Raw genomic sequence first — 57,671 nt, 5'->3', positions numbered from 1 at the left:
CCGCTCTTGGTTACAGTCGGCAGTCCCTTCAGGCTCTGAAGCAGAAGCTTTCTTTCTTCCTCGCGCTTCTTCTTCTCTGTCATCACAGCTGTGGTCACTTCATCCGGCTCAATGTAAATCTTGCCTGTGAAACCATCTACGATACCGTCTTTACCGGTCAGCTCCGGATCCAGATCGATATCAGCGGTAACGATACAGGGGATGTTCATCATACGTGCCAGGATAGCGGTATGAGAGTTTGCGGATCCCTTCTGGGTAACCAGCGCCAGGATCTTGTCCTTCTCAAACTGTACGGTCTCGCTGGGCGCCAGATCCTCTGCCATGATGATCACCGGCTCCGGCATTGCCTCTGCGCTTACCTGTGTACCGCTTAAGATGGCAATCAGACGGCTGGAAATGTCGTTGACGTCCGCAGCACGTCCGCGCATATAGTCGTCATCCATGCTCAGGAACAGTGCCGCGCACTGCTCGCCTGTTACAAATACAGCGTACTCTGCGTTGACCTTGTCATTCTCGATCATGCCTGTGATGCCTTCAACGAAGTCCAGATCCTCCAGAAGCATCTGATGAGCCTCGAAGATCTCAGCCTCTGCCTCTCCCACATCCTTCATTGTCTTTTCCTTCAGCATCTCAAGCTGCTCTTTTGCCTTTGCTTTTGCAGCCATGTAGCGGGCTACCTCTGCAGCCGGATCCTCAATGGTGCTCTTCTCCACGACCTGCTTTGCTTTCTTATAAATGAAGAGCTTTCCAATCGCAACACCGGAAAATACGCTCTTACCCTGACGAGTTTCCATGAAACAATTCCTCCCTGAATTCAATTTTTTCAAATGCAGATTTGCCATACAGCCGAAAAAGAAGCCAAGCTCCACGGAAATAACGGGTGTCCTCCTTCCCCTCATTTTCGCGAAACCCGGTCTTCTTTCAAATCACTTTCTGTATGCAATATGTACTTTTTCTACATTCCAATATAACAGCTTGTAAATAAAAAGTCAATGCCGTTTATGACCATTTCAGTTTCTAATTGTTCATCAGAATTTCTAATTTTTTCCTTTCAATACCCCGGCCCGGAGCAACCTTCCCCGGACTGCGCTTCCCAGCAGTACCGCAACGACCATTTTCACCAGATCGCCCGGAATAAACGGGATAACGCCTGCCCACAGAGCCGCCTGAAAATCCATGCCTGCGGAGTATGCCAGCCAGGCCGTGCCAAGCGCATACAGTACGATGGTTCCGAGAATCATGCCCAATGCCGCAAACGCGATATTTTTCCATTTATTTTCTGCGAAACGGCCCACGAAAGCTCCCGCAATCAGCGCCAGGAACAGGTAGCCTATCAGGTAACCGCCGGTCGGTCCGAACAGCTTGGCCGCACCTGCGCTTCCGCCTGCAAATACCGGAATACCCACAAGTCCAAGAAGCAGATAAATCAGACAGCTTAAAGTGCCCAGCTTCATGCCCAGCACTGTGACTGCCAGATATACAGCCATGCTGGCCAGGGAGATCGGTACCGGACTTACAGGGATGGCAATGGAAATGGGGCCCAGCACACAGATTACAGCAGCCATCACAGCTGTGAGCGTCAGTTGATAGGTTGTAAGCTTTTTCGTTCCGTTTTTCGATTCAGTATACATCATTTTTCTCCTTTTTATGTTCATCTTTTGCAGTATACCGAATTCATTTTCAATTGTCAACCATTTCATTTTATAAGTTGACATTTTAATTCAGAAAGAAATTCCGGATTTTCCGCTTCCTTTTTATCAGCCAGTTCTTCCAGAATTTTCATTTTCTGCTCCAGCTCCCTGATCCAGCACGCTCTGATTTTCTCATATTCCGGATCTCTGAGCAGTCCCTTCTTTTTTTTGATTCGTCTCCGCATATTACCACCTTTCGTCTTTGTTCCGTGACATTATTTTTTTCACTATTATAGCATATCCGCTACGTCTTATCTATCTTTTTCATCTGTTTTTCTCACCATCTTTCTCTGCTATTTATAAGAACGTATAGTGCCTTTATTTCCATACAAAAATGAAAGATTTTTTTACATTTTCATTTTTCTCTTTCTGTGGTACACTTACAGCAGATATTTTTTTGTATTTCAGAGGTTTTTATGAACAGACACGCTTTTTTGATTATGGCGCATAATCACTTTGATTTTTTGAAAATATTGCTGAAACGGCTGGACGATCCCCGCAATGACATCTATCTGCATGTGGATCGAAAGGCAGCTGATTTTTCCGCCCGGGAGTTTGATTCACTTCTTTCGTATTCGCAGCTGTATCTTACAGAACGGATGGACGTCCACTGGGGCGGCTACAGCCAGACAGCCTGCGAACTGATGCTTCTTCGGACAGCTGCGCCGGAGCATTACACTTATTATCATCTGCTCTCCGGATCGGATCTGCCCCTGAAATCTCCGGAGCAGATTCATACGTTTTTTGAAACCTATGCCGGGAAAGAATTTATCGCCTTTGATCCGGACTTTCCGGCTCCGAAAAATGTAGTGGAACGAATCTCTCTGTGGCATTTTTTCCGGGAAAGCAGATTTCCGCTGGCAGAACCGGCTGATCATGTGCTCACTCTGATCCAGCGGCTGTTCCGGGTCAATCGATTAAAAAACTGTGATTTTCAAATCCGCAAAGGCCCCAATTGGTTTAGCATCTCTGACAATTTTGTCCGGTATGTGCTGGAGCATGAGGACTGGATTCGAACACATTTCTCTCATTCTGTCTGCGCGGACGAGCTGTTCCTACAGACCCTGTCTTTTCACTCGCCCTTCCGGGCCCATCTCTACGACGAAAGCGGGCAGACCGGCTCGATGGCGAATCTGCGGTACGTGGACTGGGAGCGGGGGACGGAGAACAGCCCTTATACGTTCCAGGAGGCCGATCGGGAAATGCTGCTGGGGCTGCCGCATTTGTTTGCACGGAAGTTTGACAGGGATATCTTCAGAGATAGGCCCTTTTCAAACTCGCAGCCTGGCAATTAAAAAAGAATGTGCCGTTGGCACATTCTCGCGCCGAGGCGCGGTTACTTCAGCAACCATCTACCACTGCGCCGAGTGCGATAATATTTTTTATACCCCTATACTCATTTTCACTTCAAATGTCGTCCCGCCGTGCTTACCTGTATAAACTTCAATCGTCCCGCCATGGACCCGCACAACCTCCCGCACCATCGCAAGTCCAAGCCCCACGCCTCCAAGCTCCCGGCTTCTTGACTTATCTACCCGGAAGAACGGTTCAAAGATCTGCTCCCTGAACGCCTCATCAATTCCATTTCCTGTATCCGAAACCGTCAGAACGGCTTCGTTCTTTTCCCTCTCTGCAGATACCGTAACGGTTCCGTCTGTCCGATTATATTTAATCGCATTTTCTACAAGATTATAAAGCATTCTGTAAATCAGAATATCACTTCCTGTCAGAATTAATTCGTCCTCTGCCTTCTCCCCTGCTCCCTCTGACGAGCTCTGTGGCTTCTGTATCAGCTCCACCTTCTTTTCCTGCGCCAATGGTTCCAGATCTGTCAGCACTTCCTCAATCAGACTATGGAGCTCAATTCTGTCATTTCGCGCTACTGTCTGTAATTCACTCATATCCAGAAGTGTTCTGACCAGCTTGCTAAGACGTTCATTCTGCTCCGTTACCATCTGAATGGTCTCTTCCGCCTCTGTGGAACTCTCCGGATGCTCTGCCGCATGGTATAGGTCCAGCTGCGCCTGGATTAATGCCAGCGGAGTACGTAGTTCATGTGCTGCATTTCCGGTAAACCGACGCTGCGTCTCAAAGGATTCGGAAAGCCGCATAAGCATTTTATTATAAGAGGTACGAAGCCTGTCCAGCTCTGCAATTTTATTCTCTTCAATGGTATAATCTGCCAGATTCTGCGCCTGAACTTTTTCCACCGTCTCTGAAAATTCCCTGAGTGGCTTCAATGCCCGTCCACTGATAAAATACGTCGCCGCGCCGCCAATCAGCGCTACAATCGCAGTAATCAGAAGGCTTCTGCTCCTGTAATCTGATTTGGAGTCATAAATCTTCATGGAAAACTGTGCCACAAAGTCATCCCACTCATCCTCCGGAATATCAATGTACACCGCTTCCGGCGCTGTACCCTGATCCGTGACAGATTCCTGAAGCGTATCGAAATAATAGACTCCGTTTTTGTATAAGAAAAAGGTAAGACATCCGCATAATATGGTGATAAGCCCTGTGGTAAGAAGGGTTAATTTCCACTGGAGTGATATTTTTTTCATCCTTTGCTGTCTCCTCCTATCTTATAGCCCTCGCCGATTTTATTCACGATTGGATCATAACCGAGCCCTGCTTTCAGCTTCTTTCTCAGCGAAGACATATGTACCCGGATGGAACCGCTGAAGCTGTCCACTGAAGAATCCCAGACATGCTCCATCAGTTCTTCCTGGCTGACCGGTCTTCCCTGATTTAAAAGGAGATATTCTAAAATTCCATTTTCCTTTCTCGTCAGCGTAATCGGGTTATCTTCTGCATATGCAGCCCTTTCTCTCGTATCAAATCGAAGCTTTCCACATTCCAGACAGACATTTTTTTGTACGAATTTTCTTCTTGTCAGGCTTCTCACACGGGCCTCCAGTTCCTGTAAATGGAATGGTTTTTCCATATAATCATTTGCACCGGAATCCAGGCCCTCAACCTTATCTGCGATCTGGCTTCTGGCAGACAGGATTAATACCTTTGTCTCTTCATTTTCTTTGCGAAGCTCCCGGAGGATCTCCATCCCATCCAGCCCGGGCAGGTTCAGATCAAGCACAATCAGATCGTACTGTTCCGCATAGATCATATCCAGTGCCTGCTCGCCGTCATTGCACGTATCTACCTCATAACCTGCCTGGTGCAGACTTTTCGCAATCATATCACATAATTTCTTCTCATCTTCAACAATTAATAATCTCAATTCATTTTTCTCCATTTTCTTAACAGGGAATTTACATCCCCTATTATATAATGCAATCATGGAGCGGTCAATAAGCCGACTTTGGGCAATATCATCGAAAGGAGCAGTTACTATTCGCAGTAACAAGTGGTATTTGAATGAAATCAGAAAAAGCAGCGCAGATTTTTTTACTTGCAGCCGGTCTGCTATTTTTCCTTATTGGGATTTTCCGTGGAGAGGCTGCAGTCGTACTCAGTAAGGCAATCAAATTATGTATGGAGTGTGTGGGAATTGGATAAGAAATTAAAATTAAACAAAAACTTCCTGGTCCGCTTCCGCGGATGGATTCAGGCAGCTGCAGCGCTGCTGACCAATCTTCATATTCCGAATCTGTTTAAAGGGAAGCTTTATCAGGGAAAGGTAAAAGCACTATGTGTTCCCGGACTGAACTGTTACTCCTGCCCGGCTGCCACAGGCGCCTGTCCGATTGGAGCCTTCCAGGCTGTAGTCGGTTCCTCAAAATTCAAGTTCACCTACTACATCACCGGATTTTTTATCCTGCTGGGGGTTCTGTTCGGACGATTTATCTGTGGTTTTCTCTGTCCGTTTGGATGGTTTCAGGATCTGCTGCATAAGCTTCCGGGCAAGAAGCTGTCTACTGCAAGGCTAAAGCCCCTGCGGTATCTGAAATACCTGATCCTGGTCGTCTTTGTGATACTGCTTCCGGCACTGGTAACGAATTCGCTGGGGATGGGAGACCCGTTCTTCTGCAAATACCTATGCCCGCAAGGCGTACTTGAAGGCGCAATTCCGCTGTCCCTTGCTAATTCAGGAATCCGTGCGGCACTCGGGCACTTATTTACATTTAAGTTTGCAATCCTCGTACTTGTTATCCTCTTAAGCATTCTGTTTTATCGTCCATTCTGTAAATGGATCTGCCCCCTTGGCGCTATCTACTCGCTGTTTAACAGCGTATCCTTTCTTAAGCTTCGGGTGGATTCTGAAAAATGTGTCGGCTGTCAAAAATGTAGTCATGCCTGTAAAATGGACGTCAATGTAACAGACACGCCAAACCACCCGGAATGTATCCGATGCGGAGCATGTATGAAAGCCTGCCCAACAAATGCGATCTGCTATCATTACGGATTTTCAACCAGGAAACAGGCTGACAATAAATAAGCTAAAATGAATCAAATCATATTCAAAAGGAGAATAAAAATCATGAAAAACAAATCTGGTAGAGTAAACTCAATGAAATTAAAAAAGGCAATTGCGGCATCTCTCGCCATTTCCCTGCTTTTTGCATTCACAGGCTGTGGAAATTCCTCTGATTCCGCCACAACGGAAAACACGAAACAGGAGACTGTTTCCGCCACAAATACAGGCGACACGTCTGCGCCCGACGAAAAGCTGGACGACCTGTACCAGCAGGAAAATCAGATTTTTGCAGATCACAAAAATGTATGGGACAAGGTCTTTGGCTTTATGAGCAAGAACCCTGACGATGCTGCCTCGAATGAAAACTATGCGGACTTTCTTGCAAATACAATAGAATCAAACAAGGCTTCTTTCTCTGAAGAGGAATTTGATACTCTGAACAAAGACATTGAAACCATCCGCGGCATTGAAGAAGAAATTGCAAGGCTTGAGAAAGAAATTGCAGCATCTGATTCCTCCGGCAGCACTTTCTCCGGCTCAGCTGACTCTACAGGTGTGTTCCACGATTTTAAAGGGAAAGATCTGGATGGGAACGATGTAGATGACAGCCTTTTCGCCCAAAATAAAGTTACGGTTGTAAACTTCTGGTTCAGCGGCTGCAAGCCCTGTGTTGAAGAGCTTTCCAAGCTGAATGAATTAAATGATAAGCTGAAGGAAATGGGCGGCGAAGTGGTTGGTATCAATACGGATACATTGGACGACAATCAGGATGGAATCAAAGAAGCGAAGGAAATCCTGAAGGCCAAGGGAGCTTCCTACAAAAACCTGACCTTCGATTCCGATTCCACCGTTGGAAAATACGCAGGGGATATCATGGCATTTCCGACAACCGTTCTCGTAGATAAAGACGGAAATATCGTTGGCGATCCTTTCATGGGCGGAATTGATGATCCGTCAAACTACGAACAGCTGATGAAACAGATTCAGTCCGTGCTGGATCAGAAATAAAGCTATCTGCCGGAGTGCATAGGATCCTCTCTATGATGCTTCTCTTTTTCTTCATACATACGCTGGTCGGCAATAGCCCGGACTTCTTCCGCTTCACTGCTGTCTTCCGGAAATGCTGCGCATCCGCAGCTGACTCCAACCCGAAGCGTCTTTCCGGCCAGCTTTACCGGCTCCGTCAGTGCAATTTGAATGCGTTCCGCCATATGGCAGCAAAATGCTTTGTCATAGGCGGAGCAGATAATCAGGGCGAACTCGTCTCCGCCTATACGGAACGCATAATCGTTACTGCGGATACATTCCTGCAGACGTCTGGCAATTTCCTGAAGCACCTGATCTCCGGTGCTGTGGCCATAGGTATCATTGATCGGTTTGAATCGATCCAGATCGATATAAAAGAGAACAAACGGAAGTTTCTTTTTTTCCTTGTTCTGCAGAATATTGGTAAAATACCGTTCGTTGAACAGCCCAGTCAATCCATCTGTATTTGCCATATTCTCCAGTTCGATTTTTTGCCCAATATCCATAGATACCAGCATAACCTTAGTCAGTCTGTTATCCTTCGCCCATTCAATCGGAATCACATGCATGACTTTGTAAATATTTTCATTTCGGATGCAATACTCAAATTTTAAAATGTCGCTTTCCTTTCGAAGCACCTTTCTCAGATAATCCGGTGCAATCATGCGGCAAACTTTTGCGTTCTCTGTATTAGTCAATACAATATATCGTCTGGAAATGTAATCAACCAGACTCCAATATGCCCCTGTTTCAGGATAAAGAGGCTCATCCAGGATTAACTCATAATATTCATATCTGTCATTTTCCAGGTCAGCAACCGCATACCGGTCAACAATCCGGGAAATACCTTCAAGGAACTGCGTGGCTCGTTCTTTCTCTTTCTCCAAAAGGAGTCGCTCCTTCTCTTCATTCAGCAGCTTCGCACGATTTTCTGATACGAGTGCCAGCACCACGAGCAGCATAATTAAAGCTGCCGAAACTCCAAGAATCCCCAGCGTAACCTTCTGCAAATTTCGGTCACCATAGTCTACCGCATCAGAACGCACAATTCCAAGCAGTGTCCAGTCTTCAATCCCAACCGGCTCAGAGACCATATAATAGGTTCTTCCTCTATAAGTATACTGGGTATTTCCTTCGCGCTGCTGTTCGATGCATTCCTGTACGTACACCGGATTCCTGTCTTTCCAGACAATATCCGCATCCGTGTAAAAAGAAATCAGATTATTTACATCCTGCGGTATCTCTGTTTTCGATGTCAAAGAAAGTAAAATCTCCCCATCTGAGCGTACAACATAACAGTCACTTTGACCTTCATACAGATTGCTTGCCATCAGGTTCTCCACAACAGACGCATCATAGCTGATTGCAAGTCCGGTGTAGCTTACGTCATTGGATATAAATACTTCAGGAAGCGGGGCGGCAAGTACGATTTTCTTTATCCCGGAAGATGCCGTATACGAAGAAATCACACGTCTGTTTTTCTGAAACATCTCATCAAAGGCTCCGGTAATACTGTCCGCTGTCCCTTTTCTGCCTGCGGCGGTAATGAACTGATTCTCTTCATTAAACATAAAGAAATCGCTATACTGCCAATCATTTTTCCCGTCCTTCAGATTTTCCCACATTTCTTTCATTTCCTGTTCCGCCTCGTGCCTGCGTAATTCTCTGCTCCAATCGGACAAAACATTCCAGTTGCGCTGGATAAAAAGAGTCAGGGTTTTTGACACCTGTATATAGCTTTCCTGCAAATGAGCGGCATTTTCTCTGTAGATTATAGAACTGGCACTATGCATGTAGAATCTGATTCCACACAAAAGAACTATCGCCATAGCAATTACCAATGCAGTGATTCGATAATGCTTTTTCATCCTTCGCCCCTCCCCTATTGCTTTCGTATAAGTACATTATACAGATAATACCTTCTAAAATAAAGAGGGATTATCAATTTTTACATTTTTATACAATCTTTATACACCGCAAATATCCCTTTCTTTTTGCTCTATAGGAATCATAGCTTTTACACTTTAATGTAACACGGTATTTTCTAAAGATCAAAAAGAGACTGTCGCCATATGGCGGCAGCCCCTTCACTCTGCTTCTGTAGCGTTACTTTGCTTCCGTGACAGAAAGCACCTCTCCCATAAAGGGATCTACTTCCGACACTGTTCCCGTATAAGTCACCGTAACCTTATCTCCGACCTTCACCTTGTCAAGCCCCTCCGGCTTCTCCTTATCAAAGGTAAATTCGTAGGAATTTCCGGCATCATCCGTCACTATAAACATAAAATCTTTCTTTTCATCCAATGTTCCGGTAAAGGAAGCTGTCTCCTCAGAGCCGGAATTCTCCTGTGCAGTCTGGGAATTCTGCCCGCTGTCTCCCGAATTCTTTGTTCCACAACCTGTTATCATGGATGCAGTCATAGCAGTAAGAAGCATCAACATTGCAAATCTCTTTTTCATTCCAAAAACCTCCTGTCAGTCTTTTATTGTTTCATTTTATTAGACGATCTATACGCTCAGAAAGTTTCAGATGTTTCTGAACATCTTTCCCTTATATCATAAAAAGCCATTCAATTAGCAATATCAGCTAAATCAAATGGCTTTTTATCACGTTTTATAGCGTTATATTTGGTTATTTTGCCTAAAATTTCAGACTTACTTGTAATTTACAATCTTTCCGAAGTCCGGCTTCAGAGCTGCGCCGCCTACCAGGCCGCCGTCGATGTCTGCCTGTGCGAAGAGCTCCGGTGCGGTAGCTGCGTTTACAGATCCGCCGTACTGGATACGGATAGCTGCTGCAGTTGCCTCATCGTAGATCTCTGCGATGCATGCGCGGATGCCTGCGCAAACTTCCTGTGCCTGCTCAGTTGTAGCTGTCTTACCGGTTCCGATAGCCCAGATCGGCTCGTAAGCGATAACTGCTTCCTTAGCCTGATCTGCGGTTACGCCCTGGAAACCAACCTTAACCTGCTGACGGATGAAGTCCATGGTTACGCCCTGCTCTCTCTGAGTCAGAGTCTCGCCGCAGCACATGATCGGTGTAAGACCATGCTCAAATGCCTTCAGCATCTTCTTATTTACAGTCTCGCTGGTCTCTGCGAAGTACTCACGTCTCTCGGAATGTCCAAGAATTACGTACTTTACGCCTGCGTCTGTCAGCATATTCGGGGAAATCTCACCTGTGTAAGCGCCCTTCTCCTCGAAGTACATGTTCTCAGCGCCAACCTGGATGTTGGATCCCTTGGTAGCCTCTACGACCGGGATGATGTCGATAGCCGGTACGCAGAATACTACGTCTACGTCATCGTTTGCTACCAGCGGCTTTAAGGTGTTTACCAGTTCTACTGCCTCGCTGGGAGTCATGTTCATTTTCCAGTTACCAGCGATAATTTTCTTTCTTGCCATTGTTTTGTTCTCCTCTATCTTTTATATAAAATAACTTAAGGATACTTCTCGTCACTAAGTTCAGCCCGCGCTTTCAGCTTGGCTTCACTAAGTGTCGACAAGTAAGTTCACACTAAATTCAGGCTTCGCCTACCGCTCGCCTTCATTAAGTGTTTACTTATCATTTGCTGCTGCTACGCCCGGAAGCTCTTTGCCTTCCAGGAACTCCAGAGATGCGCCGCCGCCTGTGGAGATGTGAGTCATCTTGTCGCCGAAGCCAAGGGTATTGACTGCTGCTGCGGAGTCGCCGCCGCCGATGATGGTGGTTGCGTCTGTCTCAGCCAGGGACTTTGCTACTGCAATGGTACCCTTTGCCAGGATCGGGTTCTCGAATACGCCCATCGGTCCGTTCCATACTACAGTCTTCGCAGACTTCACAGCCTCAGCGTACAGCTCTGCGGTCTTGGTTCCGATATCCAGACCCATCATGTCAGCCGGGATCTCGTTGGACGGTACTACAGATACCTCGATCTCTGCGTCGATGGGGTTCGGGAACTCTTTTGCGATGGTGGTGTCAACCGGAAGAAGCAGCTTCTTGCCAAGCTTCTCAGCCTTCTCCATCATTTCCTTGCAGTAGTCGATCTTCTCATCGTCTACCAGAGAGGTTCCTACCTCATAGCCCTTTGCCTTCAGGAAGGTGTAAGCCATTCCACCGCCGATGATCAGGGTGTCACACTTCTCAAGCAGGTTTGCGATTACGTTCAGCTTATCTGCTACCTTTGCACCGCCCAGGATTGCCACGAAGGGACGCTCCGGGTTGTTGACTGCGTTGCCCAGGAAGTTGATCTCCTTCTGCATCAGGTATCCTACTACAGAAGTCTTTACATACTGAGTTACGCCTACGTTGGAGCAGTGCGCGCGGTGCGCGGTTCCGAATGCGTCGTTTACAAATACGTCTGCCAGGGAAGCCAGCTCCTTGGAGAATGCCTCGCCGTTCTTGGTCTCCTCTGCGCGGTAACGGGTGTTCTCAAGAAGAACTACCTCGCCGTCCTTCATAGCTTCTACAGCTGCCTTTGCGTTCGGTCCTACAACCTCCGGATCAGCTGCGAACTTTACTTCCTGGCCCAGAAGCTCGGAAAGTCTCTTGGCTACCGGCGCCAGGGACAGCTCCGGCTTCGGCTCTCCCTTGGGCTTGCCCAGGTGGGAGCAAAGGATAACCTTTCCGCCGTCAGCGATCAGCTTCTTGATGGTCGGCAGCGCTGCAACCAGACGATTCTCGTCTGTGATCTTGCCATCCTTCAGCGGTACGTTAAAATCGCATCTTACCAGGACACGCTGTCCTTTTACGTTGATGTCATCTACAGATTTCTTGTTTAACATCTCAATCTCTCCTTACTTGTCATGGATAAATAATAAAAAGAGGTCCGGTCCATAAAGACCGGACCTCTTAAGGTCTTAATTCAATACTGATTAAGCGAGCTCAGCGAAGTACTTGATTGTACGAACCATCTGAGATACATAGGAGTTCTCATTGTCGTACCAAGAAACAACCTGTACCTGAGATGTGCCGTTGCCAAGGTTTACAACCATGGTCTGAGTAGCGTCGAACAGAGAACCAAATCTCATACCAACGATATCAGAAGATACGATCTCGTCTGTGTTGTAACCGAAGGACTCGGTAGCTGCTGCCTTCATAGCTGCGTTGATTCCATCAACAGTAGCCTCACCCTTAACAACTGCGTTCAGGATAGTAGTAGAACCAGTCGGGGTCGGTACACGCTGTGCAGCGCCGATAAGCTTGCCGTTCAGCTCCGGAATAACAAGGCCGATTGCCTTAGCTGCTCCTGTGCTGTTCGGAACGATGTTGATAGCGCCTGCACGGCTTCTTCTCAGGTCACCCTTTCTCTGCGGTCCGTCAAGGATCATCTGGTCGCCTGTGTAAGCGTGGATGGTGCACATGATACCGGACTCGATCGGCATATAGTCGTTCAGAGCCTTAGCCATCGGTGCAAGGCAGTTTGTTGTACAGGAAGCTGCGGAAATTACAGTATCCTCTTTTGTCAGTGTCTCGTGGTTTACATTGTAAACGATGGTCGGAAGGTCATTTCCAGCCGGAGCGGAGATAACTACCTTCTTAGCGCCTGCTGTGATATGAGCAGAAGCCTTCTCCTTGGAGGTGTAGAATCCGGTACACTCCAGAACTACGTCTACGCCGATCTCTCCCCACGGAAGCTCTGCTGCGTTAGCCTTTGCGTAGATCTTGATCTCTTTGCCATCAACAATGATGGAATCTTCTGTTGCAGATACGGTATCTGCCAGAGCATATTTACCCTGAGAAGAATCATATTTTAACAGGTGAGCAAGCATCTTCGGGCTTGTCAGGTCGTTGATTGCTACAACCTCATATCCCTCTGCGCCAAACATCTGTCTGAATGCAAGTCTGCCGATACGTCCGAAACCGTTAATCGCTACTTTTACTGCCATTTTAAATTTCCTCCTAAATATGAATTTAGATTATTCGTGGTTTTCCGCCCCTTTCAGGACAGAGCCCAACCTGCAATTATTGTACCCAATTCCATACAAAAAAGCAAGTCCCAATTCCGCAATTTCCCTGACGTTGTGCAATTTTTGTCAAAACAATGAATTTCCCGTCGATCTTTTTCTTGTCATTGTGTATTTTTTCAATTAAGATGGGTGTATATTCGTTGCAGAGGTGAAAAATATGACTGCTGATTACCATTTACATTCCTGTTTTTCCGGGGACAGTGAGACGCCCACGGAGGAAATGATAAAAAAGGGGCTAGCGCAGGGGCTTTCTCTTATGTGTATGACCGAGCACCTGGATATGGATTACCCCTATTCCGATGTAAGCTTTGACCTGGATGCGGACGCTTATTTCCGGGAAATGCATCGGCTTCAGGAGGCCTACCATGACCACATTGAAATCCGTATCGGAGCAGAGCTTGGGATCCAGCCCCAGCTGGGGGATGCTTACCGGCAATGGCTTTCAGACAAGTCCTTCGATTTTCTGATCGGCTCCACCCACCTGGTGGATCGGTTTGACCCTTACTATCCGGATTTCTGGACCTCCTATGACGCTGCTTCCGGCGTAAACCGGTACCTGGATGTGACCCTTCAGAATATCCAGGCTTTCGATGATTTCGACGTGTACGGACACATCGATTATATCATCCGTTATGTGCCGGACGGGGAGCGCGTTTTTTCTTACAAAAAGCATGCCGATCAGGTGGACGCGGTTCTGAAGCTGCTGATAGAAAAGGGCAAAGGCATCGAAATCAACACTGGCGGCTACAAGGCCGGACTTTCTGAGCCAAACCCCTGCCACGACGTGCTGCGCCGCTATAAGGAGCTCGGCGGGGAAATCATTACCATGGGATCGGACGCCCATACGACGGAGTATGTGGCGTATCGGTTCGCGGACGCCAAAGAGGTGCTTCAGGAATGCGGATTTCGGTATTTTACGGTGTTCCGGGAACGGAAGGCGGAGTTTGTGCCGTTGTAAAATTCTAAGCTTGGATTTAAAATGAGCAGGGCAAATACCCTGCTCAGCTTCTTTATTCTTCGTAATGTCCCCGACAGGCCGCTATCACAACAAATCCCACTTTTTCCCGATACACAATTCTTTCCGAGTATCTTCATCCATTAATCCTCTATCAGCCCGTGCTCTGTAAGCTTTGCTTTTCCACTTTCAATATCGGCAATTACGCGATCCAGATATCACATATTCGCCTCTGAATAAAAGGGATCCGGCTGCCGCACGATGGTTCCCCCGCCCAGCACGTAGTCGCCGTCGTAGAACACGACCGCCTGGCCCGGTGTCACGGCGCGGACGGGTTCTTTAAAGTCCACACGCACCAGATCGTCTCCCTCCCGGCGGATGACGCAGGGAGAACCCTTATGATTGTAGCGGATCTTAGCCAGTACCTCTTTTCCTTCGGGGAAATCCGGCTCAGACATGTGGTTCAGGCGGTTCGCCCGGAGCGTCGTGGTGAACACGTCCTCCTGCTCGCCGATGACCACCTCGTTGGTCTCCGGGCGAATCTCGGTTACCACCACGCGGCGGCCCATGGCCAGGCCTAAGCCTTTTCGCTGGCCGATGGTGTAGTGGATGATCCCCTTATGGCGGCCCAGTACCGTACCGTCTGCAGTGACGAAATTGCCCTCCTTCGAGGGTTCTCCGGTAGTCCGCTCAATGAACCCCGCATAGTCCTGATCCGGGACGAAGCAGATCTCCTGGCTGTCCGGCTTATGGGCTACCCGGAAGCCCAGCTTCTCCGCCATTTCCCGAATTTCATCCTTTGAATAGGCTCCCACCGGCATCAATGTCCGGGAAAGCTGCTCCTGCGTCAGGTTATACAGGGCGTAGGTCTGATCCTTCGCCGCCGTTACGGAATTGCGGATGGCGTAGCGGCCGTTCGACAGCTGCTCCACCCTGGCGTAATGACCGGTGGCGATATAGTCCGCGCCGATGTCCAGGCTGCGCTTTAAAAGCGCCTCCCATTTCACATAACGGTTGCAGGCGATACAGGGATTGGGCGTCCGGCCCGCCAGATACTCCGCCACAAAATAGTCCATGACAGCTTCCTTGAAATCTGTCTTAAAATTCATCACATAATAGGGAATGTCCAGCTGGGCCGCCACTCTCCGGGCGTCGTCCACCGCGGACAGGCCGCAGCAGCCGCCGTTTTCTTCCTGGGTGAACTCATCCTCATCCTGCCAAATCTGCATGGTGGCTCCGATGACCTCGTAGCCCTGTTCCTTTAAGAGATAGGCTGCCACAGAGGAATCCACGCCGCCGGACATTCCTACTACTACTTTTTTCTTAGCCATAGCTTACGATTCCTTTTAGTAGTCCTCGCCCTCTTCTTCCTCGCCCTCATGAATATCAGACTTCGGCTTCTTCAGTCCCTCGATCTTAATACCGTGCTTCTCTGCGTAATCCCAGAGTGCCGCATGAATGGCCTCCTCTGCAAGCAGGGAGCAGTGAACCTTCACAGGGGGAAGTCCGTCCAGAGCTTCCATAACGGCCTTATTCGTAACTTCCAGAGCCTGCTGGATGGTCTTGCCCTTTACCAGCTCGGTCGCCATGCTGCTGGTGGCAACGGCTGCGCCGCAGCCGAAGGTCTTGAACTTACAATCCTGGATGACGCCGTTGTCGTCGATGTCCAGGTACATCCGCATGATGTCTCCGCATTTTGCATTGCCGACGGTGCCTACGCCGCTGGCGTTCTCTATCTCTCCTACGTTACGGGGATGCTGAAAATGGTCCATTACTTTTTCGCTGTACATACTTTGTTTCTCCTCTATTATTTCTTTAATTGTTAGCCCGTCATGCGCCTCGATTTCGCTTCGCTACATCTCGGTCGCGGGCTTCGCCCTATAAAAGTTGCCAGCCTTGTCTGACTGCGTGCTAGCACGCATCAGCCAATCCTGTCATCTTTTGCATGACTCATTGCTTACGCAGAAAGTCTTCGTAAAGCGGTGACATGCTTCTCAGTCTGTCGATGATCCGCTTTAAGTTCTCCACTACGAAGTCCAGATCCTCTTTCGTAATCTCCTCGTTCAGGGTCAGACGCAGGGAACCATGCGCAATCTCATGGGGCAGGCCGATGGCCATCAGCACATGGGACGGATCCAGGGAGCCGGATGTGCAGGCGGAACCTGAGGAACCGCAGATACCTTCCATGTCAAGCATGATCAGCAGAGACTCGCCCTCGATGAACTGGAAACTGAAGTTCGCGTTGTTCGGAAGTCGGGTGGTTCTGTGACCGTTCAGTCTGGTGTAGGGAATCTCCTTCAGAACGCGGTCAATCAGGTAATCACGCAGCTCGATTTCCTTATCGGTACGCTCCTTCATGGTAGCCATAGCGCGCTCAGTGGCCTTGCCCAGTCCTACGATACCCGGTACGTTCTCGGTGCCGGCCCGGCGCTTCCGCTCCTGGGCTCCGCCATGGATAAAGGAGCGAATCTTCACGCCTTTTCGGATATACAGGAAGCCGATACCCTTGGGTCCGTTCAGCTTGTGGCCGCTGGCGCTCAGCATATCGATATGGTACTCATCTACGTTAATTGGAACCTGACCAAAGGCCTGTACCGCGTCTGTGTGGAACAGAATGCCGTGCTCATGGGCAATCTCACCAATCTCTTTGATGGGCTGAATGGTTCCGATCTCGTTATTTGCAAACATCACAGAAATCAGGATGGTCTCCGGACGGATGGCTTTCTTCAGCTCGTCGATCTTCACGACACCATTCTCATCTACGGGCAGATAAGTAATCTCATAGCCGTGCTTCTCCAGCCACTGGCAGGTATGCAGGATCGCGTGATGCTCGATCTTCGTGGTAATGATGTGGTTTCCCTTGTTTTTATACGCTTCCGCTGTGGCTTTCAGCGCCCAGTTGTCGGACTCGCTTCCGCCTGCGGTGAAATAAATCTCCTCGGTCTGCGCGCCCAGCGCATTCGCGATGGTCTCTCTTGCTTCTGTGATGGCCTTTTTGCTCTCGCCGCCAAGGCTGTATACGGTAGAGGGGTTGCCGTAATGCTCTGTGAAATAGGGCAGCATGGCCTCTACAACTTCCGGCGCTGTCTTTGTGGTCGCCGCGTTATCCAGATAAATTAACTTCTTCATGGTGATATCTCCTTCTTTTTTAGATGCAACAGGACGTATTTTCCTTGGTCCCGGCTTCATCCTTCATGCTCCTGCTTTCTTCGACCAGCTGATCCAGCTTAATCTCATCTACGGTCCGGTTAATGCTGTCGTTAATCTTCTGCCAGACATACTTGGTCACGCAGAATTCAGAACCGCCGCAGCTGCTTTCCTCCTCCAGTCCCGGGCAGTTCACCGCGTCCAGGCTTCCCTCCAGGGCCCGCAGGATATCTCCCACGGAAATCTCGGACGCCGGAAGCGCCAGCTTGTAGCCGCCGCCCGCTCCCCGGACGCTGGTTACCAGTCCGGCCTTGCGGAGCTTCGCGATCAGCTGCTCCAGATAGCTTTCCGATATATTCTGTCTGGCGGAAATACTGGCGATGGAAACCGTCTCATTTTCGCTGTACAGGGCCAAATCAATCAACGCGCGAAGTCCATATCTTCCCTTTGTAGACAATTTCATATTGTCACCTCGCACTCAAAGGTTATTAAATTCCGAGTACTTTTGTCGGATTTCGTATTGATAATAACACTCAGGTAAGGTTCTGTCAAGCAGGTTTTTGCCATATATTACTTATAATTTTTGATTTAAGGAAATCTATGAAAAAACAGCTTCATCCGCTGGTCGGCGGCACGCTGCTTCTGACTGCGGCAGGCCTTATGACCCGCCTCATCGGCTTTTTCTATAAAATATTCTTAAGCCGCGCCATCGGTGCCGAGGGCATCGGCATCTACCAGATGATTTTTCCCATTTACGGGGTCTGTTATGCGCTGACCACCTCCGGGGCCGAGATCGCCGTTTCCCGCTTCGTCTCCCGGGAAAATGGGGCCGGACGTCCGCAGAGCGCAAGACAGGTTCTGCGCGTGGGGCTTCTCCTGGCTCTGGGGCTTGCCATCCCCACCGCTTTTCTCCTGTATGAAAATGCTGCTTTTCTGGCACGGCACATTCTCCGGGAAACGCGCACCGGAACGCTTCTGCGCATTATGGCGTTCACAATTCCCTTCGGTGCCTGCCATTCCTGCATTTGCGGCTATTATTACGGGTTAAAGAAGCCCGCGGTTCCGGCGGCTGCCCAGCTTTTTGAGCAGCTGTCCCGTGTGGGGGCTGTCTTTCTCATTTACCGGGTGGCCTGTGAACAGGGCATGGGTTTGTCCCCGCTAACCGCCGTCATTGGTCTGGTTATCGGGGAGTTTGCGTCCATGCTGTTCTGTGTTTTCTGCGTCTCCGGGCAATCTGCCCCTCCCGGAAAATCTGCGGACGGCTCCGGCGCGCCCTCCCTTTTTTCCCTGACACGGCAGATGCTGGCCATGGCGCTTCCGGTCACCGGCAACCGACTCTGCATGAATCTGCTGGCCAGCGCCGAATCCATTCTGCTGCCCCTTTGTCTCCAACAATACGGCCTGTCCACGAAGCAGGCGCTCAGCGTCTATGGAACCCTGTCCGGCATGGCCCTGTCCTTTATCCTGTTTCCCAGCGTCCTGACAGGCGCTCTGTCAGTCATGCTGCTGCCCTCCGTATCCGAATCCCAGGCTGCCGGGGACGACGCAAGCCTTTCCCGCACGGTCCGGAAAACCGTGTCCTTCTGCCTGCCGCTGGGAATCAGTTTTACCGTCCTCTTTCTGGTCTTCGGACGCTTTCTCGGGAACTTTTTCTTCCGAAGCACCCTGGCCGGAGATTTTATCCTTACCCTGGCCTGGATCTGTCCGTTTCTGTATCTGAACCACACCTTGCACAGTATCTTAAACGGCCTTGGCCGCACCGGAACCGGCTTTTTCAATAATCTGACGGGCATTCTGATTCGCATCCTTTTTGTCCTGTGCTTTGTACCGCGCTTCGGAATCGAGGGATATTTGTGGGGACTGCTGGCAGGACAGCTGGTCGTATGCGGGATGAATCTGGCTTCTTTACAGGAATTCCTACATAATTAATGTAAAATTTGCGTGACTTTTGCGTTTTCTTGTATTATGATAGAAACAGTTCGGCACGCAGCGGATAGCTCGCCCTGGCGAGCGGTTCTGCGGCCTGCGCTCCGAACGTCCGTCATCAATATACACAAACGAGGAGTTATGAAAAATGGCATTCGATTTCAAGCAAAAGCTGCCCACCCCCCAGGAAATCCGTGAAATGTATCCGGTTCCCGACCATGTGGCACAGATAAAAAAAAAGAGAGACGAAGAAATCCGTAAAATTTTCACCGGCGAATCCGACCGCTTTATCGCCATCATCGGACCCTGTTCCGCAGATAATGAAGAGGCTGTCTGCGACTATGTGCGCCGTCTGGTTCAGGTACAGGAGAAGATTAAGGACAAGGTCCTGATTATCCCCCGTATCTACACGAACAAGCCCCGTACCACCGGCGACGGTTACAAGGGCATCATGCATCAGCCGGATCCGGAGAAGAAGCCGGACCCGCTGGCTGGCATCATCGCCCTGCGACACATGCACATCCGCGCCATCGAAGAGACCGGCATGACCGCAGCCGATGAGATGCTGTACCCGGAAAATCTGCCCTATGTACAGGATTTCCTGTCCTATATCGCCATCGGAGCCCGCTCCGTGGAAAACCAGCAGCACCGTCTGGTATCCAGCGGCATCGACATTCCCGTGGGCATGAAGAACCCCACCAGCGGCGACTTTTCCGTTATGCTGAACTCCGTTCACGCGGCACAGAACGGCCACTCCTTCATTTACCATGGCTGGGACGTCCAGACCAGCGGAAATGACCTGGCACACGTGGTTCTTCGCGGTGCTGTCAATGAGCGCGGCGTGTCCCTGCCCAACTATCACTATGAGAACCTGCGGAATCTCTGCAATCTCTACGCCCAGAGAGAGCTGAAGAATCCGGCCTGCATCGTAGACGCGAACCACAACAACTCCAACAAGCAGTTCAAGGAGCAGATCCGTATCGTCAAAGAAGTTCTGCACAGCCGTTCCTGCGCCGACGATATCCGCAAGCTGGTCAAGGGCGTGATGATCGAGAGCTATATCGAGGAAGGCAATCAGGGCATTCACGACCATGTCTATGGCAAGTCCATTACCGACGCCTGCCTGGGCTGGGAAGATTCCGAGCGGCTGCTGTATGAGATCGCGGAGCGCTGCTAATTCAAAAACAGCTTATATACCAAGGGAGAGCGTTCAACCGTCTCCCTTTTTTCTATTCTTTCTATTTTACTCTATAGGAATCATAGTTTTCGCACTTTAACGTAACGCAGTGTTTCCTATAGAGTAAAAAAGAGATTCCCGTGTATTATTATCAGGAATCTCTCGTCACTTTATTCTATCTGTTACCCTCTCGGATGCGCCTTCGCATATATCTCCCGGGTTCTCGCCGCGTACATCATGGTCGTGGAGATATCCGAATGTCCCATCATCTCCTGCACCACATGCAGATCCGCGCCGTTTTCCACCAGATGGGCCGCAAAGGAATGACGCAGGGTGTGGGGCGTAATCTCCATCTCAATACCCGCCTGCTTCACATACTGCTTCAGAAGCTTCCAGAAGCCCTGACGGCTCATGCCCTCGCCGGAGCAGTTGGGGAACAGCATCTCACATTTCTTATCGCCTATGAGCTGACCGCGCGCCTCCTTCAGATAATGCTCCAGTGCTTTCTTCGCCTTCGGACCGAAGGGAATAATCCGCTCCTTATTCCGGTCGCGGCACACGATATAATCCAGCTTCCAGTTCACATCGTCCATCTTCAGAGAAATCAGCTCGGTTACCCGGATACCGGTGGCGTACAGAAGCTCCAGCATGGCCGTATCCCGCAGACCCTTGCTTGTTCGGTCGCCCGGCTGCCGCAGCAGGCGCTCCATCTCCTCCACAGACATGATCTCAGGCAGTTTTTTTTCTACTTTGGGGGCTTTCAGCTTCTCTGCCGGATCGGAACTGATGCTGCCTTCTTTCCAAAGATACAGATAAAAACCCTTCATGGACGCGATATTTCTCGATACCGTCGCTGCTGACATTCCATTTTTTTCCAAGTCCAGAATATAGGAATTCAAGGCTGTCTCTGTAACCTCTTTCGCATCCTCTACCTTCTGCTTCTGGAGAAAATGCATCATTTTCATCAGATCTCTCTGATAAGAAAGCTCCGTATTCCGGGACGTCTTTTTCACATTATGTAAATAAGACATGAATCCTTTAATCTCTTGTTCCATATATCCATGTGCCCCTCAGCTTATGCTCACCCAAGCCGTTTTCTTCTAAAGTCTTTGGATTTTATTATAGTAAGAAATCACCAGAAAAGCAATGATCTTTTTTTCGCAAAATACTGTAAAATCAAGGCTTTTTACGGCTTTCCACAATATCTGGTTTTCTTCTTTTCCTGTTCCACCAAATCTGGTAAAGAATTCGTAAAATATTTTTAAATATTTTTTAAAATCAGCTTCAAAAACATGGGATTTACATAACTTTCGAGCAGAGAGCCGGCCAAAAGCAGCAGAAATCCAAGTCCCCAGACCAGGAGATAAGGCATCATCTGCCGACTGTTCCCACTGTATCGCTGTCCTTTCCAGGGACGGTTCTCCGACGTCTCACAGATTTTCTGAAAAAGCCAGGCCGCGGCAGGCACATACAGAAAAAACTGTGGCAGACCAGAAGCGAGACAGACCAGAATCCCCGCAAAGCCCAGCTTCATGGCTGCCGTCGTAAGTGTGATGCCAAGCGCCGCCCCCATCCATGCCAGAGATAGAAAAACTGCAGCTGTGCCAAAGAAAGTAAAACCGGTCAGCCATAACAGGGTAAACTGGCTCACGCGCGATTTCAATGTATACCAGAGCAGTTCCCCGCTGGCCAGCTCTGCCTGCTGATATCTGGAAAAAAAATAACGACCAAGCAGAGCTGTCTCATGGGCTGCTACCCGCCCAAACAGCACCATATATAAAATTCCCGCCGCAAATCCTGTCAGGAATACCGGCAGGAATGTTTTTCTTGTACCTGTAATTTTTTTCCACATAAAACAGCCCTCCCATATACCTTTCAATATATGAGAGGGCCGTCACTTCCATACTATTTGATTCCTTCGGATTTGTTATAGCAGGCCTCGCAGGCTTTCAGCACCGCGCCCCGGAATCCCGCGTTTTCCATCGCCGCCACACCGGCGATGGTGGTTCCGCCCGGAGAGCAAACCTTATCCTTCAATGCTCCCGGATGCTCGCCGGTCTCCAGTACCATTTTCGCTGCGCCGGCTACTGCCTGGGCCGCAAAGGTGTATGCCTGGGCTCTCGGAAGGCCAAACTGCACTGCGCCATCCGCCAGTGCCTCAATAAACTGGTATACATAAGCCGGAGAGCTTCCGCTGGCGCAGACCACCGCGCTCATCATCCGTTCTTCCACATCGGCGTACTTTCCGACTGCTCCGAAGATCTGATGTACCCGGTCAATCTCTTCCTGACTGAATTCCTCCGCGTCAAAAGACAGCCCCGTCATACCCTCGCCAATCAGAGCCGGGGTATTGGGCATGGCCCGCACGATACGCCGGTCGGATCCAAGGGTCTCCTTCAGGCTGGCAATGGTGATACCCGGAGCCAAGGAGATTACTACATGATCCGGTGTCACCGCGTAGCGGATCTGCTTCAGCACCAGGGGATAATACTGGGGTTTCACAGCCAGTACCACGTATTTACAGTTGTTGGCGCATTCCGCGTTGGACTCCGCGTATACCACCTGGGTTTCCGCATGCACCCGCAGCTTTGTCTCCGTGGTCTTTGCGGTAAAAATCAGCTTTTCCGCCGGAAACTCTTTCAGGACGCCTTTCAAAAGGGCGTAACCCATATTACCCATTCCGATAAATCCTATCTCTGCCATCTGTATCTCCTCCTCTTTCATCAACCTCTGTTCAAAATCTGGCCGGAATCCAAGTGGAATTCATTCACAGTCCACTTGGATTCCGATCGAAAAAGGATGCCGCCCTGCGACATCCTTCGTCTTTTTATTTTGCGTAATCTGTTACTCTGCTTTCGCGGATAACATTTACCTTGATCTGACCCGGATATTCCAACTCAGCTTCTATCTGCTTGGAAATATCTCTTGCCAGCAATACCATGCTGGCGTCATCTACCTGATCCGGAACTACCATTACACGAATCTCTCTACCTGCCTGAATTGCAAAAGACTTGTCTACGCCCTTAAAACCATTGGCGATATCCTCTAACTGTTTTAACCGATTTGTGTACGTCTCCAACGTCTCTCTGCGGGCACCCGGACGGGCTGCGGAAATGGTATCTGCCGCCTGTACCAGACATGCAATCAGAGATGTCGGCTCCGTATCACCATGATGTGATTCTACCGCGTTGATAACAATCGGTGATTCCTTGTACTTTCTGCACAGATCTGCACCAATCTGGATATGGGATCCTTCCACCTCATGGTCAATGGATTTACCAATATCATGAAGCAGTCCGGCGCGCTTCGCCATACGGACGTCTACGCCGACCTCGCCTGCCAGAAGGCCTGCCAGATGCGCTACTTCAATGGAATGCTTCAATGCATTCTGACCATAGCTGGTACGGAACTTCATTCGTCCCAGGAGCTTCACCAGCTCCGGATGAATTCCATGGACGCCAACCTCGAGAACGGCTGCCTCGCCTTCCTCGCGGATCATGGTCTCCACTTCCTTCTGCGCCTTTTCTACCATCTCTTCGATACGTGCCGGATGAATACGTCCGTCCACGATGAGCTTTTCCAGCGCAATCCTTGCCACTTCGCGGCGAATGGGGTCAAAGCCTGACAGAATGACTGCCTCGGGGGTATCGTCGATGATCAGGTCGATGCCTGTCAATGTCTCAAGAGTACGGATATTCCGTCCCTCACGACCGATGATTCTTCCCTTCATCTCGTCGTTCGGAAGCTGTACCACGGAGATCGTCGTCTCTGCCACATGGTCGGCAGCGCACTTCTGAATCGCCGTTACTACATATTCCTTTGCCTTCTTGTCAGCTTCTTCTTTTGCTCTGCTCTCCAGTTCCTTGACGAGCACAGCGGTTTCATGTTTTACTTCGTCTTCAACAGTCTTTAATAAATAATCTTTTGCTTGTTCGGAGGTAAGGCCAGAGATTCTTTCCAGTTCCTGTACTCTTTTTTCCTGAAGCTTGTTGATCTCAGCTGTCTGCTTCGCCAGCTTCTCTTCCTTGGCCGCATAACTCAGCTCACGGCGTTCCAGGGCATCAGATTTCTTGTCAAGAGCTTCCTCTTTGGCAAGCACTCTGCGCTCATAACGCTGCAGCTCCGCTCTGCGTTCCTTTGTCTCTTTGTCCAGCTCGTTCTTTGTCTTCAGTGATTCTTCCTTCGCCTCCAGCAAAGCTTCGCGCTTGGATCGTTCCGCGACCTTTAGTGCGTCGTCGATGATCTCTCTTGCTTTCTCTTCCGCGTTACCGACCTTTTTCTCGACCGTATTCTTGCGGACAGTCAGGGTCACAAGAGCCGTTACCACAATGCACACAATCGCAACGATTATAAGAACATAAAACGGCACAGGAGCACCTCCTTATTTAATTTTCATTGTACAAATATAACCTGTTTGACACGCTTATTTTTATAAGTTTTGCCGATTAGGAATAACATACAACTATTAAATTCTATACTTATTTTACCTTTCTGTCAAGTAATAGTTGGGTAACAGCAGCTCCCAGTCCGGTAATACCCGCAAGAAACAAAATGATCCAGAATACCGCCTCATTTTCATCGCCTGTCTGTACCCTGGTACCTGTTTCAGAAGGCTTCTGCCGGCTGGATTTCTGCCCTGCTTTATCTTCCGTTTTTTTCTCCGGTTCCTTTTCCGGCTTCTTTCCCCCGTCGTCCGCGAACTGAAGCTCGTCAGTCTTGGCTCCCTGTGGATCCTTTTCCCGCAGAGTCGATGTAACTGTCAATTCTCCATTTTCCCCGTTGACAGCCATGACATGCAGATAATACACAGCGATCTGCTTCTGATCCTCCCGGGTCATTGTCAGTACATAATGATAGTCTCCCGGCTTTTCAAACCAGATTTCCGGCAGCTGCGTGATGGTCTTGTCCCTGGTCAGTGTTACACAATATTCCTCCGGACTTCCGTCCGGCATGGGACACCCTTCATCCAGTCCCTTCAGGGCCAACTGATATGTTTTGTCCTCATTCAGACCGCCCTGTCCCCAGGTAATTGTTACCGGCAGGGTAAACCGGCTGCCGCCTGACGCGTACACCGGAAAGGCCAACATCAGGAACAGCCCCAAAGCTATCAATAAACTATATCTTTTTACTCTTCTTACTCTGTAAAATATTCTTCTCATTTGCGCTCATATACCATCAATACAACAATACGTTCTTCTTCCTTTTCCGACGAACAGGTGCTGAGAGCCAGGACAGCCCAGCTATCCGGTTCTTCCGAAAGCTTCTCCAAAAGCTCCTTTCTGACATACTGCCCCTTCGTTAAAACTGTCTGCTGAAACACATCCGAATCCGGTCCGCAATCCTGCGGTTCAAAAATGCAGGAGTCCGCTGCGTCCACCTTCATAACTGCCAGAAACGTGAGCGGATACGTTTTTCCCGGAACCATCAGTGTTCCTGTGGTATGCTCTTCCACAAAGTCCTCTTCCAGATACCGGTCCAGATCCCCAAACATCCTGTGCTTTTCCATATGATGTCCATACACCAGCTGGTATGCGCCCTGAAATGTCCTGTCGCACCTGGAATCCAGAAAAATGCTTCCTGCCAGGGCATATTCCCCGTACACATTTTTGTTCAGATATTCCAGGTTATCCTCGCCCTGCACAATTGGGTCATCGATTCCGGTACCCTCCAGGGTCAGCCAGGCCGCCACATCCGGATTGAGTCTCTGAAGCTCTTCAAAGGATGGGCTTTCTTCCTTTGGCCTCTGTTTTCTCAGCTCCTGCTGAAGCTTAAGCGGCGCGTCATAGATGGTGTTATTATCCCAGATGCAGTAGACGCAGTAAAGCGCTGTTACAAGCAGCGTCAGCAAAACAGCCCCATCCAGCAGTCTGTTAAGCAGCTTCAGCAGAATGCTTCCCATGCCCTGTTTATTTTTCTCTGTCACGGCGTTTCTTACCTGCAAAGAACAAAAGAGCTGCAGCCGCTATGCCCGCAAGTACAAGGACGTAGGGCAGATTGGAAAGGAAGATGCCGGTGTCGATGGTTGTCTCTCTTTTGTTTTCAATCTCCACAGATTGGGCCATTCCCACTGTACCGGTTCCGGCTGCCGTATCCGTTATGGTTCCGCCTTTGCCGCCGGCAGACTCTGTACCATTGTATTTCGGTGTGTGATAGCCGTCTGCCTGCGTCTCCGTCACCTGGTAGGTGACGCCCTTCGGAATATTGGAAAATACTACCGTTGTTCCGTCCTTCACCTTAACGGAAGCGGTTGCGCCAGTTTTCGCAGCATCGATAACAGCTTCTGTCGGATTGCCTGTTATCCCGGCGCTGGTGCTGATGGCGATGGGCGCGTGAATCTCTGTTCCGGCAGGCGCAGTGAAAGAGACTGTTACATCAAACTCTCTGTTCCTGTCTCCCATATTACCGGTGACTGTCTTCGAGATGCTCAAGCTGCCTGCGGCGTATTCATTGGTTACGTTCTCTGCTTTGTCGCCTAAGGAACCATCTGCATTGACCTTATACAGCCTTACACTGTCGATTTTCAGGGCTCCGGCTGACGCGTCGTCATTGACCACTGCCACGCGGACCGCATAGGTATCTGCGGCATAGGTTACGCCGGCTGTATTTCCCGCTTTCTCCCGGAACTCATAGTAATAGTAGCCCATGCTCTGATAGCTGTCCGCCGTGACCGCGACTGCCACCGGCTGCGTAACGGGTGCTGACGCCGCGTCCGTTGTCTTTGACAGGTTCCCTTCCGCATACGTGACAGAACCAATGGTTACTGCTTTTGCTGCATCTGGAATACTGTCTGCCTGTCCCGCCGGAAGCTCTCCCAGCTTTGTGATCTGATCCAGCTTGGCGGCGCTATTATAGTTTGTACAGGACACTGCATACAGCGTCGCCTGATTCTCCTGGGGCGTTGTTTCCGCACTTTCAAATCTGAATGTCTCTGCCGGGCTTTTGGCCCCTTCCGCGCTGTCGCCGTCCAGCTGATATACCTTATTGAACGAATAGCCCGTGGTTGCTCCGCCTTCTTCTGCTCTTGCTGTCTTTGCATTTCCCAGCACCAGCACTCCCGCCAGCACCACGCCATATACTGTTTTCCATGCTTTCTTTTTCATAAGTTTTTTATTCCTTTTAACTGGTTTCTCATTTGCCGCTTTTTTCTCTCACAGGCCTCTTCTTCTGAGAATCGTCATAATCCTGCCCTTTACCTGTTTTCGAGGTACTTCGTCACCATCCGGGCTGTCTTCCGGGTCTGTCTGGTAATCCTGCTGTACAGACAGCGTCTCCTCGCCTGTATTTTCTTTCTCTTTTACCGCTACTCTCCCGAAATGTAGCGCCCCGCCGGCCTCATAGACTATGACGTCGCCTGTCCGGTATTCCCGCTCCAATCGATAGCCCAGGGCCAGATCCCCGTCCTTCAGGGATGGGTACATCTCCATTCCGGTCACCCGCCCCAGAAAAAGGACTCTGGTAAATACCAGATATAAAACCAGAAGAAATACCGCTGCCCGCACAAATAATCTCAGATATCCTTTTCCAAGTCCCTGCTTCATCTATCTGCGTCTCCGTCTGCTTATCCAAAACAGGATTCCAACTATCACGATTCCGCCCAGAAGGCTTCCGTAAATCAGATTGGATTCCGTGAAGATTCCCGTTCCGGGCTCCATGTCAGCGTACTGCCGGTTCGTGATCTTCACCGGCTTCGCGGTTCCATCCTCCGAAATAGTGACGGCATCGGCTCCGCTCTTATATTCCACCCGATATTTCAGGCCATTGGTCATCGTGACCACGGTACCTGTGGATGTTATGGGCTTGCCATTACTATCCAGCTCCAGCACACGGTACTGCGCTCCCACCGGCACCTGCGTAAACTCCGGTTTTTCTGTGGAGCTGCCATTCAGCTTATAGGTCACATTTCCATTCTGACAGATAACCTCCAGAAGCTGCAAGGCTGCTGTACTATCATAGCTTCCCGATTCCTGATAGGGATACAGTCCGAACCGGTAACTGCCATCCGGCAGCCCGGAGCCGGTGACCGTTTCCCCATTCACATTCTGAAAGGTTTTTTCCAGTCCCAGTCTGCCTTTTTCATTGTAGGCTGTCACGTAGTATGTGGTTCCGGAATAGGAGAGCTTCGCCCCCCATTCCCGCCACTTTTCCAGCTCCGGCGGATAATTGCCCTCCACTTTTTTGGCAATCACATAATACTGCAGTGTTTTATCCAGCACATACCCTTCCGGCGCTGTTTCTTCCGTCAGGCGATATACGGTATTATACTGTAATCTTGTTCCGTCTGTGTTTCCAAAAGAGAATATTCCAGCCAGATTGCCTGTGCTGCCGGTGGTTCCTACTATGTCCGTTCCATTTTCCACCTTTTTCCAGCACTTTTCCTCTGTATTCCAGGCCACCTGCTCCAGCCGGAATTTTGCTCCATTCAGTGCGGCAGCTGTATTGTCCTTATCTACTTTTTTCACCTGAAGCACCGGATAGGTAGTGGTTTCCGCCGTTGAGCTCACCGTGTACCTTACTGTGGCATCTTTGATTTGCGCAATATCGCTGCTCTGCCCCCACCAGTACGCCGCATTGTTTACGGAAATATCCTGATCCGGCGGGCTGTTCAGGATCGCGTCATAGGTAATGGTAAGCGCCTGTCCGTCGGGTATGGTCAATATCAGCTTCTGTCCGTCCTCTGTATCTTCAATGCGCGATAAAATATTGGATACCTGGTTTCCGTCCTTATCCGTTACCTTCAGTGACTCTGTATCAAACTGCAGCGGATCCTTCATTTTGTCCACCAGGGTCAGGGTATCTTCTCCTTTTACCAGATCCTCTCCCAGACTGTTTACCTGCAATGTAAAGGGCAGCTTGCTGTTATTCACGCTTCCCATTTTTTTACTGATGGTCTTTTTCGTAACTGTTACCGTGGCGGAAGAATTACTGATCACCTTATCCGAATTATTCTTTACTGTAATTGCGTTGACAAACTCCTTTTCTTTTCCATTCAGCAGTATCTCCGGATCGCTGACCCTTGTAAGCACCTGGATTTCCAGAGAACGTTGATCCGCCGATTCGCCGCCCTTCCGAAGGTTTTCCACCCGGAACCGAAGCTGTCCTGTCTCACTGTTAAAGTAGGAAATACAGGTCCTCTTTACATCTCCTCTGTCATTGCCATCTATCAGCGCGGTTGTCTCCAGCTTTTCCCAGTTTTGATCATCCTTGTATTCGTCGATTTCCGGAACCACAGGCGGGTTATCAAAGAGTCCTTTCGCAATCCAGAAATATCTGGCGTATACCGGTGTCAGTCCCTCCGGAATCTGATCCTCCACATGCACGGTACCTTCCAGATCCCCGGCGTAGTTGATCTTGATTCGCCACTCCACATAGGTGCCCGGCTCTGTAATTTCATCTTGAAGCAGCTGGCTGATATTTCCTTTTTCATTTGAAATGACCTTCCAGTCTGATCCACCGCTATATTCATAGACGCCGGCCATTTCTTTAAAATTGGTTCCGGCTGAAGTTCCACGCAGTACTGTTCTATTTACTTTCATAAATTCCGAAGTGCTGCTCTCCCTGAACCACAGCTCATTATAATAATTTTTCCAGGCTCTTGACTCGTTCAGATTATAGGTCGGTCTGGTCTGCAGAACCATGTAGAGATGCTCACCCTCTTGTAATGTCAATGTTTTCTTTATTTCTATGGTGGCTGATGTTCCATCTGCCGGCGCGCTCCATGCATAGTCCGCATCCGCCGGAGGGGTTTCACCATTTTTATCATTTCCCGAAAGCTTCCTCATTCCCTTATCTGCTTCCAGCTCTCTGACCGAACCATAGTAATCCGTAAAACTTTTTCCATCCGGAATTGTTCCGATATACAGGCCTGTCATGGATGTACCACGCACCTGATGCAGGGAGCCGACGTCGGTGGAAGGCACGTCCTTTATCTGTGTCCCTGCGCTAATCTCCGTTCCGGTAATGTCAATCACCCAATATAAGCGCCCGTGCTCCCAGTCGCCGCTGCTTTCTTTGTTATGGTCGAAATACCAGCCCGACTTTACGAGATTCAGGTTTTTCTCTCCCTGTAACACGGTGGATGTGCTTACCTGCACACCGGCCAGAGTCACATGAATTCCGCCAGGTCCCACCACTTCGCCTTTTACCGTAAAGGCATTACCGGTTGTCACCTGACTGACGTTCGATACCTGGTTCGGTTTCGCGTAATAAGTTAAGAGGAAAGCGCCCTTACATACGTCCCCATCTGCCAGGCCCAGCTCCTTCGGACTAAAACTGAAGGTAGACATCTTGTCAATATCCGCCCATACCGTCTTCGTCACGGTCGTTTTCTTCAAAAGCTCCACTGCCTGCGCGTCGTTTACCGGCTGTTCACTCAAACCACCTTCGTAATAGTCCACCCGCAGATATCCCGTATAAGCCAGATACTCATTTTTCAGGGTATCTGTGAGAACCGCAGAGGCCACATCCCAGTCTGCCGCTTCATTGACCACTACCTGATAGGGAAAGCTTCCCGCCGGTACTTTAAAGGAAGCAGCCGCGTCTGTCGCTTTTACCCATGAACCGGATGCGTTCTGATAATGGTAAACTGCAGCCCCTTCAGAGAGCGACACATTTTTTTCTTCCGCTGTCTTCTCACTTTGGAGCTTTCTGTCCCAAACCTTTTTATCCAGCGTCTTTTCCACGTTTGCGAAAGAAAAGGATTGATTTCCGCCCGTTACAGTATCATCGGAATAGGCTGCCGCCCTGTTTTTAATGCGAATTGTTTCGTTCCCCAAAGCAAAGATATCCCCACGCACCTCTACCTGATAAGTCAGAGTCATGGTGTCTCCCGGATTCAGGGTATCAATATAGAAGTCAAACCTTTTTTCCGTATCGCTGTCATAGATAATCGGATTGCTCTGATCCGCATGTGGATTCTGTCCGATATTCTGCCTTTTGGATTCATCCTCCTTACTTCCCTGATACAGCTGAAAGCTTCCAACTGCATAATGCAGATAGGGCAGGTATCTGATATCCGTAATATCCTTTAAGGCGTCATTGATTTTTACATTCTTTAACGGATAGGTATTGGTCTCGTCTGCACTGACTGTCACCTGATAAGTAATGGTTCCGCCGCCTCCGGACTTATTCGGCGTATATTCGCCGCCGGTCTTCTGAATTCCCACATTGGTGTGCGGTTCAAAGTTTGTCGATACCGTCTGATGCGGATAGCTCCTTGCAAAAGAGGCTGCCGCATTCGTGATGGCGCCCCTGCTCTGGGCTCCTGTATATTCCGGCTTTAATTGTACGCGGTAAACAAGACTGCGGCTTTCCTGTGCGTTCATGTCTCCCACATTCCACACCAGAACGCCCGGAGACGTAACCGAAGCTCCGGCCTGTTCCGGAATCGGGGCCGCTTCTGTGATGGTGTTCCCCAGATATAGCTTACCCTTTCCAGCCTGACTTCCGACCTCGTAAGGCGCCACAGAAGAATCCTGGTTCGTACCCGCCCCTCTCTCTGTACCAGTCACACCTACATACTTCTCTATATATTCCGCATTTGCCGTGAAATGATCCGTAACCTTTATCTCCGGCATGGCCGTGTCTCCCGTAGACACGGTAAGCGTATATTCCAGATAAGATACGCCGGCTTCGTCCGTTATAAACTTACCTGCGGTTTTCGTCAGATTCAGAGTACCCAGTCTCGCGTCGCTTTCTGTTTCAAATGGGAGACTTATGTTCACATTTCCTATGGTCAGATTCTGATTCGGATTCTTTCTCACCTTATCCCGGTCAGCGTCTGCGTAAAATGAAAATGAACCATCAATCGTCTTGACTTCTGCTTCCTCCCGCTTCAGGAATTCATCCGTAAAGCTCATCTGAATCGTCTTAGCTGAGGTATCAGCCGTAATCGTTCCGATTTCTTTTCCATTCGCGTCCTGTATAACGCTTAATTCCACATGTGGCTCAATGAGCAAATCCGGCAGCCTGTACTGCAGTGTCCTGCTGTGAGCCTCCACATCTCCTGCGTTCGCATTTTTATAAGAAATGGTGAATTTTAATTCAGCGTCCGCAGGGATACCTGTCGTATCAGCGCCTACTTCCACCCAGTTATCGCCTGATTTTTCCGTTCGGTACCAGGCCTGCACATTCTTAATATAGGGTGTCACATCCAGTGGTTCTGCAGTCGTCTCTTCCGCCTGTGATACGACGGCAATTTCATTTTGTTCCCCGGAACTATCCCCTGCCAGCTCAGCCACATCGGAATTTTCCTCCTCTGTAGCTGTCGCGTCACCAGCCGTTGCATCTGCTTCCGCTTTATCCGATGCAGTCGCATCTGAGGCATTCTCACCGGACTTATCCCCGCCCGGGACAGCCGCATCCGAATCCGGCGTCTCTCCATCCTCTGTTCCTTCTCCGCCGATCGGATCGCCATCCTCATTCTGCCTGTTCTCTTCGCTCTGACTGGTTTCTTCTTCCTGACTGATTCCTTCATTTTCAGCCAAAATCTTCAAATATGGCTGAGGCAGCTTTATGACCAGAAATACAGCAAGCGCAAGAAGAAGCCAGTTTTTCCTCTTCCGTATAAATCTCATCTTTTTCACCGTTTTTCAAGAATATTCTTAGTTGGATTGTGTTGATTTGTGCGTGTTTGCGCGATCATCCATTATGATTCAACATTATATCGCATCCCTGTACATATTTCAACTATTCAAGACAATATTTGGGTGAAAGATTTGGGTGAATTTTAGTGAATTTTAGTGAATTTTGGTGAATCACCTGTCAGGTATCGTCTTCAGCCTGCCGAAGCTCCGCCAATATATCTGAGCTTCGGAATCCCCGACGCAAAAGGAACTGATAAAAACGCCGTTTTTCATTTTGATCCGCCACAGCCGGATCCATATGCTTCTTTTCCATCCAGCGGCGGATCTGGGCACGCTCATCCTGAGGCTCTGCCTCTTCCAGCGCCCCTTCCAGCACGGACTTGGAGATTCCTTTTTTATATAACAGCTCCTGCTCCACCTGACGGCTGCTCTTTACTTTTCCTCTGCTGTTCAGATAGTTGACCGCATATCGATGATCGTCGATATAGTGATAGCTTTTTACATACTCCACTGCCGCATCCACTACCTCGGGCAGATAATTCTTCAAAAGCTTATCACGTAATTCCTGCTCGGTACGATCAGAGCGCTCCAGGATATGGAGCGCTCTGCGTTTGGCCCGGTTCAGATCGCCGGACTTCTCCGGCTTTTTTTCATACTCTTCCTCGGGGTTCTCTTCTGTGTAATTTCTGTAATTATTTCTCTGCTGTCTCTGCCGCATTCTTCTTTCCTGCCGCCTCTGTCTTTTCCTTCTGTGCCTTTTCTGCCTTCTCCTCATCGTTCCCGGCGCTGTCCAGGCCGAAGCCCTCCCGGACTCTCTCCTCTATCTCGTGGCAGATCTCCGGGTTCTGCTTCAGAAACTGCTTGGCATTCTCACGGCCCTGGCCAATCTTATCGCCTTCATACGCGTACCATGCGCCGCTTTTATTCACCACGCCGGTGTTGGCCGCCAGATCCAGAATGTCGCCCTCACGGGAGATTCCCTCGCCAAACATGATATCAAACTCTGCCTCCTTGAAAGGCGGAGCAATCTTATTCTTCACCACACGGATACGGGTACGGTTACCCACCATCTCGCCACCCTGCTTCAGGGTCTCAATACGGCGCACATCCAGACGGATGGAAGAATAGAACTTCAACGCACGGCCACCGGTGGTCACTTCCGGATTACCGAACATGACGCCCACCTTCTCACGCAGCTGATTGATAAAGATCACCGTACAGTTGGACTTGCTGATCACAGCGGTCAGCTTTCTTAAAGCCTGGGACATCAGCCGTGCCTGCAGACCCACATGGGAATCGCCCATGTCGCCTTCAATCTCGGCCTTCGGAACCAGGGCTGCTACGGAGTCCACGATGATGATATCCACCGCGCCGGAACGAACCATGGTCTCCGCGATCTCCAGAGCCTGCTCGCCGTTATCCGGCTGGGAAATGTAAAGATTGTCAATGTCTACGCCGATATTCTTCGCATATACCGGGTCAAGGGCATGCTCCGCGTCGATGAAGCCAGCGATACCGCCGCGCTTCTGTACCTCTGCCACCATGTGCAGGGCCACCGTGGTCTTACCACTGGACTCAGGGCCATAGACCTCGATGATACGTCCCTTCGGGATACCGCCCAGTCCCAGCGCCAGGTCGAGACTTAAGCATCCTGTGGGGATCGTCTCAATCTGCATGTTCGCTCCCTTGTCTCCCAGCTTCATGACAGATCCTTTACCAAACTGCTTCTCAATCTGCGCAAGCGCCGCGTCCAATGCCTTCTGCTTTTCTTCCTTTACCATAGCTTCTCCTTTATTCCGTACCTGTTTTATTTCGATATTCCAAACATTTGTTTTCGAATATTTGTTCGTTTTTCAGGTACTATCTTATTATATTTTTTTTCTTCTGTCAAGTAGAAAAGTTCTCATTCGTATGTTATCATCTGTAAACAGGGGAAATCGGAAAGAGCTGTTCCGGAATAGCGGATATCCGCTATTCGAAGCATAGCACAATTTTCATCCTCCCGTCAATGGTTTTCCGTTGTTTGGATCCGACTTCGGATAAGCCTGAGAAGCTCTTATTTCTGAAAATGCTGATAATCCTGCACACTCTTCCAGCGCCCTCCCCAGGTATAGCCGTGGGCGTCAAAAAGCTGCAGGCACAGGTCATCCTTTCCGCCTATCTTATAGGGAAAATCCACGCTTCGATCCGCATAAGGCTCACTTCCGGGCGGAGAACTGTGTTTTACACCGTCCGGATAAGTCACATAAGGATTATAGAAAGGGTTGATATCAATCGCCAGGCCGAGGGCGTGCCGGGACAGTTTCGTGCTGCTTGCCACCACCCGATAGTTAAAGCAGGATGTATTGTTGTCGGCCACAGCCAGATCATCGTCGCCGCCATACTCGTCAATAAGCAGCATTTTTTCAATGGGGTAATCATTTTCGTAGAGCTCCCGGAAAATTTCCAGCACCTCATCCGCTATCGCCGCGTTTGTGATCATTTCCCCCACATGGGTTTCGCCGTCAAAGCCGCAGTATAAGAGCCGCAGATAGCGCAGGTCATCACGACCGATATTCTCATTTTCTACATAGGAAACGCCGTTGATACGGTCAAAAATCTCGTCGGGGACAGCCTCGGCTGTGAACAATCCGTCCATATCCGCCTCAGTCAGCGTCTTATCTACAATCGTGCCCGACGGGCAGATACCGTAATCCACCGCAGGACTATCGCTATCCGCTGCAGCGCTCTCATCATCCATGCCTTCCTGCTCCGAAGTGATCACATTTCCTATATTCTGCTCTGTATCGGGCGTGTCCTGCCCCGCACATCCGCCGCATAACAGGCAAATGGCCATTCCTGCGGCAGAAATGACCATTTTTACACCTTTTTTATTCATTTTCACACTACTTATTTTGCTGCGATAAAGCCCTTTGCCTTCAGAAGCTCTGCGCAGAGTACGGCTCCGCCTGCCGCGCCGCGGACAGTGTTGTGGGACAGGCCTACGAACTTCCAGTCGTATACGGTATCCTCGCGGAGTCTTCCGATGGATACGCCCATGCCCTTCTCATAATCCACATCCAAAGTAACCTGGGGACGGTTATCCTCTGTCATATACTGGATAAACTGCTTCGGCGCGCTGGGAAGCTCAAGATCCTGCGGTGCGCCCCGGAAGTTCTCCAGCTTCTCGATAAGCTGCTCCTTCGTCGGCTTCTTGCGGAACTTCACAAATACTGCTGCGGTATGGCCGTTCAAAACCGGAACACGGATGCACTGGCAGGTGATCACCGGCTCCTTCGCCAGCTTAATCTCACCATCCTCGCAGGTACCAAGCACACGAAGGGGCTCTTTCTCACTCTTCTCCTCTTCGCCGCCGATGTAGGGAATGATATTGCCTACCATCTCCGGCCAGTCCTTAAAGGTCTTGCCCGCTCCGGAAATCGCCTGGTATGTGGTAGCGACTACCTCATAGGGCTCAAACTCTTCCCATGCCTTCAGAGCCGGGGTATAGGACTGAATGGAGCAGTTCGGCTTTACAGCGATAAAGCCTCTCTTGGTACCGAGGCGCTCCTTCTGCTTCTCGATAATCTGTGTGTGATCGGAGTTGATCTCCGGGATAATCATCGGAACGTCCGGCGTCCAGCGGTGCGCGCTGTTGTTGGAGACTACCGGGGTCTCGGTCTTTGCGTAAGCTTCCTCGATGGCACGAATCTCGTCCTTGGTCATATCTACGGCGCTGAATACGAAATCTACACCGGCAGCTACCTTCTCGACCTCATTGACATTCATAACAACGATGTCCTTCACTGCCTCCGGCATCGGCGTATCCATTTTCCAGCGATCTCCCACCGCATCCTCGTATCTCTTGCCTGCGCTTCGCGGGCTGGCCGCAATGGTTACAACCTCAAACCACGGATGATTTTCCAGCAGGGAAATAAATCTCTGTCCTACCATTCCGGTACCGCCAAGGATACCGACTTTAAGCTTCTCACTCATTTTTCATACTCTCCTCTGTTTTAAATGTCTTTTTTGTAGCTATTCAATACCCGAACAGTTACTGTCTTTATTCTGCGGACATTTGTGTGTCTTCCAAAATACTACCTCAAATTTTTGAAAAATGCAAGCACTTTTTCGCATTCCATTCAAAGAAGCTCCGTAGCCTTCGCCGCTGCGTCCTGAAGCATCTCGCAAAAGCCGTCCGGATCCGTCATATTTTTGCCCTTGCCCGCGTCAATCAGCGCCGCCAGTTCCTCAAAGACTGCTCCGCCATAGGCGTCCCCCAGCATTCCTGCCAGTCTTCTCGAGGATTCAATCAGACGTAAGGGGCCGTACATATGAGGTTCGCCGGGCAGGCCTGCCGCGCTGGTAATCATATAGATCAGCAGGTCCTGCAGTTCTTTCTTATTAAACTGCTGTGCCTGGGTATTCTCCGAAGCAAAAGCCGCCGCTGCCCTTGCAGCTGATTTTCCGTTGTCCGTCCGAACTGCTTCTTTCCCGGCCTCCGGCTTCTCTGCCGCCTCTTCTGAAACCTCCGGCTCTTCCCATGTATTCCAGAACAATACGTCTTCCATGGCCTTTCGCTTCGGCTCCCGTGGTTCTGCCGCCGGCCAGCCTACGGAAATCAGGATTTCCAACCGCATCGTATCCGGCAGCTTCAGAAGCTTATGCACCGCCTTGTCATTATAGCTTTTGATGGCGCAGGTGCCCAGCCCCAGATCCGTGGCCTTCAGCATCAGATTCTCCGCCGCCATGGCCGCGTCCATCATCAGGCCGTAGACAAGACTGTTCTTGCTTCCCCGGCGCTCCGCTTCCGCCAGATCGCTTGCGATGGCGATAATGACCGGCGGCTTTCCGGAAAGTCCGGGACTGAAGGAGTCGATGTCCCGCACCAGCTCCGGATCATCTGCCACAAAGAAGCGCCAGGCCTGCAGATTGCTGGCTGTGGGGGCCAAAGCCGCAGCTTTTATGAGTTCTTCCAAAATTTCCCTGGAAACCGGTTTGTCCGAGAATTTCCGGATACTTCTTCGTTTTTCGATTACTTCTGTCAGTTCCATATGATTTTCCTCCTATCTATAAGCGCTTCCATCTTCACATGCACTGCCCGGATAAGGCGCTTTCTTCCTATAAGTATGTGCGTATGCTTTTACCGAAACAACGCTGAGGTCAGAAACAGCAGCGGAATCGTCACCATACAGCAAATCGTCGTCACAAAGACCGCCGTGGAAGCATAGTCCTCATCCAGCCCATACTGACCCGCTATCATACAGCTGGTGGTCATGGACGGCGCTCCCGCAATCAGCATCAGCACCACCCGCTCGGTCTCGGGCAGAATCGGCCCGGTCAGAATGTAAATCAGAAGCGGCACTGCGAAAAGCTTGGTCAACACCAGCATCCACAGGGTTTTCAGGCAGTGCAGGCTTCCTTTTTTCAGGAAGCAGATGGTACAGCCCACATAGATAAGTCCCAGGCTATAGCTGATATTGCCCACGTTCGTGCAGACCTCCAGTACCGGGCCGGGCAGGGTCACCGACAGGGAATTCAGGGTCAGAATCAGCACGATGGACACCAGAATCGGGTTAAACAGCCTTTTTATCAAAATCTGATACCATGGTTCACTGTCCTTTTCGATCCCTCTTGTGAAAAAGTATAACCCCAGGGTCCAGACCATCATGGTGTCAATGGCGGAACAGATAGGGATATATTGCTGTCCGTTTTCCGGCGTGTACAGGGCCATCAGAATCGGGATGACCACGAAGCCGTAATTGCCGCCGATCATACAGCCCACATGCACATTTGAAGTGGTGGGGCGTATTCCGGCCAGTCTTACGCACAGAAGTCCCACAGCGGCCAGCAGCGCATATCCGGCCATCTGGCAGAGCACGATACCGTGGAAGCCCGCCAGATCCGCCCAGGTGGTTCCCCGCTGACAGAGAAGCGACACGGTCAGGCAGGGCAGCACCACTTTAATCAGAAAGGCAGACAGGGACGGCAGACAGCTTTTGGGGAAAATTCTCAGTTTTGAAATGGTAAAGCCCAACGCGATCAGCAGGAAAAAGCTGACAAGCTTAGGCGCTATGATAATAAAGTAATCCATATTTTAAATTCCTCGCAAATAACCCTCCATTTACCTACAGGACCTGCCACCGGCAGCTCCTTACGGATACTTCGTAACAGAAAAGGGAATCCCATCCGACCTGCGGACTGGATTCCCCATTTTCTATAACTCAGGCTTTTTCCTTATGTAACGCCTATCAGTCTTTCTTTCCTACCAGTCCCAGAGTAGCGGTGAAGAAGCTGTAGATAGCAGCTCCTGCCAGTGCGCCTGCACCCAGGATGTTGAGGGTCTGCTCGTTCTCTTTGTTGGCACGGACAGCAACCAGACGGATAATCAGACCGGCTGCGATGGTCAGGCCGTTGATGATATTACCTACCAGAAGTCCGGTAGCGAACAGGATACCCAGCTGACGCTTTCCGCCAAGGAGCTGGATGATAGCGCCCGGGATAGCCCAGATAAGAAGCCATTTTGCGATTTCTCCGCTTGCTCCCGCGTCAATGGTAGCTACGAAGGTATTGGATACTGCTACAAACAGTCCCTGTCCGAAGTACTTATTTGCGAAGAAGGCAACCATTACAAACGCTACGGCAAAGCCCATGAGCTCTGCAAGGAACTGCTGCTTACGTCCCTCTTTCTCAAGCTCCGGATTTGCTCCTCTTCCTCTTAAGATGTAGCCGCACTTTAAGTCGTACGCCATATCAGAGAAGCAGGGGCCGGTGGCTGCGGTAAAGCCTACCAGCAGGCCAAGCGCCAGCTTCGGGAAGCCAAGAAGCATGCCGACAATCAGGAAAATCAGGGCAGTAGCGAAGCCCGGGAACCATCCGGAATACATAGCGGAAATACCTACGATCAGCTCGGATGCCTCAGCAGCGAATGCCGCGAAGATCAGCCAGAGGATGAACTGCGGTACGCTCATCTTGGTGATGATGCCGCCTACGACTGCCAGGAACAGAGCGATGACCAGGTATGCGCCGAAGCCCACGCCCAGGGTCTTCTTCATATGCTCGTTGCTTACCACATTGGTGGTATCCACTGCCTTGGTACCCTTGCTCTTCTTGAACAGGGCGATACCGCACTGTACCAGGGAAATGATACCGGCGCCGATCATAACGCCGTGCGCCATATACTGCAGCGAAAGGTGATCTGTATATACAAAGCCCTCGCCAAATGCATTGGTTACGAAATTAAACGCGTGTCCGAAGATAGAGAAGGAGAAGCCGTTTACCTTCAGGACGCCGATCACCAGGGAACCTGCTGCCAGAGCGGCCATGGCTCCGAAATCACCGAACCAGGATACTCCCAGAAGGTCCATGGGAAGGCCTGCGATCTTACCTACCCAGCCAAGGCCGATACCGACCAGAAGAAGGACTGCCTTCTTACCTTTCTCAATAACTGCCAGGATGGAATCTGCGGCAGCGACTCCGGGCGGCCATGCACCCTCTGCCGGGAACATCTCAGATCCGAAGCAGTTGTAAAGGATGGTCGCGTCTACGCAGGTAGCCAGCATCACGCCGATCAGCATGGGGAACATCAGCTCCGGATATCCCATGATAACCGGAATACCAATCGGAAGAATCATACAGTTCGCAGCGGAGAATGTAGCTGCGGAAATGGATGTCTGCAGCAGATTCTGTCTGTGGATACTGCGGTATTTTCTTAAAAATGCCACCGGAATTCTGGAAAGAAGAATGGCAAACAGTGCTCCGATGATGGAGGTGTTCGGGGTTACTCCTGTACGGACAATCAGCTCCAGGCCGATGATACATCCTACGACTGCAAGGGGAATTCCCAGAATCATTACCTGGGGATCCCACGCCTTCGGATGCTCGGCTGCTGAAATTGACTGCTGTTTTTTCAGTTCAGGATTTTCATTTGTCATATTATCAGCTTCCTTTCTAAAAAAAGCTATGACGCAGGCATCCCGTTCCTATGCCCGTTCATAGCTCGTGATATTTATATATCATACTCCCACTTTCCAGCTGTGTCAAGCTAAAGTGTTAATGTTTCTTAAACTTTCTTAATTTTTTGTAAATTTTCGTGAAACTTGTCTTTCTTTCCAAAACAGTTGCTTTTCCATAAGAAATGAGGTATGATCTATCTGAATATAAATCACTTTAGGAGGAAACACCATGCTTATTAAACAGGTTATGGAAGTATTTGACGTACTTGACAGCAGTACGGTAGACGGCGCAGCTGTTAAAAAATATCTGCAGTCCGTAAATCCTGAGGCCAACGTGGAAGTCTATCCGCTGGAAGGACCGAAGGGCAGCACTGATATGGTAAAGGTCCGCATCCCGGGTACCAACGGTAAGTCCAAGGGCGGCTCTGCTCCCACCATCGGTCTTCTGGGACGTTTGGGTGGCATCGGCGCGCGTCCGGAGATGATCGGATTCGTATCCGATGGCGACGGCGCACTCTGCGCTCTGGCTGTAGCAGCCAAGCTTCTGGATATGCAGACCAAGGGCGATTACCTGGAAGGCGACGTATTTGTCTCCACACAGATCTGCCCCCACGCTCCGACTGCTCCCCACAAGCCGGTTCCCTTCATGGGCTCCCCGGTGGAAATGTCCCAGGTCAATAAGGAAGAGGTCAGCCCCGAGCTGGACGCTATCCTGACTGTAGACACCACCAAGGGCAACCGTGTCATCAATACCAGAGGCTTCGCCATCTCCAACACCGTAAAAGAGGGCTGGATCCTTCGCGTATCCGAGGATCTGCTGGAGATCATGCAGCGTACCACCGGCCAGCTGCCCTACGTATTCCCGCTCAGCATGCAGGATATCACACCTTACGGCAATGACGTATATCACCTGAACAGCATCCTGCAGCCCTGCACCGCTACCAAGGCGCCGGTCGTAGGCGTGGCTATCACCACCGAGACCATGGTTCCGGGCTGTGCTACAGGCTCCAGCCACTTCGCAGACGTGGAAGAGGCAGCACGCTACATGATGGAGGTTGCCAAATCCTTCGGCCGCGGCGAGGCAAGCTTCTATGACGAGAAGGAGTATGAGCGTCTGGTGAAGCTGTACGGCAGAATGGATCAGCTTCAGACTCTCGGAAACGAATAAATTATTTTGCACGCAAGGAGGCGGCCGCATACTTTGCGGCTGCCTTTTTTCTGTAATAGAGAATTTCCCTGGGTTCTCCTGTTACAGAACCATTTATCACATTTTATTCAGAAAGGATGATCTTATGAAAATTGGAGCAATCACCATCGGACAGGCCCCCCGTGTGGACGTGACCTGCGATATTATGGATATCTTCGGCGGCAAGATCGAGCTGCTGCAGCGCGGCGGCCTGGACGGCCTGACCCGGCAGGAGATCGAGAAGTTCAAACCTGAAGGCGACGACTATGTGCTGGTATCCCGTCTCACCGACGGCTCTTCCGTCACCTTTGCCGAGAAATACATCCTGGGCAATCTTCAGAAGGGCATCGACGATCTGGAGGCTGCAGGCGTGAAGCTTATCATGGTATTCTGTACCGGAAGCTTTCCGGAAAGTCTGACCTCTCATGTCCCCATGGTCTTCCCCTGCGACATTCTGCATAAGGTAGTGCCCCTTCTGACCCGCACCTCCCATATCGCCGCTGTCACGCCGTCTCCGCTCCAGTTAGAGCAGAATAACCAGAAATGGAGCGGCTATGTGAAAGAGTGTACCAGCGTGGCTGCTTCCCCCTACGGTGAGTGGCCGGAGCTGGAAAAGGCAGCCGAGGAAATCAGCAAAATGGACGACGTGGATCTGGTGGTTCTGGACTGCATCGGCTTCACCCAGAAGATGAAGGAAATGTTCGCCGAAAAGACCGGCAAGACCGTAGTTCTGCCCCGTACCCTCCTGGCCCGGGTGATCTCGGAGGTCACCGATATCTAGCGGATCGTATCTGACTTTTAAGTATCTGATTTTTTAATAAGTAATGATTTTGCATCGAAACAAAGGAGTATAGAAATGGAACTGAAAGAAATCGCAAAAAATGTCATGATATCCTGCCTGGCAGTAAAGCCCACCGAGGACGTCCTGATCATCACCGACGACAGCCGTCTCACCATCGGAACCGCGCTCTATGAGGGCGCCAAGGAGCTGGGCTGCGAGGCTCTGCTGATGGTTATGAAGGAGCGCGAGCTCTCCGGCGAGGAGCCGCCCCGCACCGTAGCGGAGGCCATGAAGGCTGCGGATGTAGTTATCTGCCCCACCGCCAAGTCCCTGACCCACACCAACGCAAAGATCGAGGCTCAGAAGACCGGCACCCGCGTGGCTACCATGCCCGGCATCACCGAGGAGATGTTCGGCGCAGGCGCCATGACTGCGGACTACGACGAGGTCCTGAAGCTCACCGGCAAGGTAACTGAACTCCTCACGAAAGCAAAGAAGGCTGTCATCCAGAAGGACGGCTGCACCCTGACCCTGGACCTGGATAGTCGTGACGGCGTGCCCAGCCCGGGCGTATACCGGGAAGCCGGTCAGTGCGGCAACCTGCCCTCCGGCGAGGCTTACATCGCTCCCCTGGAGGACGGCGTTAACGGCGAAATGATCGTGGACGGCTCCATGGTAGGCATCGGAAAGCTGGACGCTCCCCTGAGGTTCGTGATCAAGGACGGAAAGATCCAGTCCATCTCCGGCGAAAAGAGCGAGATGCTGGATATCCTGCTGGCCAACGACCGGAACCGCACCGTAGCGGAGCTGGGTATCGGCACCAATGAGGCAGCTATCCTGAACGGCATCATTCTGGAGGATGAGAAGGTATACGGCACCGTACACGTAGCCTTCGGTACCAATACCTCCTTCGGCGGCGTCAACAAGGCAGACTGCCATATGGACGGCATCATTCTGAAGCCGACCCTGTATCTGGACGATACCCTGGTAATCAAGGATGGCGAATTTCAGATCTGAGAAAGACAATGAGGTAATTCGTATGGAAAAGAAACTATTTCAGGTCGGCCTGATCCGTGTGCTGACCTCTGACGATCCGCATTTCATAGATATGCACGGCCAGATTATCATGGACCATTTTCCGGGCATCCAGGTAGAAAGCCGCTGTATCCCGGACCAGTGGGAGGGCATCCACAGCCATGAGCTGGAGCTGATTGCCGTTCCGAAAATTGTAGAGCTGGCAAAAACCTTCCAGGATAAGGATATGATTATTGTGAGCTGCGCCGATGATCCGGGCGTGGCAGAGATCCGCGAGGCTCTTCCGCATATGTCCGTAACCGGCGGCGGCGAAACTACCGTTGCACTGGCAGGCAAATACGGTGAGAAAATCGGCCTTCTGGGTATTACCGACTACGCGCCGAGAGCTTACCGCAAACTGCCCAAAGACCGTCTGGTAGCCGTGGAGAAGCCGGAGGGCGTAAACAGCACGCTGGATCTAATGACCGACGAAGGCCGGAAGAACTGCGTAGCCTGCGCACGGAAAATCAAGGATATGGGCGCGGACGTCATCGCCCTGGGCTGCACCGGTCTTACCACCATCGGCATCGCCAAGCTGCTGGAGCAGGAAGTGGGACTTCCGGTCATCGACCCGGTACTGGCGGAAGGTCTTTTCGCATTTTTTGAATCTATCCGCAAATAAAACGACATCCACAGAAAGGGAACAACTATGATTTATCTGACAAAAGAATTGTGTGAACAGGCCCTGATGGGCGGTCTTCTTCTGGGAGGCGGCGGAGGCGGAACACTGACCGCCGGACGGGAGGCTCTGGAGGAGACCTTCAAGCACACCGATAAGCTGACCATGCTGGACGTCAGCGAACTGAAGCCCGACGATGTGGTAGTTAATGTCTCCACCCTGGGCGCGCCCTCCGCGAAGGACGTTCACCTGACCGCCGAGCACTGGATGACTGCCCTGAAGAATTTTGAGCTGAATTACGGCAAGAAAATCGCAGGCTTTACCTCCTGCGAAAACGGAGCCATTTCCACCGCCAACGGCTGGGTTATCTCCGCTCTTACCGGCATTCCCCTGGTGGACGCGCCCAGCAACGGACGCGCTCATCCCACCGGAACCATGGGAAGCATTGGACTGAACCTGCTGCCGGATTATCAGACTACCCAGTCTGCCTGTGGCGGCGTGGGCGCCCGCTACGTGGAAACCGTGGCAAAGGGAGCCCTGAACTCCACCTCCCATGTGATCCGCCAGAGTGCGGTGGCCGACGGCGGTATGGTAGGCGTGCTGCGTAACCCGGTGACCGCCGAGTATCTGGCAAAGAACGCGGCTGTGGGCGCCATTTCCCAGGCTCTGGATATCGGAAAGGCCTTCAGCCAGTGCAAGAACGGCGCGGAGTTCGTAGCTTTCCTGGAGAAAAACTACGACGCAAAGATTCTGGCTAAGGGTAAAATCGCAAACTACGATCTGAAGATGGACGGCGGCTATGATATCGGACATCTGGACGTAACCGGCGAGGAGGGCAGCGTAAGCTTCACCTTCTGGAATGAGTACATGCTGGCAGAGCAGGACGGACAGCGCGCCGCTACCTTCCCGGATCTCATCTGTACTCTGGACGCCGCTACCGGAGAGGCCATTTCCACCGCCGAGGCAAAGGACGGCATGGAAGCCTACGCCATCGTGATTCCCAAGGAGAAGCTGATTCTGGGCGCAGGCATGCATCAGAGAGAGCTGTTCCAGGAGGTGGAGGATCTCCTTCACAAGGACATGGTCGCATGCAATGACGGCTTGTTTGTATAGTAAATAATTTCCAATTTTTAAAAGAATACGGGCAGCTTTCCTTATCCGGTCGGATCGGGAAAGCTGCCCGTATTCTTTTCTCATCTCTTATCTTCTCTTATCCCAACAGCTTCAGCAGCTCCTCCGGCGGCAGAGGCCGGGAGAAGTAATAGCCCTGGATCATGTCCACGCCCCAACTGCTCAAAAGCTCCATCTCGCTCTCTGTCTCCACGCCCTCGGAGATAATCCGATAGCCCATGTGCTGAAAGGTAGATACCACACTTTGATAGAAGGAAGCCGCCCGCTCATCCGTACAGATATGGAACAGCAGGGAGCGGTCCAGCTTGATCACCGAGAACGGAAGCTGCATAACCGTATTCAGGTTCGCGTAGCCGGAACCGAAATCGTCCAGGCACAGGCCGATTCCATCCTTCACAAAATCCTCTACTACCCGGCACAGCCCCGTATTGTACTCGGTGGCCACGGTTTCGGTGATTTCAAACTGAACCCATTCATGGGGCAGTCCGAATTCATCCATGATCCGGATAAAATGGCCGCTGCAGTCCTTACGCATCAGATCCAGTGGGGACAGGTTGATCTTCACATTCCGAATCTGCTTCATCAAATCCGAATGCTCCTTCAGGAACCGGCAGATCCGGTAAAACTGCAGATCACTGATGCGGTCAATCAGGCAGTTGTCCTCCGCAATCCGGATAAAGATATCCGGCGCAATCCAGCCAAGCTCCGGATGCTTCAGACGGCTTAAGGCCTCCAGGGTCACAAACTGCTTATTTCTGGTGGAATAGACCGGCTGGTAGTATACCTGGAACAGATCCTCCTCGATGGCTGTATACAGAAAATTTTCTACCTGCTTGTTGTACAGAAAGCTCTTCTTGGTATGCGCGTCGTTCTGGACCACCTCGGTGGAACCCATTTTCAGGGACAGGGATTCCAGATATTCCGCATAGGAAAGCACCATATTGCCATCCTCCAGCTTCTCTGCATTTACAATGCCGCTGAGTATGGCCGGACACTTTATCCACTGCTCCGCGTCCCCAAGTATCATATCCTTCTCAAACAGCCCTTTCAGGGTTTTCAGAAATCGTTCATACTCCTCCAGGGAGATTGCCAGCAGCACAAAGTGCTTGCCTGCCGTCCGGAACGCCCGGGCGCCTGCCAGCAGCTGCATCCGCTCTGCCAGCTCCTGAAGCAGCCTGTCACCGCCGCGGATTCCGGCCACCTTATTGATGTGGGACAGCTGGTAGACGTCCACCATAATCAGATGGAACTGCCGGCCGCTCCGGATCATTTCATCCATTTTCCGGATCAGGCAGGGCTTGTCATAAAGTCCCGTCATACTGTCCGAATTGGTGTAAGGATTGTTGATGGTAAAGAACAGGGTCAGAATCGCCAGGCTCAGGCCAAAGCCTGTCATCAGAAGCCACTGGCACCGGCTCTGTATCAGCACGCCGCCTGCGGTCAGCACCACAATTTCCCTGAGCGTCCTGATTTTCTGCCGATCCAGCTTCTTTTTCCAGGCCAGAACCATCATAAACGCCGCCAGGATATGAAACAGGGCACTTCCGTACATCAGCATATACCAACGGCCTTTTACATAACCTCTATACGCGTCAAAGGAAAATAACAGGCCTGTAAAGGGATTGGTCAGAATAATCCCCAGAAGGATCAGCGTCGGAATCCCGCACAGAGCCAGACACTTCCGCGAAACCGTATGATTTTCCCTGAGCGTACAGATATAACAGATAAATACATAGGGAAGCAGCGCCTGAAACACATAGAATACCGTCGTCGTAAGAACGGCTCCGACTCCAAAGTTCCCCTTTGTGGAAATGATATAATAGGTACTCAGGATTTCTGCCAGCACATCCAGACTGCCCAGCACCACAAAAATAAGAAACGCGCGGTTGTTCAGGTTGTCCGGCCGTCTCTGGCTGTAATAATGCCACAGAACCAGCACCAGAAGGATCATTGCCACGAACAGGAAATCCATATTATACGTCATCTCTTCCGCCTCCCCTCATGCTGTCTCGATTCTTCTGCAGGTTCTGATTCACGCAAGCCATCCAGTCGCTGACGGTTCTGCGGGAACCGTCCTGCTTTCTTAAGGAACTGCTTCCACAGCTTAAATGCAGCCGTCCCCTTCCTGTGACCATGCCGTTATAGCGGCAGACCTCCTGAACCAGAAGCTTCTCAAATGTCTCTCCGCCATCCTGCCCGGTCATCACGGCCGCAAATTCATTGCCGCTGACGCGGAAGCACCTTACCCCTTCTCCCGCCAGGGCTCCGGCCCGCTTTACACAGCCCGCCGTGCCGATAACGCTCTCGTCGCCTACGCTCATGCCGTAGGTGTCATTAAATTCCCGCAGATCCTCCATCTGAATAAAAATCAGCTCTGCATCCTTCACGCCTTCCACATCCCGGGCGCAGTCCTGCAGATATTTCTCAAAGGCTTTCCGGTTCTTCATGCCGGTCAGGCGATCCTCGGTGGACATCCGTTCACAGATCCTCTGCTCCATGCGAAACCGGATATCCTCCGTCACCTTGCAAATCAGCCCCCAGAACATCAGCGCGATATAAATCAGAATTCCAAACTGGAAAACAGCCTCGTACCAGTATATCCTGAACGCCCAGTACAGCACAAGCGCAGTCACCCCGGAGAGTCCCAGCACACTGAACGCGTACAGACAGAGCCCGGACTGCAGATTCTTCTCGATCCGGTATTCTCTCCACAGCAGAAAAATCATACACAGCACGCCGGAGAACAGCAGCAGATGGGTCACAACCAGCATCCGGATAAAGGGAATCCCATACATTTTATTCAATAATCCCTGAATCAGCGCGTTCAGATACAGGGCCGCAATCCAGAGATTCACAACCACACCGGACTCTTTTTTCAACGTATTGCGGACAAAATGCAACATGGGAATCGACATCAGCATAAACGCATAGAAGGAAAGCACGCTTCCCAGGGCTGTATTTTTTCCATACATCTGATAGATCCCGGAATCCGTCAGGCACCAGAAGCCGCACACCAGCAGAAAAAGCGATACATCCAGAAACCGTTCTTCCCGGATTCCCTGCCTGCGCATATAGAGATAGATACACAGGGATATCACTCCCAGGCACTGCATACACACCACGATAACCAGGGAAACCGATACCTTCTGAAGATGCCGTCCGGTGATCTCCTGCCTGCTTCCAAGCTCCGGCGCTTCTATGATAAGCTCTCCGGCGCCCGTCTGTGTATAAATCAGCCGGAGAGGCTCGGTTCCCGTCTCCTGGGGAAGCGTAATATCCGCCCACAGCTTTCCCTTCATCTGATCGTTTTTCGGAAACGCGTTGTCCTTATATCGGTAGAGCAGTGTCTCACCCAGCCAGACCTCCGGTCCATACTGTACGCCCCCTACAGACAATACCTTCCCGGCGTCCTCCGGCCGGAGGCTGTCGTTCCACAGTTCGATGCTGCCCTCCCCGGAAGCCTCCATCCTGACCGGAAGCTGTATCTCCTTCCTGCCCCCGTCCGAAAGCTGATACCAGCCGGTTCTGAGGGCTGTCACTCTGCTTTGCTCTCCACCGCCGCTTCTTAGCCGCAGCGGGCCTGTCAACGCAAAAAGAAGCAGTACAAGAAGAACCAGTAACGTTCTCTCGAACTGCTTCCATCCCTTCGACATCTTCATTTCCCCACCTCACAATCTCGTTACTCCTATTTTACCATAGGAACGGGAAGCAGGCAATCATATAAAATGAAGACGCGCGAAAGAAAGCTGCTGTAAAATCATGCTTTTGTCCGCATTCCTTTACAACAGCTCCTGTTTACAAGGTCTGATATAAGGCTTCGATTGCCGCCGCGTCTGCCAGCCCTTCCGAAAATGCCGTAGCGCTTCCGGCAGCCGTACCCAGCTTCAGCGCTTCCTCGTAGCTTCCGCTTCTGTCAAAGCCCGCCAGGAAGCCCGCTACCATGGAGTCTCCCGCGCCCACCGAATTGACCACGGTTCCCTTCGGCGTTCCTATCTGACAGGTGGTTCCTTCCGCCGTCAGCAGAAAAGCGCCGTCCCCGGCCATGGATACCAGCACGTTTTCCGCGCCCAGCTTCTGAAGCTCTCCGGCATAGTGGGCGATCTCCTCCGGCGTACTGCATTCCGTATGGAACATTTCTCCCAGCTCATGATGATTGGGTTTAATGAGAAACGGGTGGTATTTCACTACATTCAGAAGCAGATCGCCGCTGGCGTCTACCACCATCCGGATTCCCCGGCCCATGAGCCGTTCCAGAATTCTTTCATAGGTATCCGCGGGCAGACAGCCGGGAATGCTTCCGGCCAGCACCAGCGTATCTCCCTGTTCCAGCCGATCCAGCTTTTCATAGAGCTCCCGGATTGCCTGTTCCGTGATGACCGGCCCCTGACCGTTTATCTCTGTTTCCTCTCCATGCTTTACCTTCACATTGATCCGAGTATTTCCTTCAGGAAGCCGGATAAAATCCGTGTGGATTCCACGGGCCTCGATTCCGGCCTCCAGCGCCTGTCCGGTAAAGCCTGCCACGAATCCCAGGGCTGTGCTTTCAGCCCCAAGCTCCCGTAAAATGCCGGACACATTGATTCCCTTGCCTCCCCAGACAATGCTCTCATGCTTTGCCCGGTTGATTTCTCCCGGCACCAGACTGTCCAGAAATACCACATAGTCCCAGGCCGGATTGAAGGTTACTGTATAAATCATAGCCGTTTTCCTTTCTTTGTTTAAAAATCCTCTTCCTTCTGGAGAACCTGTTTTCCGCCCTCATAATGGATATAGTCGTAGATGTAGGCAATCTCGCTCAGCACCAGCCGGATATTGTACTGTCTGGCGATATTGGCGAAACTCTTTTCCACCATTTGGATAAAATCACCATGCTCTTCCTCAAAATGTTCCAGCTTCAGATGGGTCGTAATTTCTTCCTTCTTAACCAGCCGCTCGATCAGGCAGCTGATATGGATATTCAGTCCCACAATGGTTTTTTCCAGAAATTTCCGTTTCGTCAGGGTCTGCAGCTCGTCCAGCATGGCGTCTACCTGGCTCAATACCTTTCCGGCATTCAGAATCGTCAGCGCCTCCACCACGTTCTGAAGGGAAAATACATTCAGCAGGTTCTTCCGGAACTGCTCAAATTCCTCCGGGGAAAGATAGCCGTTGAAGCATTCCCGCAGACGCGGAAAGCTGTTGAAAGTAATAATCTCCTCCAGGGGAATCATCGGAAATCTCTCGCTCTGAATCGGCACAGCCGTGGTCGCCGCGAAGAGTACGTTATATTTATCCAGCTCTCCCGCCCGATCCAGCTCTGTAAAGGTATCGTAATCGTAGCACTTTACCGTAAGCTCCAGATTTTTCGGCAGGCTGTCCAGGAAGAGCTCCCCCACTCTTGCCGCCACGTCGCTTCCGCTCTCGCTGACAAAGATCAGCACGTCCTCCCTGTGGGCCCGTTCGATGAGCTTGTAGCTGGTCTTTACATTTTCCCGGGCGTCCTCCAGGATCTCCGCCAACGGCGCTCCACGGTTTATGGCAAAACCGATTTCCAGCGCCAGATTGGTTGACACATTGTTGATGATTCCAAAATTAATATCGGATACGTCCCCGATCACTTCTTCTATATTTTCCAGGGAGCCCAGATCCACCAGCATCAGCACGTCCCTGTTCTCACTGTAATAGAGAATATTCCGAAGCTGCTTTCCTACCTCCACCACAGACATGTCATAGGGCATATCGATGGCGTGGAAGATATGCTTCTTCAACAGCTTATTGCAGACATCCGCGATACTGCTGGCTGTGGCATAGCCGTGACAGATGATAAAGGCCTGGATAGGCAGAGTGCCGTGTCCGGCCCGGATATGGTTCAGCAGAATGGTCAGGGCCGCCTGTTCCGTCTCTGACAGCGTCACCTCCAGATTCTGGCGAATCAGAGCCGTAATCTCCCTGGCGATCAGTGTCTCCGTGCGGGATTCCTTCTGCAAGACCTCCCGGAGCCGGTCCAGGGAAGTCCGGTGAGCTCCGCACCATTCCTTCATCATCTCGTTAAAGGCGTCGCTGTAATAGACCCACCGGGAAAAGGTCAGGACAAAGCTGTGGGGCACGTCCACATTGTAAATGCTGCGGATATAATCAAAAATGCGGATTAGCATCTGCTCTATCAGTCTCAGCTTTTCGTTCTCGGCGATTCTGCGGAACAGAATATATTCGCTGTACTCGTCCAGAATCCGGCTGCTCTCCTCCAGAAATTCCGGATAGCTTATCCGGTTCTCATAATACTGCCCGAACTTATCCAGAACCTGGCTGTAGAGCCTGATTTCCCGGTAGATTTCCGCGTCCTGACGAAGCTCTGACAATGTCAGAAAGCGTTCCTCCCCCAGCTGCTTCCGGAATTCCAACTGGACGCCCCGCAGAAGCTCCCGGGGAAGCAGCAGCAGATCAAGCCGGATCTCCTCTTCCTTACGCTGGGCTGAAAACGCCTTTGCGCAAAGCTGTTTTACACAATTTTCCAGTTCTTCCACATTTTCGGAAAACAGGTGCCGGCTCAGAGTCCGGTAGGCCTGTTCGCTGATCCGGATCGGTCTTTTCAGCCTCTGCTCTTCCTTTCGCAGAAAATGGGTCAGCAGCATTTCCTTCTCTACCTGGGAGCGCTCGGAAAGCTCCGGCAGCGTCACCCGGATAAAGGTCAGCTTCTTCCGGTATTCCTCATAGCAGTCTCCATTTTCCAGGGTCAGGATATAGCGTCCCTTTCCCTGCTCCGCTCCGGTCTGCCGCCGCTCAATCAGGTGCAGCACAGAAAGCTGAAGCTCCGGCGGAAACTCATCGTAATCTTCAAAGACCACAAAATCCCCGTTTCCGGTTTTCTGGAGCCTCTGCTTTAGCTCCTCCCGCATTTTATCCCCGTCGCCGCTGCCGCCGCCCAGCGACTGGGCGTCCAACCGGATAAACCTGGCCTCCTCCGGCACAATGCCCGTATCCTTCGCGTAACAATAAGAAAGCCAGGCAAGAAAACTCTTCCCTGTTCCTCTGGCTCCCTCTATATAGAGCGGCAGTCCGGCCGGGGGATAATCCACGGCCACTCTGCATTTTTCCACTGCTGTCTTCAGGGAAAGGTTGCAGCCCACTGCCTGCTCAAAGTTCTGCTTCTTTTTCAGATGTTTTTGGATAAATTCCTCCAGTTCCTCCAAATCGCAAAACTCGTCCTGTATCATCGAAAGGCTGCAGCGCTCCAGAATCGTCTTCTTATCCAGGAAATACACCGGACGGGTGCTTACCTTTACCAACACCCCCTCCTTGAAGCCCTCGTTCAGATACTGGCTGGCCAGATTTCTGCTGACACTCAGCTTCTCGCAGACTGCTGCCGCCGTCAGGGCCTCATAACGGCCCTCCTCCAGCTTTTCCGTCTGATTTCCTATATATTCCAGAATTTCCTGTTTCGTATTGACATATCCCATCGCCACGTCTCCCGTATCTTATCTGAACTGTTCCTGACAGGGAACTACCAGATCCTTCCATACATCATCGAAAAATTTCTTTGAATCCAACGCCTGTAATGATACCACAAGCTGCTGCTCTGGCACAACCACAATATACTGTCCGTATTTTCCGTCTGCCCGGTAGGACTGGTAGTCCGGGTTGATCCAGAACTGATAGCCATAACCGCATTTGGGCACATCATGGGTGATCTGATTCCGGGTGGCCTCCTTCAGATACCATTCCGGAACCAGGGTACTGCCTTCCCACTTTCCCTGATTCAGAAGCAGCCGGCCTATCGCGGACATCTCATCGATGGTCAGCATCAGGCCGTTGGCTGCGGCGGAATGTCCCATGGGACAGCTCAGCCAGTCCGCATTTCCAATCTGCAGCGGTTCAAAGAACCGGGGCTTCATGTATTCCACCAGGCTTTCCCCGGTCAGCTTCTCTATAATACAGCTTAACATATATGTATTAAAATTGCAGTATTCAAAATGAGTTCCCGGCTCATAACCGAAATCATTTTTCATAAAGAAGTCCACCCAGTCGCGCTCCCGGTAACGCTGGGGATCGTCCGCAAAGAAAAGCTTGCTGGACAATCCGCAGTTCATGGTCAGTAAATCGTGGACTGTAATCTTCCGGACATTGGGGTGAATATCCTGATACCGGTATTCCGGGAAGAAATCCAGAAGCCGATCCTCCGCTGTCAAAAGCTTTTCGCCCATGGCGATTCCCACGCCCAGAGAAGTAACGCTTTTGGATACGGAATACACATTCAGTCTGGTTTTCTGATCCAGTCTCTTATATTCCTCCACCAGCTCGTCCTTATGCCACACCTGAATGTAATGCAGCACAATGTCCTTCTCTTTCATTTTCTGTATAAACTCTGTCATCGGTGTCATATTCCGTTTTCCTCCCGGTCCGTATAATTCTGATTTAGAAAATTCCCACAAAGGTTCCCAGAATGCTCAGTACAATGATACCCAGCAGAATGGCGTTGACCTTCACACCCTTCTTAATCAGCTTGTAGATACCGAGCGTGGTAAGAAGCGGAAGCATCTTCGGCATAATGCCGTTCAGGATATCATTCAGCGCAATCGCGGAATCTCCGCTCCCGATCTGGATTCCCAGGTTCACGTTTACCATGGAGGCTACCATACCGCCGATAACCAGCAGTCCGATGATGGCCGCGCCCCGGAAAATCTTGTCGGTGATACCCATTTTCTCAAACTGGTTCAATGCCTTCATACCGGAGTTGTAACCCAGATGGGCACCGAAATAACGAATCAGCACGTTGGGGATATTGAACAGCAGCAGGAACAGAATCGGCGCAAACAGGTTGCCTGTCAGTGCCAGGGAGCATGCAATACCTCCTGCCAGGGGTCTTAAGGTTCCCCAGAACACGGAATCGCCGATACCTGCCAGAGGTCCCATCAGACTGGCCTTTACGGAGTTGATGGAATTGGCGTCAAAATTCTCGGTATTGGCATTCTCCTCCTCCATGGCTGCCGCGATACCGAAGATAAACGGGTTTACCATAGGTGTGGAGTTAAAGAACTCTGCGTGTCTCTTTAAGGCCTCTGCCAGATCCTGCTTATCCGGATAGAGCTTTCTTAAAATCGGGGACAGGGCATACTGGCAGCCCTGGCTCATCTGACGCTCATAGTTGAAGGACGCGTTTACCGTAAAGGAACGCCAGAACATTTTATTGATATCTTTTTTCGTCAGTTTCTTTGCATTTTCATTAGAAGTCATCGTCGTCTCCTCCTTCTGTCTCTGCCGCTACTGCTGCCGGCTTATCCTGATTCAGCATCAGCGCTACAATAATAACTCCAAGCATTGCGATTCCCAGAACCGGCATACCCAGGTATGCGGAGAGAATAAAGCCCAGCATGAAGAAGGGTGCTACCTTTTTGGTCAGAAGCATGCTTGCCAGAAGCGCGAAACCAAGTGCCGGAAGAATGCCTGCCGCTACGCTGATACCGTCCTTTACGAACTGAGGAATGACAGCCAGGAACTTCTCTACTGCCGGAGCGCCGAAGCTGTAGCATACTGCCATGACAATCGCCATAACCAGCGCATAGGACAGAAAGCTTACCATGTGCATCCGGTCTACGCCGTCTGCGTCTCCCTTTGCCGCATACTCATCGGACTTATGAAGGAGCCATGCTCTTACTACCAGATAATAGGTATTTTTCAGAAGAAGCGCTACCGTAGCAATCGGAATGGCCAGTGCCAGTGCTGCCTCGGTGCCGCCGTGTGAGCTGATGGCCAGCGCCGTACCCAGGATACCTCCCGCGGTAATCTCCGGCGGAAGCGCTGCTCCGATGGTTACATTTCCCATAAAGGCCAGCTCCAGGGTGGCTCCTACAGCCAGTCCCGTCTGCACATCTCCAAGTACCAGACCTACTAAAGGTCCCATCACAATCGGTCTCTGAATCATGGAATTTCCTACACCGCACTCAAGAAAGCCGATGAATGCCACGATACCGATAAAAATTGCCTGCATCATAACGATTTCCTCCCACTTTTATTTAAAAATTTTCTTCGGGTCACTGGGTACTGCCTGAATAAATACCTCAATTCCCTTTGCAGCCGCTTCCTTCAGAAGCTTTTCCTCTTCCTCTGTCACATTTACCATGTTGGATAACGGATGCGTCTCTGCTGTTGCCTTGGTTCCACCCAGATTGATTCCGGTAATCTGCTCGCAGCTCTCTGCAAGCTTTACGGCGTCCGCTACATTGCTGGTTACAATCAGCAGGGAATACTTATCTGTCTTTCCCTCGTTGATCGCCTTTACGGAATCCTCGATATTCTTGATCACCAGCTTGGTATTGCTGGGTTTTCCCAGCTTCAGAGCCGCCTTTCTCACTTCGTCCTGAACAACCACGTCATTCGCAATCAGGATACAGTTTGGCTCTAACTGGGAACACCAGGAAAATACCACCTGTCCATGCAGCAGACGATGATCTACCCGCAATAACTGAATCATACCTTTTCCTCCTGTCTAAAAATCTTCTTCTTCATCTGCAGTGTCTTTTGCACAACAGGTAATCAGCTCCAGGCTCTCACTGATACTTTCCCGGATCATGGTTTCTGTATCCAGCTCCATCTTCAGCACCAGATTCAATACCATGGGGACATTCATTCCTGTTACCACATGAATCTGCGGCAGATGATTGTATGTAAGCGCATCGTTGTTGACGCTGCCGCCCAGCACATCGGTTACCGCGATGATTTCATCCTCCGGATGCTCTTTGATAAAGCTATCAAAAAACGAATGAATATCGCCGTTTCCGTCCACATACGCATCATAGGACAGCAGTCTTTTGTTTTCTCCGGTAATCAGTTCTACCGTACTTTTCATTCCTGAAGCCAGATGTCCATGGGACATTAATATGATATACTTCATGTTCCTTACCTCCTGCTGGACTTACTATAACCCTTTTCCCCTTCCTTTTGGGAAAGCGTCTGCTTTTTTGGCATTGTATGGCGTATTTTGACACAAGCGTCCTGCTTTTCTTCCATTTTTTTACTTTTCGACACTTCTTTTTGTTCTTTTCTTTTAGTGTCGACACTTTTCTGATATATGGCCATAAAAACAGGGCTGCCGCAGAAGAATGCTTCTATCCGCATTCCTTTGCAGCAGCCCCGGAAGGATTTTTTTAATCGTTCAGCATAACTGCTTTCACCGCATTCTCTTTATCCGTCAGGAATTCCATGATACCCTCCGGCGCCTTTTCCAGCGGGAAGGTATGGGTAATGAGCGGTTTTACATCTACGATTCCCGCCTTCACCAAATCCAGGCAATGGGGGAAGTAAAGCGCCGGAATCGCGTTGGATCCCCGGATCTGCAGCTTGTTCAGATGAACAATGTTGGAATCAAAGGTCACCATAGCGCCGGGGCCGTAGCTGATACCCAGGAACGCCACAATACCGCCCACGTTTGCCACCTTTACCGCTTCGGCTATGGTGACGGGCGGCGTGGTAACCAGCACCCGGTCTACGCCTCCCCGGGGGAACGGATAATCCGTCAGCTCCATCTCATCGGTGAGAATCACATCGGTGGCTCCGAACTGTTTTGCCAGCTCTATCTTCTTCTTGTTTGCCTTATGCTCTGCCACATAGATATTTCTTGCGCCGGAGGCTTTCGCCATCTGCAGGGCCATCAGGCCGATGGCTCCGCAGCCCATCAGCAATACGTCCTGTCCCAGATGGATATCCGCAGTCAGAATCAGATCTGCCGCCACGCCCATGGGCTCCAGGAAGCAGGCCTCCCGATCTTCCAGATCCGAGAACGGCACGCAAAGAATCGCCGGAACAATGGTCTTTTCCGCAAAGCCCATTCCCGTATGCTCCATGGTCATATAGTTGGGGCCCTCGGTATCCAGTTCTGGATGTCCATTCCGCGCGTGATCCGAAACGGGATCAAAGATGGAGGTCTCCACTACCACCCGGTCTCCCACCTTTACATTCTTTACGCCATGTCCGACCTTTTCTACCACGCCGGCAAATTCATGTCCGAAGGGCTGCCATTCTTCTCCGGCATAGCCCGCCAGAATCTTGTCGTGTCCGCAGAATCCGCAGGCCTTTACCCCCACAAGTACTTCTCCGGCCTCCGGCTCCCGCACCTCTACCTCGCGGATTTCAAATTGATTTTTTGC

Annotated in this window: 51 protein-coding genes (1 of these 51 running past the window's edge); 12 read left to right on the top strand and 39 right to left on the bottom strand. The window is 50.7% G+C overall.

The window, feature by feature from the left end:
- Together ptsP and ACTRC3_RS03795 are read right to left on the bottom strand one after the other, a co-directional pair.
- On the bottom strand, positions 1 to 794 hold the beginning of the coding sequence (gene ptsP, locus ACTRC3_RS03800) for a phosphoenolpyruvate--protein phosphotransferase (protein WP_178038102.1). The gene continues 826 nt to the left of window position 1, outside the view; the window shows 794 of its 1,620 coding nt (coding positions 1–794); the start codon lies at positions 792 to 794; its stop codon lies beyond the left edge, outside the window.
- Between the two features lie 243 nt (positions 795 to 1,037).
- A complete protein-coding gene (locus ACTRC3_RS03795) occupies positions 1,038 to 1,634 on the bottom strand; it encodes a biotin transporter BioY (RefSeq protein ID WP_440321698.1) in 597 nt (198 codons plus the stop codon).
- 473 nt (positions 1,635 to 2,107) lie between these two features.
- On the opposite strand from ACTRC3_RS03795, the gene ACTRC3_RS03790 reads away from it, so the two are divergent.
- On the top strand, positions 2,108 to 2,986 hold the full coding sequence (locus ACTRC3_RS03790; RefSeq protein WP_440321696.1) for a beta-1,6-N-acetylglucosaminyltransferase: 879 nt from the start codon (positions 2,108 to 2,110) through the stop codon (positions 2,984 to 2,986).
- A gap of 87 nt (positions 2,987 to 3,073) precedes the next feature.
- Here ACTRC3_RS03790 and ACTRC3_RS03785 read toward each other — a convergent pair whose 3' ends face one another.
- Entirely contained in the window at positions 3,074 to 4,252 is a 1,179-nt protein-coding gene (locus ACTRC3_RS03785) for a sensor histidine kinase (RefSeq protein ID WP_440321694.1), read from the bottom strand.
- Entirely contained in the window at positions 4,249 to 4,989 is a 741-nt protein-coding gene (locus ACTRC3_RS03780; protein WP_440321692.1) for a response regulator transcription factor, read from the bottom strand. The genes ACTRC3_RS03785 and ACTRC3_RS03780 overlap by 4 nt, the downstream gene beginning before the upstream one ends.
- A 77-nt stretch (positions 4,990 to 5,066) precedes the next feature.
- Between ACTRC3_RS03780 and ACTRC3_RS03775 the strand changes: the two genes are divergently transcribed.
- From ACTRC3_RS03775 to ACTRC3_RS03765, 3 genes are read left to right on the top strand one after another with little or no spacing between them, the layout of a single operon-like run.
- Entirely contained in the window at positions 5,067 to 5,207 is a 141-nt protein-coding gene (locus ACTRC3_RS03775) for a CD1871A family CXXC motif-containing protein (RefSeq protein ID WP_440321691.1), read from the top strand.
- Positions 5,200 to 6,087, top strand: a complete 888-nt coding sequence (locus ACTRC3_RS03770; RefSeq protein ID WP_440321689.1) for a 4Fe-4S binding protein — start codon at positions 5,200 to 5,202, stop codon at positions 6,085 to 6,087. The genes ACTRC3_RS03775 and ACTRC3_RS03770 overlap by 8 nt, the downstream gene beginning before the upstream one ends.
- A 42-nt stretch (positions 6,088 to 6,129) precedes the next feature.
- Positions 6,130 to 7,074, top strand: coding sequence for a TlpA disulfide reductase family protein (locus ACTRC3_RS03765; RefSeq protein WP_440321687.1), 945 nt, complete (start codon positions 6,130 to 6,132; stop codon positions 7,072 to 7,074).
- 2 nt (positions 7,075 to 7,076) lie between these two features.
- Here ACTRC3_RS03765 and ACTRC3_RS03760 read toward each other — a convergent pair whose 3' ends face one another.
- From ACTRC3_RS03760 to gap, 5 genes are all read right to left on the bottom strand, one after another.
- Positions 7,077 to 8,726 (bottom strand): sensor domain-containing diguanylate cyclase, encoded by a 1,650-nt coding sequence (locus tag ACTRC3_RS03760; protein WP_440321685.1) that lies wholly within the window; start codon positions 8,724 to 8,726, stop codon positions 7,077 to 7,079.
- Between the two features lie 472 nt (positions 8,727 to 9,198).
- Positions 9,199 to 9,552, bottom strand: coding sequence for a hypothetical protein (locus ACTRC3_RS03755; RefSeq protein ID WP_440321683.1), 354 nt, complete (start codon positions 9,550 to 9,552; stop codon positions 9,199 to 9,201).
- Positions 9,553 to 9,747: 195 nt separating this feature from the next.
- The gene (gene tpiA, locus ACTRC3_RS03750; protein WP_158363370.1) at positions 9,748 to 10,497 is read right to left on the bottom strand and encodes a triose-phosphate isomerase; all 750 of its coding nucleotides are present in this window, start codon (positions 10,495 to 10,497) and stop codon (positions 9,748 to 9,750) included.
- 153 nt (positions 10,498 to 10,650) lie between these two features.
- Positions 10,651 to 11,856 (bottom strand): phosphoglycerate kinase, encoded by a 1,206-nt coding sequence (locus tag ACTRC3_RS03745; RefSeq protein WP_440321680.1) that lies wholly within the window; start codon positions 11,854 to 11,856, stop codon positions 10,651 to 10,653.
- Positions 11,857 to 11,946: 90 nt separating this feature from the next.
- Entirely contained in the window at positions 11,947 to 12,960 is a 1,014-nt protein-coding gene (gene gap, locus ACTRC3_RS03740) for a type I glyceraldehyde-3-phosphate dehydrogenase (RefSeq protein ID WP_178038091.1), read from the bottom strand.
- Positions 12,961 to 13,198: 238 nt separating this feature from the next.
- Here gap and ACTRC3_RS03735 point away from each other — a divergent pair, with 238 nt between their 5' ends.
- Positions 13,199 to 13,999, top strand: coding sequence for a histidinol-phosphatase HisJ family protein (locus ACTRC3_RS03735; protein WP_440321678.1), 801 nt, complete (start codon positions 13,199 to 13,201; stop codon positions 13,997 to 13,999).
- A gap of 215 nt (positions 14,000 to 14,214) precedes the next feature.
- Here ACTRC3_RS03735 and mnmA read toward each other — a convergent pair whose 3' ends face one another.
- The 4 genes from mnmA to ACTRC3_RS03715 all read right to left on the bottom strand — a co-directional run bounded on the left by mnmA (position 14,215) and on the right by ACTRC3_RS03715 (position 17,606).
- On the bottom strand, positions 14,215 to 15,327 hold the full coding sequence (gene mnmA / locus ACTRC3_RS03730; protein WP_440321676.1) for a tRNA 2-thiouridine(34) synthase MnmA: 1,113 nt from the start codon (positions 15,325 to 15,327) through the stop codon (positions 14,215 to 14,217).
- A 15-nt stretch (positions 15,328 to 15,342) separates the two neighbouring features.
- On the bottom strand, positions 15,343 to 15,786 hold the full coding sequence (gene nifU, locus ACTRC3_RS03725) for a Fe-S cluster assembly scaffold protein NifU (protein ID WP_158363365.1): 444 nt from the start codon (positions 15,784 to 15,786) through the stop codon (positions 15,343 to 15,345).
- Between the two features lie 160 nt (positions 15,787 to 15,946).
- Entirely contained in the window at positions 15,947 to 17,125 is a 1,179-nt protein-coding gene (nifS, locus tag ACTRC3_RS03720) for a cysteine desulfurase NifS (protein ID WP_440321675.1), read from the bottom strand.
- Positions 17,126 to 17,144: 19 nt separating this feature from the next.
- On the bottom strand, positions 17,145 to 17,606 hold the full coding sequence (locus tag ACTRC3_RS03715) for an Rrf2 family transcriptional regulator (RefSeq protein WP_178038085.1): 462 nt from the start codon (positions 17,604 to 17,606) through the stop codon (positions 17,145 to 17,147).
- Between the two features lie 137 nt (positions 17,607 to 17,743).
- Here ACTRC3_RS03715 and ACTRC3_RS03710 point away from each other — a divergent pair, with 137 nt between their 5' ends.
- Positions 17,744 to 19,072, top strand: a complete 1,329-nt coding sequence (locus ACTRC3_RS03710) for an oligosaccharide flippase family protein (RefSeq protein WP_440321673.1) — start codon at positions 17,744 to 17,746, stop codon at positions 19,070 to 19,072.
- Positions 19,073 to 19,217: 145 nt separating this feature from the next.
- Positions 19,218 to 20,246 (top strand): 3-deoxy-7-phosphoheptulonate synthase, encoded by a 1,029-nt coding sequence (locus ACTRC3_RS03705; RefSeq protein ID WP_440321672.1) that lies wholly within the window; start codon positions 19,218 to 19,220, stop codon positions 20,244 to 20,246.
- A gap of 182 nt (positions 20,247 to 20,428) precedes the next feature.
- Here the strand turns inward: ACTRC3_RS03705 and ACTRC3_RS03700 are convergent, their stop codons facing one another.
- The 16 genes from ACTRC3_RS03700 to ACTRC3_RS03625 form a co-directional block, all read right to left on the bottom strand.
- Entirely contained in the window at positions 20,429 to 21,301 is an 873-nt protein-coding gene (locus tag ACTRC3_RS03700; RefSeq protein WP_440321670.1) for a site-specific tyrosine recombinase, read from the bottom strand.
- Between the two features lie 206 nt (positions 21,302 to 21,507).
- Entirely contained in the window at positions 21,508 to 22,098 is a 591-nt protein-coding gene (locus tag ACTRC3_RS03695) for a stage II sporulation protein M (protein WP_440321668.1), read from the bottom strand.
- Positions 22,099 to 22,151: 53 nt separating this feature from the next.
- The gene (proC, locus tag ACTRC3_RS03690) at positions 22,152 to 22,949 is read right to left on the bottom strand and encodes a pyrroline-5-carboxylate reductase (RefSeq protein WP_440321667.1); all 798 of its coding nucleotides are present in this window, start codon (positions 22,947 to 22,949) and stop codon (positions 22,152 to 22,154) included.
- A gap of 124 nt (positions 22,950 to 23,073) precedes the next feature.
- Positions 23,074 to 24,582 carry a ribonuclease Y gene (gene rny / locus ACTRC3_RS03685; protein ID WP_440321705.1) on the bottom strand — a complete coding sequence of 503 codons (1,509 nt, stop codon included), beginning with the start codon at positions 24,580 to 24,582 and terminating at the stop codon, positions 23,074 to 23,076.
- A 142-nt stretch (positions 24,583 to 24,724) separates the two neighbouring features.
- On the bottom strand, positions 24,725 to 25,357 hold the full coding sequence (locus ACTRC3_RS03680) for a hypothetical protein (protein WP_440321665.1): 633 nt from the start codon (positions 25,355 to 25,357) through the stop codon (positions 24,725 to 24,727).
- Positions 25,358 to 25,401: 44 nt separating this feature from the next.
- On the bottom strand, positions 25,402 to 26,169 hold the full coding sequence (gene srtB, locus ACTRC3_RS03675; RefSeq protein WP_440321663.1) for a class B sortase: 768 nt from the start codon (positions 26,167 to 26,169) through the stop codon (positions 25,402 to 25,404).
- A complete protein-coding gene (locus tag ACTRC3_RS03670; RefSeq protein ID WP_440321662.1) occupies positions 26,153 to 27,346 on the bottom strand; it encodes a DUF7601 domain-containing protein in 1,194 nt (397 codons plus the stop codon). The genes srtB and ACTRC3_RS03670 overlap by 17 nt, the downstream gene beginning before the upstream one ends.
- A gap of 48 nt (positions 27,347 to 27,394) precedes the next feature.
- A complete protein-coding gene (locus tag ACTRC3_RS03665) occupies positions 27,395 to 27,784 on the bottom strand; it encodes a S24/S26 family peptidase (RefSeq protein ID WP_440321660.1) in 390 nt (129 codons plus the stop codon).
- Complete coding sequence (locus ACTRC3_RS03660) at positions 27,785 to 32,818, bottom strand: SpaA isopeptide-forming pilin-related protein (RefSeq protein ID WP_440321659.1); 5,034 nt, start codon at positions 32,816 to 32,818, stop codon at positions 27,785 to 27,787.
- Positions 32,819 to 33,005: 187 nt separating this feature from the next.
- Complete coding sequence (locus ACTRC3_RS03655) at positions 33,006 to 33,545, bottom strand: RecX family transcriptional regulator (RefSeq protein ID WP_178039763.1); 540 nt, start codon at positions 33,543 to 33,545, stop codon at positions 33,006 to 33,008.
- A complete protein-coding gene (gene recA, locus ACTRC3_RS03650; protein WP_440321656.1) occupies positions 33,520 to 34,608 on the bottom strand; it encodes a recombinase RecA in 1,089 nt (362 codons plus the stop codon). The genes ACTRC3_RS03655 and recA overlap by 26 nt, the downstream gene beginning before the upstream one ends.
- A gap of 275 nt (positions 34,609 to 34,883) precedes the next feature.
- Positions 34,884 to 35,705 carry a M15 family metallopeptidase gene (locus ACTRC3_RS03645; protein WP_440321654.1) on the bottom strand — a complete coding sequence of 274 codons (822 nt, stop codon included), beginning with the start codon at positions 35,703 to 35,705 and terminating at the stop codon, positions 34,884 to 34,886.
- An 11-nt stretch (positions 35,706 to 35,716) separates the two neighbouring features.
- Positions 35,717 to 36,802, bottom strand: coding sequence for an aspartate-semialdehyde dehydrogenase (gene asd, locus ACTRC3_RS03640; protein WP_440321653.1), 1,086 nt, complete (start codon positions 36,800 to 36,802; stop codon positions 35,717 to 35,719).
- 146 nt (positions 36,803 to 36,948) lie between these two features.
- On the bottom strand, positions 36,949 to 37,860 hold the full coding sequence (locus tag ACTRC3_RS03635; protein ID WP_440321651.1) for a DUF6092 family protein: 912 nt from the start codon (positions 37,858 to 37,860) through the stop codon (positions 36,949 to 36,951).
- A gap of 89 nt (positions 37,861 to 37,949) precedes the next feature.
- Positions 37,950 to 38,900 (bottom strand): AEC family transporter, encoded by a 951-nt coding sequence (locus tag ACTRC3_RS03630; RefSeq protein WP_440321649.1) that lies wholly within the window; start codon positions 38,898 to 38,900, stop codon positions 37,950 to 37,952.
- A 157-nt stretch (positions 38,901 to 39,057) separates the two neighbouring features.
- Positions 39,058 to 40,740 (bottom strand): OPT/YSL family transporter, encoded by a 1,683-nt coding sequence (locus ACTRC3_RS03625; protein ID WP_440321648.1) that lies wholly within the window; start codon positions 40,738 to 40,740, stop codon positions 39,058 to 39,060.
- A gap of 250 nt (positions 40,741 to 40,990) precedes the next feature.
- On the opposite strand from ACTRC3_RS03625, the gene ACTRC3_RS03620 reads away from it, so the two are divergent.
- The 5 genes from ACTRC3_RS03620 (at position 40,991) to ACTRC3_RS03600 (ending at position 45,534) form a co-directional block, all read left to right on the top strand.
- Positions 40,991 to 41,929: a DUF1177 domain-containing protein gene (locus ACTRC3_RS03620; protein ID WP_178039769.1), complete on the top strand. Its 939-nt coding sequence runs from the start codon at positions 40,991 to 40,993 to the stop codon at positions 41,927 to 41,929.
- 124 nt (positions 41,930 to 42,053) lie between these two features.
- Entirely contained in the window at positions 42,054 to 42,728 is a 675-nt protein-coding gene (locus tag ACTRC3_RS03615) for an AroM family protein (protein ID WP_440321646.1), read from the top strand.
- A gap of 75 nt (positions 42,729 to 42,803) precedes the next feature.
- Positions 42,804 to 43,745: an aminopeptidase gene (locus ACTRC3_RS03610; RefSeq protein ID WP_440321644.1), complete on the top strand. Its 942-nt coding sequence runs from the start codon at positions 42,804 to 42,806 to the stop codon at positions 43,743 to 43,745.
- 22 nt (positions 43,746 to 43,767) lie between these two features.
- Positions 43,768 to 44,424, top strand: coding sequence for an aspartate/glutamate racemase family protein (locus ACTRC3_RS03605; protein WP_440321643.1), 657 nt, complete (start codon positions 43,768 to 43,770; stop codon positions 44,422 to 44,424).
- 27 nt (positions 44,425 to 44,451) lie between these two features.
- Positions 44,452 to 45,534 (top strand): S-methyl thiohydantoin desulfurase domain-containing protein, encoded by a 1,083-nt coding sequence (locus ACTRC3_RS03600; protein ID WP_178039773.1) that lies wholly within the window; start codon positions 44,452 to 44,454, stop codon positions 45,532 to 45,534.
- A 97-nt stretch (positions 45,535 to 45,631) separates the two neighbouring features.
- Here the strand turns inward: ACTRC3_RS03600 and ACTRC3_RS03595 are convergent, their stop codons facing one another.
- The 10 genes from ACTRC3_RS03595 to ACTRC3_RS03550 all read right to left on the bottom strand — a co-directional run.
- A complete protein-coding gene (locus ACTRC3_RS03595) occupies positions 45,632 to 47,536 on the bottom strand; it encodes an EAL domain-containing protein (protein WP_440321641.1) in 1,905 nt (634 codons plus the stop codon).
- On the bottom strand, positions 47,526 to 49,211 hold the full coding sequence (locus ACTRC3_RS03590; RefSeq protein ID WP_440321639.1) for a diguanylate cyclase domain-containing protein: 1,686 nt from the start codon (positions 49,209 to 49,211) through the stop codon (positions 47,526 to 47,528). The genes ACTRC3_RS03595 and ACTRC3_RS03590 overlap by 11 nt, the downstream gene beginning before the upstream one ends.
- A 136-nt stretch (positions 49,212 to 49,347) precedes the next feature.
- Complete coding sequence (pfkB, locus tag ACTRC3_RS03585; protein ID WP_440321637.1) at positions 49,348 to 50,250, bottom strand: 1-phosphofructokinase; 903 nt, start codon at positions 50,248 to 50,250, stop codon at positions 49,348 to 49,350.
- 20 nt (positions 50,251 to 50,270) lie between these two features.
- The gene (locus ACTRC3_RS03580; protein ID WP_440321636.1) at positions 50,271 to 52,988 is read right to left on the bottom strand and encodes a PRD domain-containing protein; all 2,718 of its coding nucleotides are present in this window, start codon (positions 52,986 to 52,988) and stop codon (positions 50,271 to 50,273) included.
- Positions 52,989 to 53,006: 18 nt separating this feature from the next.
- Positions 53,007 to 53,909: a serine hydrolase domain-containing protein gene (locus ACTRC3_RS03575; RefSeq protein WP_440321634.1), complete on the bottom strand. Its 903-nt coding sequence runs from the start codon at positions 53,907 to 53,909 to the stop codon at positions 53,007 to 53,009.
- Between the two features lie 34 nt (positions 53,910 to 53,943).
- On the bottom strand, positions 53,944 to 54,762 hold the full coding sequence (locus tag ACTRC3_RS03570; RefSeq protein WP_440321632.1) for a PTS system mannose/fructose/sorbose family transporter subunit IID: 819 nt from the start codon (positions 54,760 to 54,762) through the stop codon (positions 53,944 to 53,946).
- A complete protein-coding gene (locus ACTRC3_RS03565; protein ID WP_440321631.1) occupies positions 54,752 to 55,519 on the bottom strand; it encodes a PTS mannose/fructose/sorbose/N-acetylgalactosamine transporter subunit IIC in 768 nt (255 codons plus the stop codon). The genes ACTRC3_RS03570 and ACTRC3_RS03565 overlap by 11 nt, the downstream gene beginning before the upstream one ends.
- Before the next feature lie 18 nt (positions 55,520 to 55,537).
- A complete protein-coding gene (locus ACTRC3_RS03560; RefSeq protein ID WP_440321629.1) occupies positions 55,538 to 55,999 on the bottom strand; it encodes a PTS sugar transporter subunit IIB in 462 nt (153 codons plus the stop codon).
- A 15-nt stretch (positions 56,000 to 56,014) separates the two neighbouring features.
- Entirely contained in the window at positions 56,015 to 56,419 is a 405-nt protein-coding gene (locus ACTRC3_RS03555; RefSeq protein WP_440321627.1) for a PTS sugar transporter subunit IIA, read from the bottom strand.
- A gap of 253 nt (positions 56,420 to 56,672) precedes the next feature.
- The coding region (locus ACTRC3_RS03550; protein WP_440321625.1) for a zinc-dependent alcohol dehydrogenase at positions 56,673 to 57,671 on the bottom strand (999 nt) is incomplete at its 5' end.

Source organism: Laedolimicola sp. (genome assembly GCF_051972735.1).
Classification (GTDB): Bacteria; Bacillota; Clostridia; order Lachnospirales; family Lachnospiraceae; genus Laedolimicola; species Laedolimicola intestinihominis.
Note: the sequence above shows the minus strand (reverse complement) of the source record. Positions and strands in the feature narration are given on the sequence as shown.

Coding starts and splice junctions, on each gene's coding strand:
- ACTRC3_RS03795 (WP_440321698.1), bottom strand. CDS start 1,634: ATGATGTATACTGAATCGAAAAACGGAACGAAAAAGCTTACAACCTAT.
- ACTRC3_RS03790 (WP_440321696.1), top strand. CDS start 2,108: ATGAACAGACACGCTTTTTTGATTATGGCGCATAATCACTTTGATTTT.
- ACTRC3_RS03785 (WP_440321694.1), bottom strand. CDS start 4,252: ATGAAAAAAATATCACTCCAGTGGAAATTAACCCTTCTTACCACAGGG.
- ACTRC3_RS03780 (WP_440321692.1), bottom strand. CDS start 4,989: ATGATTGCATTATATAATAGGGGATGTAAATTCCCTGTTAAGAAAATG.
- ACTRC3_RS03775 (WP_440321691.1), top strand. CDS start 5,067: ATGAAATCAGAAAAAGCAGCGCAGATTTTTTTACTTGCAGCCGGTCTG.
- ACTRC3_RS03765 (WP_440321687.1), top strand. CDS start 6,130: ATGAAAAACAAATCTGGTAGAGTAAACTCAATGAAATTAAAAAAGGCA.
- ACTRC3_RS03760 (WP_440321685.1), bottom strand. CDS start 8,726: ATGAAAGAAATGTGGGAAAATCTGAAGGACGGGAAAAATGATTGGCAG.
- ACTRC3_RS03755 (WP_440321683.1), bottom strand. CDS start 9,552: ATGAAAAAGAGATTTGCAATGTTGATGCTTCTTACTGCTATGACTGCA.
- tpiA (WP_158363370.1), bottom strand. CDS start 10,497: ATGGCAAGAAAGAAAATTATCGCTGGTAACTGGAAAATGAACATGACT.
- ACTRC3_RS03745 (WP_440321680.1), bottom strand. CDS start 11,856: ATGTTAAACAAGAAATCTGTAGATGACATCAACGTAAAAGGACAGCGT.
- gap (WP_178038091.1), bottom strand. CDS start 12,960: ATGGCAGTAAAAGTAGCGATTAACGGTTTCGGACGTATCGGCAGACTT.
- ACTRC3_RS03735 (WP_440321678.1), top strand. CDS start 13,199: ATGACTGCTGATTACCATTTACATTCCTGTTTTTCCGGGGACAGTGAG.
- mnmA (WP_440321676.1), bottom strand. CDS start 15,327: ATGGCTAAGAAAAAAGTAGTAGTAGGAATGTCCGGCGGCGTGGATTCC.
- nifU (WP_158363365.1), bottom strand. CDS start 15,786: ATGTACAGCGAAAAAGTAATGGACCATTTTCAGCATCCCCGTAACGTA.
- nifS (WP_440321675.1), bottom strand. CDS start 17,125: ATGAAGAAGTTAATTTATCTGGATAACGCGGCGACCACAAAGACAGCG.
- ACTRC3_RS03715 (WP_178038085.1), bottom strand. CDS start 17,606: ATGAAATTGTCTACAAAGGGAAGATATGGACTTCGCGCGTTGATTGAT.
- ACTRC3_RS03710 (WP_440321673.1), top strand. CDS start 17,744: ATGAAAAAACAGCTTCATCCGCTGGTCGGCGGCACGCTGCTTCTGACT.
- ACTRC3_RS03705 (WP_440321672.1), top strand. CDS start 19,218: ATGGCATTCGATTTCAAGCAAAAGCTGCCCACCCCCCAGGAAATCCGT.
- ACTRC3_RS03700 (WP_440321670.1), bottom strand. CDS start 21,301: ATGGAACAAGAGATTAAAGGATTCATGTCTTATTTACATAATGTGAAA.
- ACTRC3_RS03695 (WP_440321668.1), bottom strand. CDS start 22,098: ATGTGGAAAAAAATTACAGGTACAAGAAAAACATTCCTGCCGGTATTC.
- proC (WP_440321667.1), bottom strand. CDS start 22,949: ATGGCAGAGATAGGATTTATCGGAATGGGTAATATGGGTTACGCCCTT.
- ACTRC3_RS03670 (WP_440321662.1), bottom strand. CDS start 27,346: ATGAAAAAGAAAGCATGGAAAACAGTATATGGCGTGGTGCTGGCGGGA.
- ACTRC3_RS03665 (WP_440321660.1), bottom strand. CDS start 27,784: ATGAAGCAGGGACTTGGAAAAGGATATCTGAGATTATTTGTGCGGGCA.
- ACTRC3_RS03660 (WP_440321659.1), bottom strand. CDS start 32,818: ATGAGATTTATACGGAAGAGGAAAAACTGGCTTCTTCTTGCGCTTGCT.
- ACTRC3_RS03655 (WP_178039763.1), bottom strand. CDS start 33,545: ATGCGGCAGAGACAGCAGAGAAATAATTACAGAAATTACACAGAAGAG.
- recA (WP_440321656.1), bottom strand. CDS start 34,608: ATGGTAAAGGAAGAAAAGCAGAAGGCATTGGACGCGGCGCTTGCGCAG.
- ACTRC3_RS03645 (WP_440321654.1), bottom strand. CDS start 35,705: ATGAATAAAAAAGGTGTAAAAATGGTCATTTCTGCCGCAGGAATGGCC.
- asd (WP_440321653.1), bottom strand. CDS start 36,802: ATGAGTGAGAAGCTTAAAGTCGGTATCCTTGGCGGTACCGGAATGGTA.
- ACTRC3_RS03635 (WP_440321651.1), bottom strand. CDS start 37,860: ATGGAACTGACAGAAGTAATCGAAAAACGAAGAAGTATCCGGAAATTC.
- ACTRC3_RS03630 (WP_440321649.1), bottom strand. CDS start 38,900: ATGGATTACTTTATTATCATAGCGCCTAAGCTTGTCAGCTTTTTCCTG.
- ACTRC3_RS03625 (WP_440321648.1), bottom strand. CDS start 40,740: ATGACAAATGAAAATCCTGAACTGAAAAAACAGCAGTCAATTTCAGCA.
- ACTRC3_RS03620 (WP_178039769.1), top strand. CDS start 40,991: ATGCTTATTAAACAGGTTATGGAAGTATTTGACGTACTTGACAGCAGT.
- ACTRC3_RS03615 (WP_440321646.1), top strand. CDS start 42,054: ATGAAAATTGGAGCAATCACCATCGGACAGGCCCCCCGTGTGGACGTG.
- ACTRC3_RS03610 (WP_440321644.1), top strand. CDS start 42,804: ATGGAACTGAAAGAAATCGCAAAAAATGTCATGATATCCTGCCTGGCA.
- ACTRC3_RS03605 (WP_440321643.1), top strand. CDS start 43,768: ATGGAAAAGAAACTATTTCAGGTCGGCCTGATCCGTGTGCTGACCTCT.
- ACTRC3_RS03600 (WP_178039773.1), top strand. CDS start 44,452: ATGATTTATCTGACAAAAGAATTGTGTGAACAGGCCCTGATGGGCGGT.
- ACTRC3_RS03595 (WP_440321641.1), bottom strand. CDS start 47,536: ATGACGTATAATATGGATTTCCTGTTCGTGGCAATGATCCTTCTGGTG.
- ACTRC3_RS03590 (WP_440321639.1), bottom strand. CDS start 49,211: ATGAAGATGTCGAAGGGATGGAAGCAGTTCGAGAGAACGTTACTGGTT.
- pfkB (WP_440321637.1), bottom strand. CDS start 50,250: ATGATTTATACAGTAACCTTCAATCCGGCCTGGGACTATGTGGTATTT.
- ACTRC3_RS03580 (WP_440321636.1), bottom strand. CDS start 52,988: ATGGGATATGTCAATACGAAACAGGAAATTCTGGAATATATAGGAAAT.
- ACTRC3_RS03575 (WP_440321634.1), bottom strand. CDS start 53,909: ATGACACCGATGACAGAGTTTATACAGAAAATGAAAGAGAAGGACATT.
- ACTRC3_RS03570 (WP_440321632.1), bottom strand. CDS start 54,762: ATGACTTCTAATGAAAATGCAAAGAAACTGACGAAAAAAGATATCAAT.
- ACTRC3_RS03565 (WP_440321631.1), bottom strand. CDS start 55,519: ATGATGCAGGCAATTTTTATCGGTATCGTGGCATTCATCGGCTTTCTT.
- ACTRC3_RS03560 (WP_440321629.1), bottom strand. CDS start 55,999: ATGATTCAGTTATTGCGGGTAGATCATCGTCTGCTGCATGGACAGGTG.
- ACTRC3_RS03555 (WP_440321627.1), bottom strand. CDS start 56,419: ATGAAGTATATCATATTAATGTCCCATGGACATCTGGCTTCAGGAATG.